General features: G+C 43.1%; 63 protein-coding genes and 1 pseudogene. 58 read left to right on the top strand and 6 right to left on the bottom strand.

Translation table 11 applies throughout. From position 1 onward, the window contains the following. From RDS42_RS00945 to RDS42_RS00930, 4 genes are all read left to right on the top strand, one after another. Positions 1 to 1,131, top strand: a 1,131-nt coding sequence (locus RDS42_RS00945) for an LL-diaminopimelate aminotransferase (protein ID WP_308781953.1), incomplete at its 5' end; no start/stop codon positions are given. Positions 1,132 to 1,252: 121 nt separating this feature from the next. After that, positions 1,253 to 1,945, top strand: a complete 693-nt coding sequence (locus RDS42_RS00940; RefSeq protein ID WP_308781952.1) for a response regulator transcription factor — start codon at positions 1,253 to 1,255, stop codon at positions 1,943 to 1,945. Then, positions 1,942 to 2,964 carry a HAMP domain-containing sensor histidine kinase gene (locus tag RDS42_RS00935; RefSeq protein WP_308781951.1) on the top strand — a complete coding sequence of 341 codons (1,023 nt, stop codon included), beginning with the start codon at positions 1,942 to 1,944 and terminating at the stop codon, positions 2,962 to 2,964. The genes RDS42_RS00940 and RDS42_RS00935 overlap by 4 nt, the downstream gene beginning before the upstream one ends. Positions 2,965 to 3,058: 94 nt before the next feature. After that, positions 3,059 to 3,589, top strand: coding sequence for an ABC transporter ATP-binding protein (locus RDS42_RS00930; protein WP_308781950.1), 531 nt, complete (start codon positions 3,059 to 3,061; stop codon positions 3,587 to 3,589). A gap of 5 nt (positions 3,590 to 3,594) precedes the next feature. On the opposite strand, the gene RDS42_RS00925 is transcribed toward RDS42_RS00930, so the two are convergent. Together RDS42_RS00925 and RDS42_RS14840 are read right to left on the bottom strand one after the other, a co-directional pair. Further along, on the bottom strand, positions 3,595 to 4,938 hold the full coding sequence (locus tag RDS42_RS00925; protein WP_308781949.1) for a recombinase family protein: 1,344 nt from the start codon (positions 4,936 to 4,938) through the stop codon (positions 3,595 to 3,597). A gap of 166 nt (positions 4,939 to 5,104) precedes the next feature. Further along, positions 5,105 to 5,629, bottom strand: a complete 525-nt coding sequence (locus RDS42_RS14840) for a hypothetical protein (RefSeq protein WP_331602328.1) — start codon at positions 5,627 to 5,629, stop codon at positions 5,105 to 5,107. Between the two features lie 75 nt (positions 5,630 to 5,704). Between RDS42_RS14840 and RDS42_RS00915 the strand changes: the two genes are divergently transcribed. Beyond that, positions 5,705 to 5,902, top strand: a complete 198-nt coding sequence (locus RDS42_RS00915) for a helix-turn-helix transcriptional regulator (RefSeq protein WP_308781948.1) — start codon at positions 5,705 to 5,707, stop codon at positions 5,900 to 5,902. 287 nt (positions 5,903 to 6,189) lie between these two features. Here the strand turns inward: RDS42_RS00915 and RDS42_RS00910 are convergent, their stop codons facing one another. Together RDS42_RS00910 and RDS42_RS00905 are read right to left on the bottom strand one after the other, a co-directional pair. After that, on the bottom strand, positions 6,190 to 6,549 hold the full coding sequence (locus RDS42_RS00910; RefSeq protein ID WP_308781947.1) for a helix-turn-helix transcriptional regulator: 360 nt from the start codon (positions 6,547 to 6,549) through the stop codon (positions 6,190 to 6,192). A gap of 214 nt (positions 6,550 to 6,763) precedes the next feature. Then, the gene (locus RDS42_RS00905; protein WP_308781946.1) at positions 6,764 to 7,105 is read right to left on the bottom strand and encodes a hypothetical protein; all 342 of its coding nucleotides are present in this window, start codon (positions 7,103 to 7,105) and stop codon (positions 6,764 to 6,766) included. Positions 7,106 to 7,211: 106 nt separating this feature from the next. Between RDS42_RS00905 and RDS42_RS00900 the strand changes: the two genes are divergently transcribed. Beyond that, the gene (locus tag RDS42_RS00900) at positions 7,212 to 7,376 is read left to right on the top strand and encodes a hypothetical protein (RefSeq protein ID WP_308781945.1); all 165 of its coding nucleotides are present in this window, start codon (positions 7,212 to 7,214) and stop codon (positions 7,374 to 7,376) included. A gap of 256 nt (positions 7,377 to 7,632) precedes the next feature. Here the strand turns inward: RDS42_RS00900 and RDS42_RS00895 are convergent, their stop codons facing one another. Next, entirely contained in the window at positions 7,633 to 7,782 is a 150-nt protein-coding gene (locus RDS42_RS00895) for a long-chain fatty acid--CoA ligase (protein WP_147413347.1), read from the bottom strand. A 106-nt stretch (positions 7,783 to 7,888) separates the two neighbouring features. On the opposite strand from RDS42_RS00895, the gene RDS42_RS00890 reads away from it, so the two are divergent. The 52 genes and pseudogenes from RDS42_RS00890 (at position 7,889) to RDS42_RS00635 (ending at position 49,211) form a co-directional block, all read left to right on the top strand. Further along, entirely contained in the window at positions 7,889 to 8,221 is a 333-nt protein-coding gene (locus tag RDS42_RS00890; RefSeq protein ID WP_308781944.1) for a hypothetical protein, read from the top strand. Positions 8,222 to 8,300: 79 nt separating this feature from the next. After that, positions 8,301 to 8,471 carry a hypothetical protein gene (locus RDS42_RS00885; RefSeq protein WP_182438357.1) on the top strand — a complete coding sequence of 57 codons (171 nt, stop codon included), beginning with the start codon at positions 8,301 to 8,303 and terminating at the stop codon, positions 8,469 to 8,471. A gap of 13 nt (positions 8,472 to 8,484) precedes the next feature. Next, positions 8,485 to 9,090, top strand: coding sequence for an NUMOD4 domain-containing protein (locus tag RDS42_RS00880; RefSeq protein WP_173704775.1), 606 nt, complete (start codon positions 8,485 to 8,487; stop codon positions 9,088 to 9,090). A 13-nt stretch (positions 9,091 to 9,103) separates the two neighbouring features. After that, positions 9,104 to 9,235 (top strand): hypothetical protein, encoded by a 132-nt coding sequence (locus RDS42_RS00875; protein ID WP_308781943.1) that lies wholly within the window; start codon positions 9,104 to 9,106, stop codon positions 9,233 to 9,235. Positions 9,236 to 9,264: 29 nt separating this feature from the next. Further along, positions 9,265 to 9,486: a hypothetical protein gene (locus RDS42_RS00870; protein WP_308781942.1), complete on the top strand. Its 222-nt coding sequence runs from the start codon at positions 9,265 to 9,267 to the stop codon at positions 9,484 to 9,486. A gap of 39 nt (positions 9,487 to 9,525) precedes the next feature. Continuing rightward, a complete protein-coding gene (locus tag RDS42_RS00865) occupies positions 9,526 to 9,873 on the top strand; it encodes a hypothetical protein (protein ID WP_308781941.1) in 348 nt (115 codons plus the stop codon). A 126-nt stretch (positions 9,874 to 9,999) separates the two neighbouring features. Continuing rightward, on the top strand, positions 10,000 to 10,767 hold the full coding sequence (locus RDS42_RS00860; protein ID WP_308781940.1) for a hypothetical protein: 768 nt from the start codon (positions 10,000 to 10,002) through the stop codon (positions 10,765 to 10,767). Beyond that, a complete protein-coding gene (locus RDS42_RS00855) occupies positions 10,764 to 11,258 on the top strand; it encodes a hypothetical protein (protein ID WP_308781939.1) in 495 nt (164 codons plus the stop codon). The genes RDS42_RS00860 and RDS42_RS00855 overlap by 4 nt, the downstream gene beginning before the upstream one ends. Next, complete coding sequence (locus tag RDS42_RS00850; protein ID WP_308781938.1) at positions 11,255 to 11,728, top strand: hypothetical protein; 474 nt, start codon at positions 11,255 to 11,257, stop codon at positions 11,726 to 11,728. The genes RDS42_RS00855 and RDS42_RS00850 overlap by 4 nt, the downstream gene beginning before the upstream one ends. A gap of 21 nt (positions 11,729 to 11,749) precedes the next feature. Next, complete coding sequence (locus tag RDS42_RS00845) at positions 11,750 to 12,550, top strand: ParA family protein (RefSeq protein WP_308781937.1); 801 nt, start codon at positions 11,750 to 11,752, stop codon at positions 12,548 to 12,550. Further along, a complete protein-coding gene (locus RDS42_RS00840; protein WP_308781936.1) occupies positions 12,550 to 14,286 on the top strand; it encodes a ParB N-terminal domain-containing protein in 1,737 nt (578 codons plus the stop codon). The genes RDS42_RS00845 and RDS42_RS00840 overlap by 1 nt, the downstream gene beginning before the upstream one ends. A gap of 3 nt (positions 14,287 to 14,289) precedes the next feature. Then, the gene (locus RDS42_RS00835) at positions 14,290 to 14,580 is read left to right on the top strand and encodes a hypothetical protein (RefSeq protein ID WP_308781935.1); all 291 of its coding nucleotides are present in this window, start codon (positions 14,290 to 14,292) and stop codon (positions 14,578 to 14,580) included. A 3-nt stretch (positions 14,581 to 14,583) separates the two neighbouring features. Continuing rightward, entirely contained in the window at positions 14,584 to 14,739 is a 156-nt protein-coding gene (locus RDS42_RS00830; RefSeq protein WP_308781934.1) for a hypothetical protein, read from the top strand. 10 nt (positions 14,740 to 14,749) lie between these two features. Next, positions 14,750 to 15,010 (top strand): hypothetical protein, encoded by a 261-nt coding sequence (locus tag RDS42_RS00825; protein ID WP_308781933.1) that lies wholly within the window; start codon positions 14,750 to 14,752, stop codon positions 15,008 to 15,010. Further along, entirely contained in the window at positions 15,007 to 15,375 is a 369-nt protein-coding gene (locus RDS42_RS00820; RefSeq protein ID WP_308781932.1) for a hypothetical protein, read from the top strand. Before RDS42_RS00825 ends, RDS42_RS00820 begins: the two co-directional genes overlap by 4 nt. After that, positions 15,372 to 15,638, top strand: coding sequence for a winged helix-turn-helix domain-containing protein (locus tag RDS42_RS00815; RefSeq protein WP_308781931.1), 267 nt, complete (start codon positions 15,372 to 15,374; stop codon positions 15,636 to 15,638). The genes RDS42_RS00820 and RDS42_RS00815 overlap by 4 nt, the downstream gene beginning before the upstream one ends. Continuing rightward, positions 15,629 to 16,165, top strand: coding sequence for a hypothetical protein (locus tag RDS42_RS00810; protein ID WP_308781930.1), 537 nt, complete (start codon positions 15,629 to 15,631; stop codon positions 16,163 to 16,165). Before RDS42_RS00815 ends, RDS42_RS00810 begins: the two co-directional genes overlap by 10 nt. Next, positions 16,158 to 16,574 carry a single-stranded DNA-binding protein gene (locus RDS42_RS00805; protein WP_308781929.1) on the top strand — a complete coding sequence of 139 codons (417 nt, stop codon included), beginning with the start codon at positions 16,158 to 16,160 and terminating at the stop codon, positions 16,572 to 16,574. Before RDS42_RS00810 ends, RDS42_RS00805 begins: the two co-directional genes overlap by 8 nt. A gap of 16 nt (positions 16,575 to 16,590) precedes the next feature. Next, positions 16,591 to 16,773, top strand: coding sequence for a hypothetical protein (locus tag RDS42_RS00800; protein ID WP_308781928.1), 183 nt, complete (start codon positions 16,591 to 16,593; stop codon positions 16,771 to 16,773). Next, the gene (locus RDS42_RS00795) at positions 16,763 to 16,906 is read left to right on the top strand and encodes a hypothetical protein (protein ID WP_308781927.1); all 144 of its coding nucleotides are present in this window, start codon (positions 16,763 to 16,765) and stop codon (positions 16,904 to 16,906) included. Before RDS42_RS00800 ends, RDS42_RS00795 begins: the two co-directional genes overlap by 11 nt. Continuing rightward, the gene (locus RDS42_RS00790) at positions 16,866 to 17,264 is read left to right on the top strand and encodes a hypothetical protein (protein ID WP_308781926.1); all 399 of its coding nucleotides are present in this window, start codon (positions 16,866 to 16,868) and stop codon (positions 17,262 to 17,264) included. The genes RDS42_RS00795 and RDS42_RS00790 overlap by 41 nt, the downstream gene beginning before the upstream one ends. Further along, on the top strand, positions 17,251 to 17,607 hold the full coding sequence (locus tag RDS42_RS00785) for a hypothetical protein (RefSeq protein WP_308781925.1): 357 nt from the start codon (positions 17,251 to 17,253) through the stop codon (positions 17,605 to 17,607). Before RDS42_RS00790 ends, RDS42_RS00785 begins: the two co-directional genes overlap by 14 nt. Before the next feature lie 21 nt (positions 17,608 to 17,628). After that, a complete protein-coding gene (locus RDS42_RS00780; protein WP_308781924.1) occupies positions 17,629 to 18,045 on the top strand; it encodes a hypothetical protein in 417 nt (138 codons plus the stop codon). Further along, positions 18,042 to 18,365 (top strand): hypothetical protein, encoded by a 324-nt coding sequence (locus tag RDS42_RS00775; RefSeq protein ID WP_308781923.1) that lies wholly within the window; start codon positions 18,042 to 18,044, stop codon positions 18,363 to 18,365. Before RDS42_RS00780 ends, RDS42_RS00775 begins: the two co-directional genes overlap by 4 nt. Positions 18,366 to 18,595: 230 nt before the next feature. Continuing rightward, positions 18,596 to 18,832, top strand: coding sequence for an HNH endonuclease (locus RDS42_RS00770; protein ID WP_243118143.1), 237 nt, complete (start codon positions 18,596 to 18,598; stop codon positions 18,830 to 18,832). A gap of 116 nt (positions 18,833 to 18,948) precedes the next feature. Further along, a complete protein-coding gene (locus tag RDS42_RS00765; protein WP_118630695.1) occupies positions 18,949 to 19,266 on the top strand; it encodes a P27 family phage terminase small subunit in 318 nt (105 codons plus the stop codon). Next, positions 19,247 to 20,935 carry a terminase TerL endonuclease subunit gene (locus RDS42_RS00760; RefSeq protein WP_308781922.1) on the top strand — a complete coding sequence of 563 codons (1,689 nt, stop codon included), beginning with the start codon at positions 19,247 to 19,249 and terminating at the stop codon, positions 20,933 to 20,935. Before RDS42_RS00765 ends, RDS42_RS00760 begins: the two co-directional genes overlap by 20 nt. 16 nt (positions 20,936 to 20,951) lie before the next feature. Further along, a complete protein-coding gene (locus tag RDS42_RS00755; protein ID WP_308781921.1) occupies positions 20,952 to 22,160 on the top strand; it encodes a phage portal protein in 1,209 nt (402 codons plus the stop codon). Further along, complete coding sequence (locus RDS42_RS00750; protein WP_308781920.1) at positions 22,132 to 22,932, top strand: head maturation protease, ClpP-related; 801 nt, start codon at positions 22,132 to 22,134, stop codon at positions 22,930 to 22,932. Before RDS42_RS00755 ends, RDS42_RS00750 begins: the two co-directional genes overlap by 29 nt. 1 nt (position 22,933) lies before the next feature. Next, positions 22,934 to 24,391 carry a phage major capsid protein gene (locus tag RDS42_RS00745; protein ID WP_308781919.1) on the top strand — a complete coding sequence of 486 codons (1,458 nt, stop codon included), beginning with the start codon at positions 22,934 to 22,936 and terminating at the stop codon, positions 24,389 to 24,391. 4 nt (positions 24,392 to 24,395) lie between these two features. After that, positions 24,396 to 24,707 carry a hypothetical protein gene (locus tag RDS42_RS00740; protein WP_308781918.1) on the top strand — a complete coding sequence of 104 codons (312 nt, stop codon included), beginning with the start codon at positions 24,396 to 24,398 and terminating at the stop codon, positions 24,705 to 24,707. Continuing rightward, complete coding sequence (locus RDS42_RS00735) at positions 24,688 to 25,122, top strand: hypothetical protein (RefSeq protein ID WP_308781917.1); 435 nt, start codon at positions 24,688 to 24,690, stop codon at positions 25,120 to 25,122. Before RDS42_RS00740 ends, RDS42_RS00735 begins: the two co-directional genes overlap by 20 nt. Then, the gene (locus RDS42_RS00730; RefSeq protein WP_308781916.1) at positions 25,112 to 25,483 is read left to right on the top strand and encodes an HK97 gp10 family phage protein; all 372 of its coding nucleotides are present in this window, start codon (positions 25,112 to 25,114) and stop codon (positions 25,481 to 25,483) included. The genes RDS42_RS00735 and RDS42_RS00730 overlap by 11 nt, the downstream gene beginning before the upstream one ends. Beyond that, complete coding sequence (locus tag RDS42_RS00725; RefSeq protein ID WP_308781915.1) at positions 25,480 to 25,800, top strand: hypothetical protein; 321 nt, start codon at positions 25,480 to 25,482, stop codon at positions 25,798 to 25,800. Before RDS42_RS00730 ends, RDS42_RS00725 begins: the two co-directional genes overlap by 4 nt. 2 nt (positions 25,801 to 25,802) lie before the next feature. Beyond that, complete coding sequence (locus RDS42_RS00720; RefSeq protein ID WP_308781914.1) at positions 25,803 to 26,423, top strand: major tail protein; 621 nt, start codon at positions 25,803 to 25,805, stop codon at positions 26,421 to 26,423. Between the two features lie 2 nt (positions 26,424 to 26,425). Next, a complete protein-coding gene (locus RDS42_RS00715) occupies positions 26,426 to 26,833 on the top strand; it encodes a hypothetical protein (RefSeq protein WP_308781913.1) in 408 nt (135 codons plus the stop codon). Between the two features lie 177 nt (positions 26,834 to 27,010). Further along, entirely contained in the window at positions 27,011 to 30,721 is a 3,711-nt protein-coding gene (locus tag RDS42_RS00710; protein ID WP_308781912.1) for a phage tail tape measure protein, read from the top strand. Continuing rightward, positions 30,718 to 31,464: a hypothetical protein gene (locus tag RDS42_RS00705; RefSeq protein WP_308781911.1), complete on the top strand. Its 747-nt coding sequence runs from the start codon at positions 30,718 to 30,720 to the stop codon at positions 31,462 to 31,464. Before RDS42_RS00710 ends, RDS42_RS00705 begins: the two co-directional genes overlap by 4 nt. Further along, complete coding sequence (locus RDS42_RS00700; RefSeq protein ID WP_308781910.1) at positions 31,461 to 35,300, top strand: phage tail protein; 3,840 nt, start codon at positions 31,461 to 31,463, stop codon at positions 35,298 to 35,300. The genes RDS42_RS00705 and RDS42_RS00700 overlap by 4 nt, the downstream gene beginning before the upstream one ends. Further along, positions 35,300 to 35,617: a hypothetical protein gene (locus RDS42_RS00695; RefSeq protein ID WP_118630706.1), complete on the top strand. Its 318-nt coding sequence runs from the start codon at positions 35,300 to 35,302 to the stop codon at positions 35,615 to 35,617. The genes RDS42_RS00700 and RDS42_RS00695 overlap by 1 nt, the downstream gene beginning before the upstream one ends. Before the next feature lie 2 nt (positions 35,618 to 35,619). Then, the gene (locus tag RDS42_RS00690; RefSeq protein ID WP_308781909.1) at positions 35,620 to 37,923 is read left to right on the top strand and encodes a hypothetical protein; all 2,304 of its coding nucleotides are present in this window, start codon (positions 35,620 to 35,622) and stop codon (positions 37,921 to 37,923) included. 620 nt (positions 37,924 to 38,543) lie between these two features. Beyond that, entirely contained in the window at positions 38,544 to 39,563 is a 1,020-nt protein-coding gene (locus RDS42_RS00685) for an RNA-directed DNA polymerase (RefSeq protein ID WP_308781908.1), read from the top strand. Beyond that, positions 39,508 to 39,849 carry a hypothetical protein gene (locus RDS42_RS00680; RefSeq protein ID WP_119251383.1) on the top strand — a complete coding sequence of 114 codons (342 nt, stop codon included), beginning with the start codon at positions 39,508 to 39,510 and terminating at the stop codon, positions 39,847 to 39,849. The genes RDS42_RS00685 and RDS42_RS00680 overlap by 56 nt, the downstream gene beginning before the upstream one ends. A 40-nt stretch (positions 39,850 to 39,889) precedes the next feature. Beyond that, complete coding sequence (locus tag RDS42_RS00675) at positions 39,890 to 40,036, top strand: hypothetical protein (protein WP_182438361.1); 147 nt, start codon at positions 39,890 to 39,892, stop codon at positions 40,034 to 40,036. A gap of 9 nt (positions 40,037 to 40,045) precedes the next feature. Beyond that, a complete protein-coding gene (locus tag RDS42_RS00670) occupies positions 40,046 to 40,525 on the top strand; it encodes a hypothetical protein (protein ID WP_308781907.1) in 480 nt (159 codons plus the stop codon). An 11-nt stretch (positions 40,526 to 40,536) separates the two neighbouring features. Then, positions 40,537 to 40,800, top strand: coding sequence for a holin (locus RDS42_RS00665; RefSeq protein WP_118630710.1), 264 nt, complete (start codon positions 40,537 to 40,539; stop codon positions 40,798 to 40,800). Between the two features lie 45 nt (positions 40,801 to 40,845). Then, entirely contained in the window at positions 40,846 to 42,276 is a 1,431-nt protein-coding gene (locus RDS42_RS00660; RefSeq protein ID WP_308781906.1) for a GH25 family lysozyme, read from the top strand. Between the two features lie 62 nt (positions 42,277 to 42,338). Next, positions 42,339 to 42,503, top strand: a pseudogene (locus tag RDS42_RS00655) (ABC transporter ATP-binding protein); the annotation flags it as partial. Between the two features lie 13 nt (positions 42,504 to 42,516). Further along, positions 42,517 to 45,057, top strand: coding sequence for an ABC transporter permease (locus RDS42_RS00650; protein WP_308781905.1), 2,541 nt, complete (start codon positions 42,517 to 42,519; stop codon positions 45,055 to 45,057). A 4-nt stretch (positions 45,058 to 45,061) separates the two neighbouring features. Continuing rightward, the gene (locus RDS42_RS00645) at positions 45,062 to 45,757 is read left to right on the top strand and encodes a hypothetical protein (protein ID WP_308781904.1); all 696 of its coding nucleotides are present in this window, start codon (positions 45,062 to 45,064) and stop codon (positions 45,755 to 45,757) included. 178 nt (positions 45,758 to 45,935) lie between these two features. Beyond that, positions 45,936 to 46,607 (top strand): ABC transporter ATP-binding protein, encoded by a 672-nt coding sequence (locus RDS42_RS00640; protein WP_308781903.1) that lies wholly within the window; start codon positions 45,936 to 45,938, stop codon positions 46,605 to 46,607. Between the two features lie 18 nt (positions 46,608 to 46,625). Next, on the top strand, positions 46,626 to 49,211 hold the full coding sequence (locus RDS42_RS00635) for an ABC transporter permease (RefSeq protein ID WP_308781902.1): 2,586 nt from the start codon (positions 46,626 to 46,628) through the stop codon (positions 49,209 to 49,211). 8 nt (positions 49,212 to 49,219) lie between these two features. Here RDS42_RS00635 and RDS42_RS00630 read toward each other — a convergent pair whose 3' ends face one another. After that, positions 49,220 to 50,107, bottom strand: a complete 888-nt coding sequence (locus tag RDS42_RS00630; protein ID WP_308781901.1) for a LysR family transcriptional regulator — start codon at positions 50,105 to 50,107, stop codon at positions 49,220 to 49,222. Positions 50,108 to 50,146: the final 39 nt, after the last annotated feature.

The following is a 50,146-nucleotide window of genomic DNA, read 5'->3' as shown; positions in this document are numbered from 1 at the left end:
ATCGCCCAGAAAACAAATACTTATCTGGAAGCACATCCCGGAACACATCTCTATCGAATGGGAATCGGCGATGTTTCTCTGCCCCTTTGCGATGCTGTCATCCAAAAACTGCATGAGGCAGTAGAAGACCAGGCGCACAAAACAACATTTCACGGCTATATGCCGGAATGTGGGGATATGGAGCTTCGGAGAACCATTGCGGCATATTATCATAAAAGAGGAGTAAATATAAGCAATGAGGAAGTATTTGTTTCCAGTGGAGCAAGCGATGAACTGGGGGATATCCTGGACTTATTCGGAAAGGAAAAAACAGTACTGATCATGGAACCGGCTTATCCTGCGTATGTAGATGCGAATGTGATTGCCGGAAATACGGTTATCCATATTCCTGCAGGAGAGGAAAACGGATTTGTTCCTGATCCTGATCCGGGAATTGCGGCAGATGTGATCTACATCTGCTCTCCAAATAATCCAACCGGTGCTGTATTTAGCAGGACAGCATTACAGGCATGGGTAGACTATGCAAATAAAATGAACGCTGTTATTCTGTTTGATGCTGCATATGAGGCCTTTATTGAAGAAGATGAAATTCCTCACAGCATTTTTGAGATTCCGGAAGCAAGAACCTGTGCCATTGAGATCTGTTCTCTGTCTAAGACGGCAGGCTTTACAGGAACACGCTGCGGATATACAGTAATTCCAAAAGAACTGTCTCGTGGCGGAATGAATCTGAACCAGATGTGGGTAAGAAATCGTACCACCAAAACAAACGGAGTATCTTATATTATCCAAAAAGGTGCTGTGGCTGTTTTTACAGAAGAAGGACAGCGGCAGATCCGGCATGGAATTGAAATTTATAAAAAGAATGGAGCCTGCCTGATGGAAGCCCTGGATCGGCTTGGCATTTGGTACTGTGGAGGAAAAAATGCTCCTTATATTTGGATGAAATGCCCGAATGGAATGGGAAGCTGGGAGTTTTTTGATTATCTTCTTAATGAAATTCAGGTAGTAGGAACCCCAGGGGAAGGATTTGGCGCCTGTGGGGAAGGATATTTCCGCTTTTCCACCTTTGGATCTCCTGAAGATACGAAAGAGGCAGCCAGAAGGCTGGAACTGCTTCTTCAGAAATAAGCAGTTGAGGCCTGAAAAACAATCCTTCTGTAAAAATTGCATAGTTTTTGTCAGTGCTGTTCTATACAAAATTTGGAATTTTTGATATAATTAAGACAATAATTTTGCATGAGAGGGAAGCATGAAAAAAATATTAGTAGTAGAAGACGACCTGGCATTAAGCACAGGTCTTTGTTTTGAATTGGATACGGAAGGATATCTTTCTATGGCAGCGTTTAACTGTCAGAAAACCCGTCAGCTGCTGAAAAACAGTGAATTGGATCTGGTGCTTCTGGATGTAAATCTTCCGGACGGAAACGGTTTTGATCTGTGCAGGGAGATTAAAACCATGTACCCGGAACTTCCTGTGATCTTTCTGACTGCCAATGATCTGGAGCAGAATGTTCTGGATGGATTTGATCTTGGAGCGGAGGATTATGTAACAAAGCCCTTTAATATGAAGATTCTTCTTCGACGGGTGGAAGTAGCTCTGCGCCGCGCTCAGGGACAGAAGGCTGCCAAAAATCATGTGCAGTGGAGCGACGGGTTTCTGACACTGGATTTTGGATCTCTGACAGCACAGCGGAATGGAGAAACACTGTCTATTACACCGAATGAATATAAGCTTTTGCGGATCCTGACAGAAAATTCAGGTCAGATCCTTACCAGACAGATTCTGCTGGAACGGCTATGGGACAACGATGGAAACTTTATTGACGATCACACACTGACGGTAACCATGAACCGCCTGCGGACCAAGATTGAAGACTTTTCCCACACTTATATTCAGACAGTGCGGGGAATGGGGTATATCTGGAAAGGAAAGGCACAATGAAAAAGAAACAGACAAGATGGCTGTCTGCCGCTCTGTTTTTATTAGGTACGGTTCTTGTGGGATTTTTGTTCTGGCTTTTATGGGAGTATGTACCGAGAGCTTCCGTACGTTATGGGATTCTGGCAGTCTGCGGGGGAATTGTTCTCTTAAATTTTCTGTGGTCTGCATTAAAGAGGAGACAGATCGAACAGTTTTCGGATGATATCTGTGAGACGCTGGATGCAGCTATTGCAGGACGTCAGCCGGAATATTTTCAGCCCTATGAAGACTCCCTGACTGCAAAGGTGCAGGGAAAGCTTCTGCAGTATTATGATATTATGCAGGAGGGAAGAATGCAGAGCCGGAAGGACAAGGAGATCCTGCAGAGCCTTGTCAGTGATATTTCCCATCAGGTAAAGACTCCTGTGGCAAATATGAAGCTGTATTCCGGGATCCTGCAAAAGCCAAATCTTACAGAAGAAAAAAGACAGATATTTCTGACAACGTTAGAAGAACAGATCGATAAGCTGGATTTCCTTATACAGTCTCTGATTCATATGTCCAGACTGGAAACAGGGACATTTGTGCTGCATCCGGTAGAAGGGCGGCTCCATGAAACCATTGCACAGGCAATGAGTGCCGTGTGGGCCAAGGCAGAGGGGAAAGGTATTGAGATTTCTGTAGAATGCGATCCGGAGATTACGGTACAGCACGATACGAAATGGACGGCGGAGGCTCTGGGAAATATTTTGGATAACGCTGTGAAATATACGCCGGCGGGCGGCCATGTGTCCATCATGGTACGACCATGGCAGTTTTATACCCGCATTGACATTAAGGATACAGGAATGGGCATACCGGAAGCCCATTATCAGGATGTTTTTCAGCGGTTTTACAGGGCGGAGGAGGCCGCGCAGCAGGAAGGAGTTGGTCTTGGGCTGTATCTGGCAAATGGCATTATCAACCGTCAAAAGGGATATATCAGCGTGAAATCGAAAATGGGAGAGGGAACGACCTTTTCCGTGTATTTATTAAGCTGACCCTATGGTGAACGCTTTCCAAGAAAGGAAGAGATCAGTAAAGACAGAGAATGCTATAAGAGATAGAAACTACAGAGGGAGAGAGGAAAAGGAAGTGGATATTTTAACTGTAAAAAATCTGCATAAAACCTATGGAAAAGGAGAGGGACAGGTAAAGGCGTTAAACGGCATTGACCTTGCCATCGAAAAAGGCAAATTTACCGCGATCATCGGAGCCTCTGGCTCCGGCAAGACCACTCTTTTGAACATGATGGGCGGACTGGACATTCCCGATGAAGGGGAAGTGATTGTAGACGGTGTAAACCTGTCTGGTCTGAAGGAAAAGGAGCTTGCAGTATTTCGCAGGAACAAGGTGGGGTTTGTGTATCAGAATTTCAACCTGATTCCTGCGCTTAACATTCAGGAAAATATTTTGTTTCCATTAAGTCTGGCAGGTTCCGGGCCGGATCCGGTATTTTTTCAGGAGATCACGGAATTGCTGCAGATCAAAGACAGACTTACGGCGTATCCCCATGAACTGTCCGGCGGAGGCCGGCAGCGGGTGGCAATCGCAAGAGCGCTGATGGCAAAACCTTCGATTCTTCTGGCAGATGAGCCTACAGGTTACTACCAGTTACTACTATAAAAAAGTCATAAAAAAATAATCTTTAAATTCTTATGATCGTCAATTTGAATTTCTTTAATGACAGATCTCCAGAGCTGACGGCGTTCTGCCGGTTCCAGCGTCTTATATATCGAATCAAGATCCATTTTCAAGAGTTTTTTGATTGGAGCTAGATCTTTCTGATTCTGGTTGCGTGGGAGATCTTCCAATTCTTTCATATATTTCTCTTTATCCATTTTTAATTCATCCATGGTGATTATGTCGTTTATGTACAGATCTTTCAGTTTATCAATTTTTTTCAGAAGTGTAGCTCTCCGGGAATCATAATCAACAATCTTTGCACTTGCAATCTCATATTCTGCAATATGCTCCTGCAGGAGATCTTTGACATTTATAAGCAGGTATTTTTCTATATATGATTCGGGAACCATCTTGCGGTTGATACAACGCTTATTAGGATAAGCCCCATGACATTTGTAGTACGGATATTTGTAAAAACCACCGGATTTTTTCTTTGCTTTTTGTGTAAATCCAGAAAAAGCCTGACCACAGTGAGCACAGCGAAGCAAGCCACTAAACACATAACTGTATTTTTGACTGCTTTTGATATTAATAGCAAGCAGTTCCTGCACACGTTCGAACAGATCAACTGGAATGATAGCAGGACAATAATGATCGTTATCCCGGAACGCTCCAATGTATTTCTTATTTTTTAGAATAGACTTTTTGAGATTGTCCTGGGACATAATGATCCCAATGTCAGATTCCAGATGCGCGATTGTTTGATTTAGAGAACCACATTCAGCATAAAACTGGAAGATATGCAGCACCTTGTCTACGTCATGGTTAGGCACAAGGTGTTTGTTTTCGATAGAATATCCAAGAGGAACTTTGCCGGATAAAACTTCACCCTGCCGGTATTTATAGTCAAACACATCCCGGATCCGGACAGAATCGTTTTCCGCTTCCAGCTCTGCAAAGGTCATGGACTGCGCAACGAAAGCCCGGCCATGCGGTGTGGTCGTATCAAAGTACGGCTGATCGACAGCAAGCCAGTCGCAATGGTTCGCTTCGAGAATAGCCTGCGTATTCAGATAATGTCTCAGACTACGGAACCAACGGTCAAGTTTAGTAAATATAATCAGATTCACGCGTCCGAGTCGGACATCATCAAGCAACTGCTCAAAATCTCCACGTTTGATTTTCCTGCCGGAGATTCCATCGTCAATATAGGTTCCGGCCAGAACCATGTTTTCTTTGGATGCAATATAAGCTTTGCAGGTAGAGAGCTGTTCATCAATACTGTCTCCCTTTTTCGCCTGTCGGTCTGTGGAGACACGTACATATATAGCAACATTTGTTATACTCATAACATATCACTCCTTAAAAATGGGTATAAAAAATACACCTATGCAGGCGTATCAGTTCGTGCTATAATTCTAACTGTCTAGGGAAGAATTGTAGCATCAACTGATAGCTGCAAAGATTCACAAGGTCGTCCTGGTGTGCCAACACTGGGGCGACTTTTAAATTGTTCTATTTCGATAATTCTTTCCTTGCTTTTGCGTAAGAACGTGAAACACATACAGTGATAATTCCAAATAGGGAAAAAATAAGACCTATCGGAAGAACCAATAAACCACATACAATCAAAAACACACCCACAATCATAAGAGAAATAGAATATCTTTTCAATTGTTTTTCACTATAACTTTTCTTACCGAAAATTGCCTTTCCATCCGAAATGATGTAAGGATCATTTGACACTTTTTCATTATGTAGATTAGGAACGCTTGCGTTCTCGAAATTTGATTCTGAATGAAATGTGTCGGAAGTGCTCGCGGAGTTGTTTGAACGTGAAGCCTTATAAATGTCTTTTACTGAAAAAGTAGTTTTGTTATAGACTTTATTATAAACTGCTTTCTTAGGGTCTTTAATCATTCCCATTCCCTTTTTACCATAGGTGGGATCAATAGATCTCTTAATAGACCTATTGATTTTTCCGGTAGTTTTTGCACGAACACTCTTTTTGATACTTGGAGTACGCATTCCTTTTTTCATTGGCAGTCCTCCTTGAGATAAAAAAGAATATTATTATATTTTTATGTGCATCCTATATATACGGAGGAAATGCACATGGATGTTCTGACATGGCAGGCAAGGCACAAACGAGGAATCACATTGAAACAGCTGGAGAAAATGACCGGAATTGGAAAAACAACATTAAATAACATTGAAAATGGTCTGGTATCTCCGACGCTGTGCCAGTTGGAAGCAATCGCACGCGCACTTGATGTAAAAATGACAGATTTGTTTACATCTGAATACAAATAGTATAGCAGAATAAAACGTCAAAATACTCATATCAGAACTATTTCCCGATATCGGGAAAACGGAGCTGAACGTATTTCCTCTTTCTGGAAACTGGTATATAATCAGATCAGAAAGAGGTGATGCAGATGGACACACGCCAGAAGATCGACGCACTGCTCCAAAAGATCACATCTGAAAGCCAGCTGCAACGCATATACAAATTCATACAGTACATATACGTTCACGGCCAGAAGTGATCGAAAAGGGAATCCGAAAGGGTTCCCTTTTTTATATCCAAAACTGCAGCACTAAATCTTTTTGCTAAGTCTTTTAATGAAATCTTTCAGAACCTGCTTATCATCAGCACTGAGTTTTAAATATTCTTCGATCAGGACTCGATCGAAACTGTCGCAATCATATTGCACGCACAACTCATCAAGAACTGTCTGCGGCAGATCGTCAAACATTTCTCCCTCACCATTTACCAGATAATCATAATTTACATTATATTCGCGGCAAATGGATTTTGTCATTTGTTCAGTAAGATTCCGCGTTCCAATCTCAATGGCTGAGATTGCTCCCTTGCTGACACCCAATTTTTCACCGAATTTTTCAAGTGTCAGGTTAAGTTCTTTTCTAACAGAACGAACACGTTCACCTTGGGTCATTGAATTCACCTCTCTTTCTACAAAGTAGAATATCACTAAAAAGTCAAAAAGTCAACATAGTAGACAAAAAGTATTGACAAAATCAACTGCGTAGAATATAATGTCAACATAGAAGACAGGGAAGAGGTGAAGCAAATGGAAACGGACAAAAGATGGAAGATAACTGTAAACTTTCATCCAAAAACAAAATGGTTCAAATTGAAATATCGAAAGGTCAATCTGAAAAATACTTATCAAACACAGAAAGCAATTTACGAATCGAGAACAAAGAGTTTTTACAAAGCTCTATGGAATCGTTACTTGCTGGAACTTGACCGGAAATAATTCCATCAGCCAACTGCAAAGCCATATGAATAGCAGAAAGCTGATTGTTGGAAATCTGATTTCCGCCATTACTCAATGTTTCAAGTGCCTGATCGCTGTAGTACAAAGCCTGGCTAATGATCTCAGGGGATACTAAATCGGAATCCGGGAGTTCATTAACCATGACTGTTAAGACAGAAATGATAGTAAGGACATCATTATCTGACAGTGAATAAGTAAATGGTTTACGCATTGCACATTTCTCCTTTCATAAAACTCAGGCATGGCAGTGCCTTGTGATATCAGAATAGGAGAACATTAGCTAAAAGTCAATAGATTGAGCGAAAGGGGTGAGATATATGACAACAACGAAAGAAAGGACAACTCTGGAACAGCAGAAAGAAGATCTCAGAGGAATGATTTTAATGCTGAAACAGTTAACTGAAAATGAAAAAAGAGAAATCAAGGGAATCATGATCGGAATGCAGCTGGCAAAGAATATCGAACCTAAGAAAACTGCATAGTCGTCAGGATAAAGGGAGGGCGAAAGTGAATAACAATTAAAAGAAAGGGGATGTGAAATGCTGGAGAGACCCAGGAGAAGAGTTGGAGGAATAGACGAATTTATGATCCAACGAACAGCAAGGCAGATTTTAAAAGAAATGCAGGAATGCGGATGGACTCAGGGAGAAGCTGAGTTACTTCCAAAGTATTTAGAATCTGCGATAAAACAAAATAGCGAACGGATCAGAAAGCTGAAACCATTCGCTATTTGCGAGATTACAGAAGAATCTCCTTGACTTCTGAAACGGTTCTACTGTAGTTAGCAGCGATCATTTCAAGAGTCATTTCAGTATCATCAGGGTGCAGCTCCTTATGAATACTGTAAAGCAGAGCAATATTATGAATTGCAATTTCTTTTTCGCTCATGTAGTGGTCTCCTTTCTTTAGTTTTCAGTCTCTGGTACAGACTGATAACTAAAGTATAGGAGAGAAGAAAGAAAAGTACAAGCCGAAACGGAGGAGCACAACATAAATGGCAATCACAAGAAAGGTAGATACGGATGTATATTGCGATATTTGCGGCAAATGGGTTATGGGCTGGACATCCAATAATGACGGAGTTAGCAGGGCATGGGCCGCTAAGTATGCGAGAAAGAAAGGATGCACAGTTGGAAAGAAAATCATCTGTAAAGAGTACAGGATAGAGAAGCGGATCCAGACATGCAGCATACAGCAAAAGATTGGAAGTGCAGGAAGAGACAGCGATGGAACCTGTATGGGATTCGGAGGTGAAGCATCAGATGAACCACTGGAAAAGTGTAAACAGTGTATAGCATGTACATCATACCAATGGAAAGAAGAATAGCCGAAACGGTCAACAATGACCGTCTGGACACGATGGCAACGTGTTCACTGATGAGGTAAGCCAGAAAGGGGCGAAAGATATGTCACAGAAGAATATGGAAGTAATGTTAAGCATGGAAGACAAAGCCGAAGCCGAAGAACTGACAGCGTTTCTGCAGTCTGTAAACATCACAAAGCAGACACTGATGGATACATTCCTGAAAGGCGTCAAGGTGGGTGCAAGCATGTCGGCTCAGAAAAAGCCGGCATAAGGGAGGGACGACCTTGATTGAAAGATGGAAAGATATTCCAGGATATGACGGTAAATACCAGGCGAGCACAGAGGGGAACATCCGGAGAACTTTGAAATCCGGACAGTTTCGCAGCATGACTCCCTATCACAAAAAAATGAAAGGGAGTCAGCGCCTGGTTGTGAAGCTCACAAAAGACGGAAAAGCGAAAGAGGAGATAGTTCTCTCCCTGATTGCAAGGACGTTTTTAGGACCTGTTCCTGACGGTGCGGTTCCGTATCATAAGAACGGAATGCAGTCCGAGAATCACATAAACAATATAGCATACATACCCAGACAGGAACTTGGAAAGCTGACCGGTTACAGTTCCAGAAATAAAATAGTCGTGAAATTGGACAGTTGCGGACAGGATGTGGAATATTACAGATCTGCGAGAGAAGCAGCGAAAAAGAATTTTTTGAGTAGACAAGCTATCACTGATCGTTGTAACGGGAAAACAAAACGCGGACCGGCTCCGGATGGATACGAATATGCCTGGGACAACAGCGAAGCAAGCCGACGCAAAGCAATAAGACGCCTGGAGCTGGCTGGCGGATATACACCAATGCCGACAGCTCCTGCAGTAGAATTTGAGTTTTAGGAGGGGGAAGAAGATGGAAACACAAGGAACATTTAACGCGGTAAGGTTCTACGAAACTCTTGCCGCGATCCTCTCAAAGAAGCATGGCGTTGAGATCACCGTAAAGGTGAAGGAAAAGCCAAAAGAAAAAGAGGAAACAGCTTGAACTATGACAACTACATAAGGAGATAAGAAATGGAACGAAAAATAATAATTTCATTGGTATCCGGGTACCTGGTTTCTATGCTGCCGATCTGGACGATCGACAGCAGAATGCAGGAAATCATCCTGACATTTGCAGTATCTTTCTGCATCCTCTCCGGCCTGATCTGGATTGAGGAGAGGATACAGGACATGAAAAAAGCCCTCACGTTGGCGGACGTGAGAGCAAAAAGAAAAAACAACCTTTTCAAATAGTATAAAGAAAATATGGGGAAATGTCAAGGAGGATTGAAGATGTTAAAAACAGACTATAAAGGATTCGGAGAATTTATGGAAAAAATCAAAACAGCAGGAGAAGAAGAAACAAGAACACTATGCGGAATACGACAGCAGATGTGGCTGAACGAAATTTCCGATTTTATTTTTCCCACTCCGGTGGGAGATCTTCCGTTCTTAATCAATGCGTTGGAGATATTGGCGCAGACAATTAAAAAAACGAATCCGGAAGCGAAAGATTGCGCGAGAGAAATTATTAACGGAACTGGCTGGAAAGTGCAGGAGAGTACAATCAACAAGAACATGAGCGAAGCGGCTGCAAAAGCATGGCACGAATCAGTTAAGAATAACAAAGGCATTATGTAAACTAAAAAGGCAACACCGGATCCTTGAAAAATAAATGAAAGTAAGTCGAAAAAGCAGGGGAACGAAAGCCCCTGTTGCTTACTTGCTAAGAGTATTAAAGATGGATTCAAAACAGGGGATACGATAATGAGTTACATGTGTAAAAGAATGAGGTTCCGGAATGCCATAGAGGTGTATGAATATCACACGGCAAAGTATGGAGCACCAGGACAGGAGAGACAGGAGAAAAAGAAAGCCACTCCGGAACAGATGGCAAAGAGGAACAGATACAGCAGGGAGAGGTTGGCAAGGTGGAAGATCCGGAACAATTTTGATGTAGATGATTATTTCACAAGATTATCATACGAGAAGGACAAAAGACCGGAATCCATGGAAGAAGCAAAGGAAGACTGGAAAGCATTTCTGCAGATACTCAGAAGGGAATACAAGAAAAGAGGAGCAGAACTGAAATGGATGCGGAATATAGAAGTCGGTACAAGGGGAGCCTGGCACATTCACATCATAGTGAACAGGATTCCTGACACGGACGTTATTCTTGCGAAAGCGTGGAAACACGGACAGATACAGAATCAGCTTCTGTATCAAAAAGGCGAGTTTGAGAAACTGGCCAACTACATAACGAAGACACCGGAGACGGACAAGAGACTGAGAGAGGCAAACTATTCCGCATCACGCAATCTTCCAATTCCGGAGCCAGAGAAAAAAGTGTATAAACACTGGAAAACATGGGGAAAAGTCAGAGTGCCGAAGGGCTGGGAGGTGGAAAAAGACTCATTGCATGAAGGCGTGAATGATCTGACAGGCTACCAGTACCGATCTTACACTCTGATTAGAACAGTTCGACTGCCAAAACAGGAAAAGAAGAAAGCAAAGAAAAAGAGGGAAAGGGCATGAAGGTAAACATATATCTGGAGACAGATAAACAGTCTCAGGAATGTATGCAGCGTAAATATGGGTACGTGATCGAAACGATATTCAAAGGCACACCGATAACCAGAGAGGGATTCGGAAGCATTGAGGGAACATATCACAAGACGAACCTGCAAGCCCTTATAAAAGCCCTGGGACATTTTCACAAAGAATGTGAAGTATGCGTATATACAAGAGACGCATTTGTTGCAACGCGGATTCTGAAAACTGACGACATGATGGCAGCAGGATTCAAGGATACAAAAGGAAAACCGATAAAGAACGCCCAGGAGTGGGAGAAAGCCTGCAAGAAGCTGCAGGAGTGCAAGATCACAATATCCTCACAGACTGGGAAACATACATACTCAGCATGGTTACAGGAGGAAATGAAGAAACGTGAAGCCGGAGGAGATATGGGGGAAGGGATGGAGCCTGAGACCGGAACAGAACCCGGCAGAAATGGAGTATCTGGGTGAGATCATTAAATCCGGATACAGATTCACATACTACAAAGACCGGAAAGGAGGGATTTACTTTGAAAGCGAACCAGAAGGAGGAAAACCTGAATGGATGCGCCGCGCCGACGAAGACCGAAAGCGAAGGAATAGACACAGACATTGAAGCCCTGGAGACTTACATCTGCGACAATATCTGTCAATACAGAGAGAAGACAACCAGCCAGGAAGCACTTGAGTATTATTTCTGCAGTTCGTGCGAAATGAGTAAGCACATAAGCAAAATAAAAGCAGAATATGACAAAATCAATTCTTTTGACCACAGTGAAGCATGGAAACTTATGCAGAAGTACAGAAAAATTACGCTCTGCAAAGAATGCGTGCAAAGACAACATCTGAAATCAGGAAGAAGCATATGCAGAATTTATGGCACTCTGGGAGGATTCCTGGAAGAAGACGAAGGATGTAGCCGGGGCGAAGAATGGGAATAACAAAGAAAAGGGGAAACGATTATGAGAACAATCGCAGTAATAAATTTAAAAGGCGGAGTTGCAAAGACGATCACATCAAACAGCGTCGCATATATTCTTGCAAGTCAGGGAAACAGAGTTCTCCTGGTGGACAACGACAAGCAGGGAGACGCGTCACGTGGATTAAACCGACGCACCCAGGACGGGGAAGGAATTGACCGAATTATGACAGCCAGACATCCGGAAGACTGGATGAATAAGCTCATTAAGCACACAGATTTTGAAGGTCTGGATGTCCTCCCGGCAAATATGCGGCTGCTTAGTGCGAATCAGGAAGTAATGTTAGATCAGACACGCCCACAGCAGTTCCGTATCAGGGACGCTCTTGAATGTGTGAAAGATCAGTACGATTTCTGCATTATTGACAACGCTCCAGATATTAATGTATCAACCATTAACGCTTTGACAGCATGTGATGATGTGCTGATTCCGGTTGAAATCGACGACAATACAACTGAGGGATTGCCGGAGCTGGTGAGACAGATTGGATATACAAAAGAAGACCTGAACAAAGATCTGGAAAATTTCTGGATCTTCATCACGAAGTACGACAGAAGAAACGAAGCTCAGGCACAGGGACTGGAAATGATCCAGGCAGCAGGCTATCCAATGCTCCAGACAAAAATAAGATATTCCAGAAAGGTATCTGAAAGCACGTATGCAAGGATACCGATTCCACTGTATTCTCCACGATCTCTGGCGGCGAAAGACTACGAAGACCTTGTAAACGAATACATAACTGCAGTGTGCATGAAATGCGCAAAGGAAGGAGGGGAGGACTGATGGCTTTTAACCTTGCCGATATGGTGAACAAACGTCCGAAACAGGTGCAACAGGAAAATACAAGCGATACTGTATACAGAGACGTATTCAAACTTGTCCCGTCGAAAGAAAATTTCTACGGGACAGACCCGGACCGGCTCCAGGGGCTGAAAAATTCAATTCAGCTGTTTGGAGTAATGCAAGATGTCCTGATCGAGGACGTAAACGGGGAAGATCACATAATTTCCGGACACTGCAGGACAATGTGCTGCAGAATGCTTGTAGAGGAAGGGCATGAGGAATTTAGAAAAATTAACTGCAAATACACGACAGTTAAGGAAGATACCAGAAAAATGTTTCTGGAGGATGGCGAAGAAGACCATGAGACAACGCAGCTTCTTGAAAAACTGGCAGTTATCCAGGCAAACCGGTTCAGAGAAAAAACGGACTGGGAGAAGATGAAAGAAGCTCTTGAGACAGAAGAAATTATAAAAGGCTTGCGAGAACTCACAGAGCTGAAAGGCAAAACAAGGGACATGGTGCGGGAGACGATCGGAGTATCCGGAACACAGATGGAAAGATACCACGCAGTCCAGAAAAGACTCAGCGCCGAATGGATGGCGGAGTTTGAGGCAGAGAAAATCAACATCACCGTGGCCCGTGAGCTTGCGGATCTGGATGAAAAATATCAGAAGCAGGCTATGGAGCACTACATGGAACATGACATCATAACGCAAGCAGAGGTAAGAGCTTTCAAGAAGCTCCAGGAAGACAACAGAGACATTCCGGGACAGTTCACGCTTGCGCAGGCAACCGGGCAGCAGAGACCGCCAGAGAATGAGACACCGGTACAACCAGAATTGCAGATAGAGCGACTGTTTGAAGCATTGAACAAAGGCGAGAGAGAAAGAGTCGTCAAATGCGACACAAGAATGGCTGCATACTTAATCAGTATCCGGTACCGGGATGTCAGGATCAGAAACGGACATTTCAATTATCAGGCAAACAAAGAGGGAATAACATTCAACCCCGACAGTACAATGCAGTACAGCCTGACATGGAATGAATTGTCTGAGGAATTGGTGAAAAGATTCGGAAAGAAGCAGAAGCCAGTCCGCATAGTATCCGTAGACGCTCCGGAGAAGCCACAGAGCACACTTACAGAAGCAGAAGCAGTAAAAGCGTTGTTTGAGGCGTATCCAAACAAATTAAAAACAATTATGAGAATATGCAGACAGTGCAAGAATAATGGCGAAGCGGCAAAAGCAGTACAAAAAGAGATAGCACCGCATGGATGGCACGAAGTTTCCGGAAGCGAAGTTGAATATACTTTCATGGGATTTGCAGCAGGTCTGGAAATTACGGTCAAAAAGGAAAAAGTAACAATGAAGTACGGCCGCCTGATCGTAGAAGCGAAAAATTTATATGATCCATATTCACCGGAATTTGATGCAAAGGAAGAACGCTGCCAAAAAGCATCAGATCAGGAAGAAAACGCTACCAAAAAGCAGCAGGACGAAAAGTCAAACACTTGGAGAATGATTCCAAGCACATGGGAGGAAGTGCTTAAAGATATTCAGATACCGACAAGCACAGAAATAACAGGCTATTTGTATGACGAGGAAAGAAAACTCAAAGAAATTCTTGAAGCAGAAGAAAAAGAGCCAGGTCTTCCATGGATGGCAATTTACAGGCAGCAGTTAATCGTCGGAGGACTTAGAATCATCAAAAAGATAATCGAAAGTCAGGAGGACTAACAATTGCAGGAAAAACCGTTTTATGTTCATATTGAGCTGCACAAGGAAATCGTAAAGAACGCATGGATTATCAGCTATGAGGAAAGAAAAATCCTTGTAATCGAATTTCAGGAAACTGTTACAGAGGATGAAAGCGTTGCATATGTATTCGCCCTGGCAAAAAGCCTGGTATCAGAAAAGAACACAAAAGAATTAAGTCCGGAAGTAATGCGGATGGTAAGAGGAACTTACGTCCGCATTCTGGACGCAGAAATGCAGGAACTTATTGACAATGGAATTGAAATGGAGGGATAGAAAATGGAGAAGACTTGCAAAACCTGTAAAGAAAATGATTGTGGTCTTTGCGATCGCACCGGCCGTCTGGTAGAAGACGACGATCAGTGTGAAAAATGGACGGACAATCAGACAGACTGGAGAACTAGAATGATGCAAACGTTCCTTGCCGGACATTGAGGAGGGCAAAATGGTCAAGAAACTGTATGAGGTAAGAAATAGATCTGGTGATCTGATTCTGGAAAATGTAACAAGCGGAGAGATCAAGGAAGAGCTACATTGTACAACTGCTCAGATAAACAACGCAAGAGCCTCCGGGGATCGTATTTTCGGAGAATACAAGGTAGAAGAGATTGACAGGAAGTTGAGTAGAAAGACGGATTTTGAACTATTGTTAGAATTCGAATTCGTCTGTGATCGGCTGCTGGGCAACGGGAAAGGAAAGAAATGAATAAGAGACAGAAAAAGAAATTATTCAAACAGGTCACCGGAAAAAATCCACCGAAGAAAATGAAATATTCCGGGAAAAGCTATCACCGGGCAATAAACAAGCCGTGGGGAGGAAAGAAAACGACAGTAAACTACTCCTGGGACTGCGAGAAGCTGAAAGAAATTGCAACACAATTCACAAAAGCATGGGCCGGTAACAGGGTAACGATAAGAAAGGCAGCGGATGCACTGATAAAACTGTTTGCAGGCATAGGAATCAACATTTCCGAAGTTCCGGAAAGTTCATACGCAGTAAATACGAGAAATGTGGTAAATACAACAAAAACATTGACAGCACACCGCAGAAAAAGAGGTGAATGGAATTGAACTATGCAACAGCAGAAGCAGAGGACAACAGAGAGAAGATTTTGAAATTTATCGCTAAATACATAAAGCAGCACTGCTATTCACCGGCCATTTATGAGATCGCGACAGATACAGGACTGTCAAAGGCAACAATCAGAAGACATATAACAATGATGCTGGAGGATCACATTCTTGAGACGGAACATCCGGGAGACTCAAGAGCATATCGTATCAAAGGCACAAAAATAGTAATGGTAAAGGAGAAAAAAGACAAATGGAAATGATAATTCAAAATGAAACCGGTAATTTTACACTGCATGTACGGATCTCAGACTCGAAAGAATATGATTTCCTCAAGGATGTGACAGAACTGGCACGAAAGTATGATTTCGAAAATGATGATTTTGAGATTGAAGATCCGGAAAAGAAAACAGATCAGGTACCGGAGACAACGATTAGCGAAGCTGCAGAAGAATACAAAGGATTTTTACATATTCGTTGCGAAGAATGTGGAGAGACAATCTCGTACAACGCAAAAGAGCCAGAGACACAGCACAAATGTAAGAAATGCGGACACGTAACACAGCTTAGAGCTTTAAAACCAATGTATGCAGAGTGTAAAGCCTGCGGAAGTTCATGGAAGTACATGACAAACAGAAACACTGCAGAACTGACGCAGGAATGCTTACAGTGTGGAAATTTGATTGACATGGAAATGAACTCACGCCGCACAGCGTATGTAACAAAAACGAAACGGGGGGGGAGGCAAGACCTCCAAGAAATAGATTCAAGAGGAGAATGTGATGAATAAAGTAATTTTAATGGGACGTTTAACCAGAGATCCGGAAGTGCGCTACGCTTCCGGAGATAACTTGGCAATTGCCAGATATACACTTGCAGTAGACCGGAGATTCCATCGTGACGGCGAGGCAACCGCAGACTTTATCAATTGCGTGACTTTTGGCCACGCTGCGGAGTTTGCAGAGAAATATCTGCGACAGGGAACTAAAATTGTTGTTTCTGGACGCATCCAGACCGGCAGTTACACGAACCGAGATGGACATAAGGTCTACACAACAGAAATTGTGGTTGATGAACAGGAATTTGCAGAGGGAAAGAACGCCGGATCCGGCAGCAGTCACCCACAGCCAGCTCATGAAACAGATCCAGACGGTTTTATGAATATTCCGGAGGGAATAGAGGAAGAAATGCCGTTTTGATGAAAAGGAGAAAAACATGACGAGATTAACTAAAAGAAATGGTAGAAATATCACATATAACGAAAAACGAGAAATTATATGTTCACATTACTGCAATGACTGTTCACGTGGAACTGGTGATTGTGAAATTTTGAAAACCATGATTGAAAAACTTGCTGATTACGAAGACGCGGAGGAAATGAAAGAAAATGGATGCTAAAGAGGTAAAAGTGATTGCAAACCAGAAGAGACAGACAAACTGGTTGACAGATTATCATGCAAATTATAAGAAAAAGCTGGAGGAACACAGAAATGCAGTCATTTCCGAAGCAGAAAAAGAAAAAACGGACTAAGAAGAAAGAACCAGAGAGACCGAGCATCCTGCACAGCAGAGAAAGCGGCACTTGCTATCTCTGTATGAAGCTACACAATGATTACAGACGACATCCAGTTCTCCAGGAGCATCACATTTTCGGAGGGTGTCCGAATCGGACACATTCAGGACACTATGGACTGAAAGTATATCTCTGCAATGTGCATCACCTGGCAGGGACAGGGCCGGAGGCAGTACATTCAAATCAAAAGGTCATGGATATGCTGCATGAAGAGGGGCAGAGAGCTTTTGAGGACTGGTTCGGCAGCAGGGAAGAGTTTATGAAGATATTCGGAAAAAATTTTATCATGGAGGATCACAAACATGATGGACATTAACGACGTTAAGAAATTAATTGACAATGTGGCACAGAAGCCATTCCTATGCAGTAATACAGAGATTACGACAGACAACGGCTATGTGATTACCACAAAAGAGCATTATGAAAAATTGCGAAAACACCGTTTGTGTCGAGCAAGAGGAAGAGAAGCTATATTTCACCGATGGACAGAACTTGCAACAGTTGTTGAACCGTCGTCGCTGGTGGGTGGACATCCAGGAGGACAAACAAATATTACACTTGCAATTGTGGAATATAAAAACGGAAAAGTAGAACAGGTATATCCGGGAGAAATAAAATTCATGGACACACAGGAATACTGGCCAGATCAAGAAAAATAATTAGTTTTAAGGAGGGCAGATATGCCAAACGTGAGACCGCTGAACAGAAAGAAATATAATATATCAAAGAGAGCTTTTCAGACCGCATACAACTATTGCTTGCAGTATACAGAGTGGAAAGAGGAGCTGGCCGTAAAGAGAGACACAAGAGCCGGACAGAATCTGACTGGACAGCCGGGATCACATAACTGTTCTGACTCAACTGCTGACGCAGCCATGGAAGCGGCCGAGATCACACGCAAGATAAAGAAGATTGAAGACGCAGCCATGGAAGCAGTGGGAAAAGAAAAAGAGCTGTATCCATATCTGCTGTATTATGTGACAACAGAATACTGCACATTTCAGACCATGAAAGCCAGAGGCATTCCATGCGAGAGATCATACTTCTATGAAATGCGCAGAAGGTTTTACAGCATTATAGCAAGGAGGATTAAATGATAGAATGCGATAAATGCAAAGCCCAGATGGAGCAGACCGTAAAGGAAGAACATATACCAGAGACAGAGTTGGACATCCAATACATTCAGTGCGAACAGTGCGGAAAGAAGTATATTGTACTGTTGAAGGATAACAAGACGAAAGGAATGCTGATACGGATCAGGAACATGCAGGCAAGGCACAGACGTATGTTCGGGAAAAAGAACATTGCGGAAGTAGAAGCATACAGAAAGAGTATGGAGAACTTCCAGAAAGCAATACAGAAGTACCAAGCACAGCTGAGAAACAATAACAAAGACAAGATAAAGGAGTATCTGTAATGCGGTACTCGAAGGACAAAATAAATGATATATTGATAACGTGGTATTCAGGAAAGCCACAGAATAATCGTTCCCCGCGAGAGAGGGCTTGCTATATGCAGGTCCTCTTTTGAGTTAGGAGGAATATGACGCAACAGGAAACAGAGTTCGTGCGCTGGTGCGTAGCGAACGACATACACAGGTTCTATGTGTGGACCAGGTGGAAGCAGGTCAGGCAGCAGGTGTTGAAGATGGATCACAATGAATGCCAGAGGTGCAGAGAACATCACAGATACACAGCAGCCACGACAGTACACCATGTAAACTACGTGAAGAGACATCCTGAGATGGCTCTGGACATATGGTATGAGTGGCATGGAGTGAAGAAAAGAAACCTTATAAGCCTTTGCCATGAGTGCCATGAAGCAGTGCATGGTTACAGAAAACCACAGAAGCAGGAACCGCTGACAGAGGAACGCTGGGACTGATACCCCCGGTCGAAAAAATTGCGATTTTTGGCGGTCGGCCGGAGACCGGTGGGTGGCCTCGACAAATCTGCGAAAGGTCGCACATGATGAAAAAATAAAAAAATAGGGGTGAAAAAATGGCCGAAAAAAAAGCGGATATATTAGAAAGCTTAAAAGAGCAGCTGAGAAAAAAACAGGCAGATATTTCCGTCTTCAAAGACCTTTTGGACGACTATATGACCCTCTATGATGTCAAAAAGAAGCTAAAAACAGATATAAAAAAGCGCGGAGTGACCTTTGAGACCACATCCGCAAGCGGGAAAGCAACGATTGTAAAACAGAACCAGTCGGTCAAAGATCTGGTTGCTGTCAACAAACAGATGCTGATGATTCTGGACAAGCTGGAGTTGACAACGAAAGAAACAATAAAGGGGGATGATGATGACGAATTGTGATCCACGCATAGAGGAGTTCATGGAGGCCGTAGAGTCTGAGAAAATCAGAGCTTCCAGGGAAGTCAAAGCACTGGTATCACACGTCAGAAGTTGTTTCAAAAACGAAGACATATACACAGACAGCGAACAGCTGACGAAATATATCGGGATTGCAAAATATTTCCCGTTTGAAAAGCTATTTCCCTGGCAGATCTTTGTCGTGGGACTGCACGATTGCACATACTGGAGGGTATCAAAGACTCCGCGCTGGCCGGATCTTTTCTGTATGCTCGGAAGGGGCGCGGGGAAGGACGGAACAATAGCGTGGGAATCTGCCTGCCTGGTAAGTCCGTATAACGGAATCAGGGCGTATGACGTAGATATTTGTGCAAATAACGAAGATCAGGCACTAAGACCCGTCAAAGACGTGGTGGAAGCTCTTGAAACGCCTGAACATACGAAAAAATTAAAAAAATTCTATTACTGGACATCTGAGAAGGTAGTAGGAACAGAAACGAAATCAACGATTCTGGGACGTACAAACAACCCATCCGGAAAAGACGGAATGCGCTCCGGTATGGTGGTGTTCAATGAGATACATCAATATCAGGACTACAAGAACATTGAAGTGTTCACAACCGGACTTGGAAAGAAACCACATCCGCGCCGGTCCTACTACACCACCCAGGGAGATATAAGAGAAGGACCACTTGACGATATGCTTGGGACAGCGACGGATATTCTTTTTGATGATCTTCCGGACAATGGTATGCTGCCATTTATCTGCAGACTGGACAACAAAGAAGAAGTATACGACGAAAAGAACTGGGAAAAAGCAAATCCGTCCTTGCCATATCTCCCAACGTTAATGGGAGAAATGCGAAAAGAGTACAATGACTGGTTAGCGCATCCTGAACGTCTCACTGCATTTATGACAAAGAGAATGAATATCCCAAGCGGATCCGCAGACATAAAAGTGTGTTCGTATGAGAAAATAAAGCTCACGAACAGAGAAATACCGGATCTGTCAGGGTGGACATGCACCTGCGGGATTGACTTCTCGAAGATTACGGACCTTGTTTCCGTAAATCTGCATTTCAGAGATGAAAATATCCGGTATGACATCAATCATTCATGGTTGTGCAGCCAGTCAAAAGATATTCCAAGGATAAAAGCTCCTCTGGAAGAATGGAGACGGAGAGGACTGCTGACAATGGTGGATGATGTGGAGATACATCCGGAGATCATCACTGATTATATTCAAGCAGCAATGATGAAATATTGCATAAAAGGAATTGCGATTGACGATTTCCGCTATGCTCTGCTGGCGGCAGCACTCCGGGAAATTGGATTCGACGCAAAAGTATATAAAAATTTAAAGCTTGTACGTCCCTCAGACATAATGAGAGTTGCGACAGTGATAGACAGCTGTTTCGCAAATGACAATTTTATCTGGGGAGACAATCCAGTGCTCCGCTGGGGGACGAACAATACAAAAATGATCCCATACGGGAGAAAACCGGGAAAGAAAGATGATGCAGACATAGGAAACTATGTTTACGGGAAAATTGAAGCGAAAAGCAGAAAAACTGACTCGTTTATGGCACTTGTCGCGTCAATGACAATAGAGGACATGATCCCATACGCACAAACGGCAGCAGTGCCTGATATTGGAGTAATGACTTACTGAAAGGGGGTGAGAAAGGTTGGGATTTTCATTCAGGAATCTGATACGGGGGAAGCCAGAACCAGAGCAGTCAGTTGAAAATGTGTCTCGAATTGAGATTGCAGACAATCCGATTGAGAGCATAATGACAGAAATTTATCTGAGGGAATTGGCTTTTCAGAGAGCAATTCAGATTCTTGCAAAAATGTTAGGAAAATGCGAGATTCGTACATTCCTGAATGGTGACGAAATATTCCGGGATGAATATTATACCTGGAACTACGAACCAAACAGAAACCAGAATAAACAGCAGTTTTTTGATAAGTTAATCGAAAAGATGTTCAGAAACGGAGAGGCGTTGGTTGTTGCTGGAATAGATGGACAGCTCTATGTAGCAGATTCATTTTGCACAACCAGAAGCGCACTGTACGGGAACACATACAGCCAGGTACAGATTGATGATTACACTTTTCAGAGGTCGTTTAGATCCACAGATGTTCTGTATCTAAAACCGAACTGGAAAAATGTAAATACGATACTACAGGGGCTATATGGTTCCTATGCGAAGCTGATCCAGTACGGAGCAAAGACCTTTATGCAGTCACATGGCTCAAAAGGAACTCTGGACATATCAGCCGTAGCCCAGAACAGCAAAAACTTTGATGATACTCTCAAAAAGTTGCTGAATGATTATTTTAAGACATTCTTTGAAAGCGAAAATGCAGTTCTGCCCTTATTCGAAGGATATACTTTCACAGAAACGAACAGGTCAAAGAACTACAATGAAACAACAACAAGAGACATAAAAGCACTATATGATGATGTATTCGACTTTACAGCGAGGGCAATAGGAATCCCTCCGTCAATCCTGAAAGGGGACGTGCAGGACAACAGCAAGGCAATAGACGAACTGCTGACTGTTGCACTGGATCCATTAGCCGGATCCTTAGAGAGCGAAATCAACCGTAAAAAATACGGGAAAGCCGTATTGAAGGGCAGCCGCTGCATGGTAGACACGTCACACGTTAAGCATGTTGACATATTCAGCAATGCGACGCAGATTGACAAGCTGGTACAGTCTGGAACGCATACGATTAACATGATTTTGCGTGCAATGGGACAGCCGCAGATCAATGAAGAATGGGCGAACCAGCATTTTATCACAAAGAATTACAGCACAGTACAGGATTTATTGAACAGCCTGGAAGGAGGTGGAGAAAATGGCGGGAATGGAAAAAACACAGAATAAAACAAATTACTGTTTTAAGCAGGCAGCAGATCCGGCGGTACATTTGCTATACATCTATGATGATGTATCGGCGTATGGAGAATTTGACTGGAAAACATGGTCATATACAGAAAGCGAGACATCTGCGAAGTATTTCCGCGATCAGTTGGCAGCAATCCCGGAAGACCATACGATTGAATTACATATCAATTCAAATGGCGGATCTGTAAAAGAGGGAGTAACTATCTACAACCTTTTGAAGCAGTCCGGAAGCTATGTAAAAGGAATCGTTGATGGAGTGGCGTATTCCGTAGCTTTTGTGATTTTACAGGCATGTGACGAAAGAATCATGGGCGTAGGAACAACAGCACTGATCCACGAACCATGGGTAACTGCATCCGGAAATGCAAGAGAGCTGAGAAAGACAGCGGATGATCTTGACGTACTTACGGCAAGCAATCGGAAAATCTTCCTTGAGCGTTCAAATCTGGAAGAACAGCAGCTTGCAGACATGATGGAAGCAGAAACCTTCCTGACTCCGGATGATTGTCTGGAATATGGCCTGATCGACAAGGTAGAGGATTACGGACACGCGCCAGAGGGAGACATGACAAAAGAAGGAATGCAGAAACGTCTCCAGGAAGTTATGCAGCATATGAAAGATACGAAGTCTTTCAGAGAACAGCTGGAGCTTATGCAGAAAGGACAGAAACCCGAACCGGGAAAGAAACCGGAAGAACCAGAGAAACACACACTGCAGGGATTTCTGCAGGGATTCAAAAAAGGAGAGTAAAATGAAAAATAAAGATTTTGCCGCATTAAAGAGAACGGAAATCCTCAACAGAATGAATGCTGCTGTTGCGGAGAATGATTCAGAAGCGTTTTCAAAAGCATATTTGGAATTATGTCAGGATATCGAGGAGAACGTGCTTGAACAGGCGAAAGAGCTTGTAAATCAGAGTGATATGAATGTACTTGCACAGAGGGGTGTACGTCAGCTCACAAGCGCAGAGAGAGAATATTACGAGAAAGTAATTGACGCAATGAAATCTTCGGATCCAAAACAGGCTCTCAACAATATTGAGACTGTTTTCCCGGAGACAATCATTGATTCTGTATTTGAAGAACTGACAACAAATCATCCGCTGCTGTCAAAATTAAATGCGACAACTGTAACTGGTCTCACAAGAATGATGTTGAACACAAACGGAGAGCAGAAAGCAGCATGGGGCAAACTCAGCAGCAAGATCATTGAAGAACTGACATCCGGATTCAAGGAAGTAGATGTAACTCAGGATAAACTGAGCGCATTCCTGCCAGTATCAAAAGCTATGCTTGATTTAGGCCCTGCATGGTTAGATAACTACGTGCGTCAGGTGCTCACAGAAGCTCTTGCAAATGGACTTGAGTACGGAATTGTAAATGGTACCGGAAAAGACATGCCAATCGGAATGGCGCGCCAGGTAGGAGACGGAGTGAACGTTGTGTCCGGAGAATATCCGGAAAAAGAGACTATCAAAATGACAGCTCTTGATATGATCCAGCTTGGAAATGTTACATCTATCATGGCAAGAAACAGCAAAGGCCAGGCAAGAACAGTAGATAACCTGATTATGATCGTAAATCCGGTAGATTACTGGAAACGAATCCTTCCGGCAACACGCGCAATGTCTCCGGACGGAGTATATGTTTCAACACTTCCGATTCCTCTGGAAATCATCCAGTCGGCAGCAGTTACAGAAGGAACTGCAGTATACGGAATGGCCGGAAAGTATTTCCTTGGCGTAGGAATGTCCAAAAACGGAAAGATTGAGTATTCAGATGAATACAGATTTCTGGAAGACGAAAGAGTATATCTTATCAAATTATACGCTCATGGATTCGCACTGGATAACAATGCTTTTGTCGTTCTGGACATTACAGATCTGCATCCGGTTCGCTTCGAGGTTGTAAGTAAACAGGAGGAGCACGCAGATAATGCACTGCTGTCTGACCTGAGAATCGGAGGATTAACCCTCTCACCGAAATTTGACAGCGACACAAACACATACACAGCAAAAACAACAACTGCAACAAATACAATCACAGCGTTCCCGAAATCAGGAACAGCAGCAATTGAAATTACTGCGGGATCCAGCAAAGTAACAAACGGCGGAAAGATCACATGGACCGCCGGAGCAAATACCGTAACTGTTAAAGTCACAGACGGAGAGCAGACAAAGACTTATACCGTAACTGTAACCAAGGAGTGATAAAATGAGTGCTATGTCAGAAAATGATTTATCAAAACTTCTGGAGGATGTCAGAAACTATCTGGACATCACCTGGGACGATCCAAAAGGAGATGGAAAGCTCCAAGGAATGATAAAAAGAGGCATGGCATCATTAGCCGGAAAAATAGGGGAGTGCGATTTCCTGGGGGATACTCAGGAAAGGACGCTCCTTTTTCAGCTTGTAATGTATGAGTATTCTGGAGAACTGCAGCAGTTTTGGAAAAACTACAAAAGTGAGGTTATTGGACTGCAGATAGCAAAGAAGGTGGAAGAATATGCCAAGAGCCAGGCGTAAACAGTTTGAAACGTTTACAGACGGGATACTCAGTATCTGCAAAACAGAAGACAGGGTGATCGTAGACACGAAGCTCAAGAACATTCGCTTCGGAAACCGAACAATCGGAGAGAGACGATATTTTGACGCACAGACAGCAGGAAATAAAATAACAAAATTGTTAAGCATTCCGGCAGCAGTGCTGAACAGGGAAGATATTGAAGCTCTTGACATTGTTATCATTGATTCGCAAAGCGGCTGGCTCTGGGATCCATTCGATTTTGAAAGAGATGAAATTATCAATGAACATAATCCGGCAATGTACAAAATAGTGCAGATTCAGGAGAAATTTGACGCTGCACCACCTGCAATATATCTATCGTTGGAAAAAATCGTACAGTTGTATAAAGACAGGAGGGGCGACAATGGCGGATAGTATCAGAATTGATGATCTGGCAGCAGAAATAAATCGCCTTGTTGAAGACTATGGAAAACAATGCACTGAGACAACGAAGGAATGCGTAAATAATGTTGCAAAAAAGACAGTATCAAAGCTAAAACAGACATCCCCGGTAAATACCGGAAAGTATAAAAAAGGATGGAAGAAAACTGTTGTGAAAGAAAATTCTACAAGTTTAGTTATTGCGATCCACGATGCAAAATACTCCCTGGTGCATTTGCTTGAAAAAGGACATCAGAAAAGAGGAGGCGGAAGGGTAGCCGCAATCAAACATGTGGAACCAGCAGAACAGGCAGCAATAGCAGAGCTGGAAAAGGAGATCATATCAAAGCTATGATGTCAGCTGAAAATATCAAAGAAATGTTGAATGAAATCGGCTTGCCGTATGAATACGATCATTTTTCGACTCATAACTGGATAGAGCCGCCTTTTATTGTATGGAGGATTCCGGAAAGTGATAATTTTCACGCGGACGGGGTCACCTATGCAAAAATCGACGTTCTGAATATCGAATTGTATTCAGACGAAAAGGACTGGAACAATGAAAAGAAGATAGAGGACATCCTGGACAAGTATGGAATCACATACGACAAAACAGGAGAATATCTTGACTCAGAAAAAATGTACGAAGTTTTATACGAAATGGAGGTATAAAGATGGGCAAAAAAGATAACAAAGTTAAGTACAATCTTAAAAACGCACATTACGCATTACAGAACGAAGGAGAAGATGGAACAATTACTTTTGAAGCCCCGAAAGCGATTCCGGGATCTGTATCCATATCACTTGACGCAAATGGAGATATTTCACCGTTCTATGCAGACGGAATCCAGTATTATGTGTCAGCTGCAAACAACGGATATGAAGGAGATACAGAATTTGCATTAATTCCGGATTCTTTCAGACAGGATGTCCTGAAAGAAAAGAAGGACGAAAAAGGTGTGCTGCATGAAATCAGTGATTCTACGGATACACAGAAATTCGCATTTCTGTTTGAATTTGATGGAGATCAGAAAGGAATCAGACGAGTTCTCTATAACTGCACAGCTACCAGACCGTCAATCGAATCCGAGACGAAAGAAGATAGTATTGAACCTGGCACAGAAACAATTACGATCAGCAATGCTCCACTTCCGAACGGCCGGGTAAAAGCTCAGACAACGGTAGACACAGACGACACTGTGTATAGCGGATGGTATAAGACAGTGTACTATCCAGAAACAATAATAGAAGCAACGCAGGCTGTTAATGTAGATAAAAAAGCCGCAGGAGAATAAGGATGCTGACGAAAACAATTAAAATTGATGATAAAGAGGTGCTTTTTGCCGCTTCTGCTGCAATTCCGAGAATTTATCGGATTCAGTTCCGGAGAGATATTTTTCAGGACATGGCAAAAATTGAAAAGTCCGTAAAAAAATCACAGGATAAGCAGACTGAAACGAAGGTGTCCGAGTCGGACATCCCTATCGAGGATTTAGAGATGTTCGAAAACGTCGCATTCGTAATGGCAAAACACGCAGCACAGAAAAAGGGACAGGATTTCCCGGAAGATGTATACGACTGGTTAGATCAGTTTGATACATTTTCGATTTACACAATTTTCCCGGAGATTGTAAAACTCTGGAACCTGAACCAGCAGACGCAGGCAGAAGCAAAAAAAAACTTCGACCAAGTAGCCGGGAAATGACGACACCTCTATTCCTTCTCAGGTGCGCACAAGTTGGAATAAGTATCAAGGATTTAGACCTTCTGACAGTAGGTCTTGTCCTGGATATTTTTACGGAAAAAAATAACGACGACTATAAATGGCCGAAAATGGCAACTCAGGAGGATATGGATAAATTCTAAACGGAGGTGATAATTTTTGTCCAAAGGCCGCGACATAAGGGGACTTACGATTGAAATTGGCGGCGATACCACAGGACTACAAAATTCACTTAAAAATGTAAATTCACAGATAAAGACCACACAGGCACAGCTGAAAGATATAAACAATCTGCTGAAACTGGATCCTACAAATGTGGAATTATTACAGCAGAAACAGAAAGCGCTTGCTGACGAAATCGAAAGCACGAAAGAAAAGCTGGAAACCTTAAAGACTGCAGAACAGCAGGCACAGCAGCAGTTTGCAGAGGGAAAAATCTCCCAGGAACAGTATGACGCTCTGAAAAGAGAGATTATTGCAACAGAGGAAAGTCTGAAATCCCTGGAGACTGAGGCAAAAAATGCGCCTACTCAGATGCAGCAGTCTATTGATGGTCTGAATACAAAAATAAATACTACACAGACAGAACTCAAAGAAATTGATAAGTTGCTGAAACTGGATCCTACGAATACGGAACTATTACAGCAGAAACAGAGAGCACTGTCTGATGAAATCGGAAACACAAAAGAAAAGCTGGAACTTCTGAAAAACGAAGAAGGGGAAGTACAGCAGAAATTCCAGGAGGGAAAAGTATCCCAGGAACAGTATGACGCTCTGAAAAGGACAATTATAGAAACAGAACAGAGCCTGCAATCACTTGAGAATGAAGTTGGATCAGGATCTGCAAAACTGGCCGAGATTTCTGAAACATCCGGGAAAATAGGGGAGTCGCTGACATCTGCCGGAGAAAAAATGCTTCCGGTTACGGCAGCAGTGACAGGACTTGGAACAGCAGCAGTAAAGACTGCGGCAGATTTTGACAGCTCTATGTCCAATGTGGCCGCAATATCCGGATCATCTGCGGAAGACATGGATAAGTTGCGAGAGCGCGCAAGAGAGATGGGAGCGCAGACAAAATTCTCTGCAAAAGAAGCCGGAGACGCTATGGGATACATGGCAATGGCCGGATGGGACGCGCAGCAAATGTATGATGGTCTTCCGGGAATAATGAACCTTGCAGCTGCATCTGGCGAAGATCTTGCAACAACTTCTGATATTGTTACGGACGCGCTTACGGCGTTCGGCATGAAAGCAGAAGACAGTTCGCACTTTGCAGACGTGCTTGCACAGGCATCATCAAGTGCAAATACAAACGTCAGCTTGATGGGAGAAACATTTAAGTACATCGCTCCGGTAGCAGGCGCGCTGGGATACAGTGCAGAAGATGCGGCGGTAGCAATTGGACTCATGGCGAACAGCGGAATCAAAGCGTCGTCAGCCGGAACGCAGTTGAGAGCGTCTCTGACAAACATGATAAAACCGTCAAAAGATGTCGGAGACGCAATGGAAAAGTGGGGCTTTTACGCAACAGAAGCCGCAACCGCCGTAGATCAGGCAAAAGTTGATAAGCAAATGCTCAGGGTGCAGAAAGCATCACTTGCAGCGGATAAAGCACAGCAGGCATACAATGATGCGGTGTCAAAATACGGAGCTGAGTCAACAGAAGCTTCAAATGCTGCAGCAACGTTGGAAATAAAGCAGACGGAGCTTGCAAGTGCAAACGAAACCCTGACACAGTTGCAGGAAGGAACCACGCAAAACGTAAGACTGTACAACAAGGCTTTACAGAACGAAGATGGCAGCATGAAATCTCTCAAAGAAACCATGGATTTCTTGAGAGAAGCAATGGGAAATATGTCAGAAGCAGAACAGACCCAGGCCGCAACAGCTATTTTCGGGAAAGAAGCCATGTCCGGAATGTTGGCCATCATCAACGCATCAGATGCAGATTACGAAAAGCTAATCAAGAACATTGATAATTGCGACGGAGCCGCGGAGAATATGGCTGAAACCATGCAGGATAATCTTTCTGGACAGCTTACAACTTTGCAGAGTGCCTTGCAGGAGTTGGCAATAGCCTTCGGAGAAATCCTGATGCCATATATCAGAAAAGCGGCAGAGGTTATTCAAGGGTTTGTTGAAAAGCTCAATGGAATGAGCGAAGGACAGAAGAAAGTAGTTGCCACAATTGCACTGATAGTCGCCGCGATTGGTCCGTTGCTGATAATGGTTGGAAAAGTTGCAACCGGAATATCTGCAATTACAGGACTGTTTTCTAAGATGAAAACTTTAACAACAATAACGAGTATTATTGGAAAGCTAAAAGGTGCTTTTACCGCACTGTTTGGAGTAATAGCCGCAAACCCGGTTATTGCTGTCATAGCCGCGATTGTGGCAGCTCTGGTATTGCTGTACACAAAATGCGAATGGTTCCGGGATGTAGTAAATGCAGTTGTACAAAAAATTGTGTCATTTTTTACAGAGACAATACCGCAGGCATGGAGCACACTGATGGACTTCCTTTCAGGAGTTCCGGAATGGTGGTCTGGAATCTGGCAGCAGGTATCAGACTTTTTCATGCAGATATGGAATGGAATTGTAAACTTTTTTACCGTAACAATACCGCAGGCATGGAACAGCGTTGTTACATTTTTTGCAGGTGTTCCGGCGTGGTGGTCCGGTATCTGGCAGCAGGTATCAGATTTCTTTGCAAATATCTGGACGACAATGATGCAGAATCCGGTTATATCCGGAATTGTGACAACGATCACAACACTATGGCAGAATGCAGTTAATACACTGCAGAACATCTGGCAGGGACTTGTGACGATTGCACAGGGCGCATGGGAGTTGTTGAAAAATACAATTCTTGCACCGGTGATCTTACTGATCGACCTGGTAACAGGTAACTTTGATAAACTCAAAACAGACGCATCAAATATCTGGACAAATATCAAAGACGCAGCGCAAACAATATGGACCGGAATTAAGCAGGTTGTCTCCGCTCTGGCAAAAGGACTTGTTACCGCAGTCACAACACTATTTACAGGGTTCCGGGACACAGTGTCAAAAATATGGGATTCTGCTTCTCAGGCAGCATCAAAAGCATGGACAGCAATAAAAGGATTCGTTGTCAACAATGCGAAAAAGCTGAAAGAAAGTGCAACAGAAGCAATCCAGAATTTGAAGGACAGAGCCTCAGAATACTGGGATAACATCAGAGAGAGAACGTCCGAAACGTGGCAGAACGTAAAGGAAACAGTTATACAATACGCCGGAAATATGAAAGACAGAGCTGTTGATACATTTAACAGCGTTGTATCTGGAATATCTGGAGCACTGTCAGGTGTATATTCCGCTGTTGTAAATGGATTTTCCAGCGCGATCAGTTATATTACGGGATTACCAGGGCAGGCGGTTCGCTGGGGACAGGATTTCGTGAATGGTATTGCAAACGGAATCAGGAGCTGCATAGGTAACGTAACGAATGCAGTATCGAACGTAGCAAACACAATAAGATCATGGTTGCATTTCTCAAGACCGGATGAGGGTCCGTTACATTACTATGAGGAATGGATGCCGGACTTTATGAAAGGCCTTGCGACAGGAATTGAAAAGAGCCAGGGACTTGTTGCTGACGCAATGAAAGATGTTCAGATGGATATGCAGTTAGATACAAGTTCAATGAAACCAGCTAATAATCTGAACAAAACAGATATTACCGGAATAACCGGAATGCTGGCACAGCTGATCCAAGTAATGAGCGCAGGACAGGAAATCTATTTCGACAACAAAGAATGGGCTGGAAAACTTGCACCCGCAATAAATACAGAGCTTGGAAGAATAGCAAAGGAGGCGGCGTATAGATGAATAATGTATTAACAATAAAAGCAACAATTACAGTTGAAAATACAGGGAAAGTCATTGATACGCTGGACGACTGGGGGTGTGCGATTGGAAATAACAATTACATCAAAGAGCCGGACGTAGAAACATATTACATTGATATTCCAGGTACAGACGGATTTCTGGATGGATCGGAAGCGATAACAGGAAGAACAATCTATAAATCAAGAGAAATTGATATTTTGCTTGGGGGAAAGAAACCAAGGGAAGATTGGGACAGATTTATCTCAAACATTCGAGGACAGCTGCATGGAAAGAATGTGAGAGTAACGTTTTCGAATGATCCGGCGTATTTCTGGACCGGCAGAGCATATATTACAGACTTTGACCGTTCCAGAGAGGTGGGACAATTTCATTTAAGTATTCCAAAAGCAGATCCGTACAAATATTCCCTTGCGGATTCAACAGAGGACTGGCTCTGGGACCCGTTTGATTTTGAAACAGGTGTAATAGACCAGGGAGCCGGAATTACAATTTCCGGCTCTGGATCATACACAGTATGCGCCGGAGATATTGCAATAGTGCCGGTACTGAATGTGAAAAGCATAGGTTCAACCGGATTAAAGGTTACAGGATGCGGAGAAACATACACACTGACGCTTGGAAGAAACAGATTTCCGGATATTGTTGTATTTGGAACAGATGAAACCCTGGAATTTTCGGGATCCGGAACACTGGATATTGTTTACAGGAGGGGATCATTGTGATTTATAAAATTAAATTAGATGGAAAAGTCCTGTATTATCCAGGGGACCGGCAGGCAGCAGTTATCAATCCAGAACTGGATTTACAGACTGGATATGCGGGGGAACTTACTTTAAAGGTTCCACCGTTAAATCCACTATACGGAGAAATCCACAACAGAAAAAGTATGGTTTCTGTATACAGAGGAAATACAGAAATTTTTTACGGAGAAGTCCGCACACGCGAGAAAGACCGATTTAAGAACCAACCGGTGAAAGCAACCGGAGCATTGTCTTTCCTTGCTGACAGCATACTGCCACAGCAGGAATGGCACGATATATCCCCACGAGATCTGTTAGACGCATGGTTACAACTTCACAATAATCAGGTGGAAGACAGAAAAAAGATATATACAGGAGTCGTAACGATCCACGACAGTAATGATTCTTTGTACAGAATTACAGACAGAGAGAACACACTGGAAGCAATCCGGGATAAATTAGTTGACCGCCTGGGAGGATACCTGCGGCTCAGGCACGAGAACGATAAACTGTATCTTGACTGGCTGACTATTCAGGAATACGGAAAATATTGTGAACAGCCTATACAATTCGGGGAAAACCTGATGGATTATTCAGAGACAATGACAGCAGATGATGTTATCACAGCCCTGATTCCGCTGGGGGCAGCAATCGAACAGGAAACAGACGAAAACGCATCCGAATTTGAACGACTTGAAAAAAATGTTGATATTACATCAGTAAATGATGGAAAAGACTACATATACAGTAAAGAAGCAGTTGAAAATTTTGGCTGGGTATGGAGAACAGAAAAATGGGACGACGTATCAGTTCCGGCAAACCTGTTAAAGAAAGCAACTGAATTTCTGACAAGTAACCAGTATGAAAGTCTTGTTATTTCGCTGACTGCCGTAGACCTGTCTTTATTCGGACAGGATTACGATTCGTTTGACATAGGGGACAGAGTGCTTTGCAATGCAATTCCATACGGAATGAAGAAAGTTCTTCCGGTTATGGAAATGAAAATACCATTGCAACAGCCAGATCAGGCGCAGCTGACACTTGGAGAAAACCTGCAGCAGTCTTTTACAGATCAGACATCCGGAACATTCACACAGATCAGACAAGAGGCAACAGACGCAGGCAGAGTTCAGACAGAATGGATGAAGTCTGCAATTGATAACCTTACGAAGCAAATGACGGGAGCGAAAGGTGGATATAAGCTCACCGAATTTGATGAAAACGGTCTCTGGCTCAGAGATCTGTACATGGACGCACCGGATAAAAACCAGGCGACAAATATACTGCAGATAAACAAAAATGGAATCGGAGGTTCGCACAATGGTTATGCCGGTCCGTATACCGTCGGCATGACTTTAGACGGAACCATTCTGGGGGAGAGAATCCTTGCCGGTTCGATTAAAACAGAAGCTCTGTCAACAGAATGCAAAAATTACATTGAAACAAAAATATCGGACGGAGATTCAGAAAACAAAAAAGCAATATTAAAAGAGGTCACAACGTCCATAGAAGCCATGGATGGGAAAATAACTCTTTCTGTATCAAGCCTGGAGCAGCAGTTGGAAAGGAAATCCGGAAACTGGTATGGAAATTATGAACCTACTTCCGGAAACAATCCGGCCTCAGCCTGGACAACTGATGAATTGAGACAGGAGCATGAAAGAGATCTCTTTTTCAATACCACAACTGGCTATGCTTATCAGTATCAGAAAAATGATAGTAATGAGTATGGATGGGTAAGGGTAAAAGATAAGGACATTGAAGCAGCTCAGAGTACAGCAGAATCTGCGCTTTCCAAAATCGAGGTCCAGGAGGGACTCATAACTGCAGAAGTATCCAGGGCAAAGGGAGAGGAAGAAAAACTCAGATCAGCAATAACACTGACCGAGACAAATATCCTCTCAACAGTGTCAAAGACATATACGACACAGGAGATGGCAAATAAACTCTATGCAAACGCAGTACAGGAAGGCCAGGACGCAGCAGATCAGGCGGAAAAGAATGCGAAAGCAGATACAGACACAAAGTTACTGAATTATTCAACGACACTGGAAATGAACAGTGCGATTAAACAAGCTGCAGATAGCATTTCCTTAGAGGTGTCAAAAACCTATACGACAACAGTACAGGTAGAAGAAAAATACAAAGACGCAGTAAAAGCTGGACAGACAGCAGCAGCCAACGCAGAAACAAATGCCACGAAAGCCGGACAGACTGCAGCAGATCAGGCAGAAAAGAATGCAAAAGCTGATACAGATACAAAGCTGAAAAGTTATTCTACAACAGAACAAATGAATACAGCTATAAAGCTGGCAGTAGACAACATCACTCTTGAAGTAAAAACCGTACGCCAGGCAGTATCTGAGAAAAACGGAAATTTCTACGGAAGTAAAATCCCGACAACATCAAATGAACCAGCCTCAGCCTGGACAACTGATGATTTAAAGTCTTTGCACGTCGGGGATATTTACTATGATATTACAACTGGATATGCGTATAGGTACACGTACAAAACTCCGGGATTAAAGATCACATTTTCATCCGATTCCAGAACAGAAAGCGTAAATTACGATTATGTAAAGATTTATTACAACGATAATGGAACCATGAAACTTGCAGGAAAATTCGGAGGGACTGATATAGCAGGAGCTTCCGTCTTTGTTCCGACATCGGAATTTTATGTATATTGGCGCACGGATAGCTCAAACTGTAACTTCTATGGATTCAGTATAGCATCAGTGACGAGTACATCAGGAGAAGGAACCGGAACTGCGGAATCATTGCCAAACTATACAGTAACAGAATTGTCAAAAGGAACATATCCGGAGAGTCCGAACCATGGAAACTACGGAAACAACATCAATTTGCTTTGGAAGTGCTCAGGGACGACATCCGGAAGTAAAACAGCATCATGGGAAAGAATCCAGGATCAGGACATTAGCGTTGCAAAAGCGCAGGCGGACGCTGCAAAAAGCACTGCGGATGCAGCGAAAGATACAGCAGATACTGCGAAAGATACAGCGGACACTGCAATATCCAGAATTACCGTAGCAGAAGGCTCTATCACATCAGAGGTATCGAGGGCAAAGAATGCAGAAAGTGGTCTTAGTTCTCGGATCACGCAGACCGAGACTTCAATCAGCAGCAAAGTTTCAAAGGGAGATATTGCATCATCAATTAACCAGACAGCGCAGAGCGTTAAGATTAACGCATCAAAAATTAACTTCAACGGTTTGGTTACTGCGAATACTTATTTTAAAATTAACACAGACGGTTCATTTGCAGCGAAGAAAGGAACTATCGGAGATTTTACGGTTACAGGCGGAAAAATAACCACCGGATATGCAACGTTAAGTATGCGATCACATGCTTTCGTTTTTAATGGAGGGTTAGAGATACGTGCGGGTACTTCAACGTTTTCGGATGGTTCTGACGCATTTAAAGTATTTAATCTTTCCCATGTGACATCTGGAGGCCATATGGTATTTGCAAGCGACGGAGCAACAGTGGCTTATTTGTCATCTTCGTCAAAACGGTACAAAGATCATATTGCAGATATGACGCTGAATGAAGCAAAAAAAATACTGGATGTGCCGGTAATATGGTTTAAGTACAAAGAAAACTATTTAAGCCCGACAGACTGGCTAAACGGAAAGAAATTGCCAGGTTTCTACGCGGAAGATGTATACAGTATCTTTCCGGAAGCCGCACAGCTGAATGAGGAAGGAAAGCCGGAAGACTGGAACTTCCGAATACTTATTCCGTTAATGCTTAAACTGATTCAAAATCTCTATGAGGAAAAGGAGAAAACAGCATAATGAATGAAGTAAAAGAAAAGGACAATAAAGAAACTATTAAGGAAGAAACAAAGGTGTCCGAGTCGGACACAGAAGAAAGCACCGCACAGGAACAGAAAGAGGATAATAATACAGTAGAGAAAGCAGTAGAAGCTCCTCCGTTAGGGGCAATCCTGGACAAAAGAACAGAAGAAATTCGAAACGTGGTATTTGGAGCAATGGCACAGTATGGAATCCCTGCGTCGTTAATGGATTACATGCTTACCTCTGTTCTGTCAGAAGTAAGAGATTTAAAGTCAAAAGAATATTCAGACTGCCTTGTAAATAAGGGGGAATAAAAGTGGCAAACGTAAAAAAATACACAGATCAGATTGCAAAAGCGCAAAAAGGGCGAGATGTCAGAGATGCGATTGTTAATGCGATAAATGCAGTCTCGGATGAAAACAACGAATACAATCAGGTTAAAACTGACATTCTCGAAGCGCAGACAGATATAACCGAAAAAGTAGCGAAAAACGAACATACAGAACAGACATTTGCAGCAGATGTAAAGAAAGCAGAAGCCTTGAAACAGGGTCTTGATTCGAATATCGAGCAGGGAACTGCTTTAAAAGGTCAGCTAGATACTGCAGTTTCAACAGCAAATACAGCAAAAAAGAATTTGGACAGTACAAATACAACGGCTGCACAAAGAAAAACTGATCTGGATGGATCCATAAGCACCGCACAGACGTTAAAAGGAAATCTGGAATCAGATATTTCTCAAGGAACGACATTAAAACAGGGACTTGACTCTGATATTACACAGGGAACTGCTTTAAAAAGCCAGCTGGATACCACAGTCTCAACAGCAAATACAGCAAAAAAGAATCTGGATGATTCAAACACAGCGGCCGGAAAAACCAAAACCGCTCTGGATTCATCAAATGCAACTGCGACACAGACAAAATCAGGATTGGATTCATCAAATAAAACTGCCTCTAATCTGAACACATCCCTGGGAGAAAAAATCACAGAAGGAACAAAACTGCAGACAGATCTCCAGACGACCGGAGAAACTGTGGTGAGCAATTTACAGACAGAAGCAAATAAACAGATTCAGAATATTACTGCAGCAGGTGGAGGAATTGAAAACGCACTTTCAAATTTCTTTGCCCTCCGCAGAACTGGAAAAGTCTACACAACCAGAATCTACAAGTATGACACATCCACCAGCCCGACAGGAGTGAAAATGAATGACAATGAAGGACTGGTGAGAAAACCGTCTACAAATACAGTGATTGGACAGGATGATTACAGGGAAATTGGCGTATTCATGCACTTTCCATGTAATTTTACCGTAGATGATAAAGGTTTTAACCATGTGACTGCACTGCAGGGACAGCCGGATTTTAAAAAGACCGGAAAAGTAGATGTGGGAGAGGTCACAATGTCCGCGTGGGTTGGCATCACAGACAATCCTGAGTATGTAGATTATCATTACTCAGACAGTCCAAACGAAGCTCTTGGACTTAGACCAATGGGAGAGTCAATTAATCCGGACGGAACAATATCACCTTTTATGATTCATGGAAAATATGGGGCAGGAGACATTGATGGAGTGCCGTACAGCTCCGCAGGGCTGATTCTGGCAAACGGAAGCCAGAAAGGAGGAAAACCAGTATCACACACAGGACTGATCGCATACATGAGAAAGAAAGGCTCAATGTACGTGGGGACAACAAACTGGGATCTCTTTTACAAACAGCTTATGATGATTATTTTGTACGCAACTACGAGCAGCCGGAGCGTTATGACCGGATGTAATTCTTATACATCACAGGAAATGACAACGGTTGCAGAAACCGGAGTAACAAGAGTAATTCTACCAAAAGCAAAAGCAAACAATTATATTGTTGGGTCTTATGTATCTGTCGGGGATATTGGCTCAAATACAAATAAAGATAGATATTACGCATACATGCACAACCTCGCATATGACGTGAAGATCTTGAAGATTGAACCGGTAGACGATACAAATTCTGCAATATATTTGGACACAGAACCATTCAACACGACATTAACAACCTGCATCTCAACAATGCCGTGGCGGACCGGCTCAACTGACAGTGTGCTTGGATCAGATGGATCACCGTTCTCAAATACAGATAACAAGAATCCATTCAAGATCCAGGGAATCGAAACCGGATACGGTGCTTATGAAGTCCTCAGTAATGTATTTATGGATATTGTTACAGATGAAGACGGAACACCAAAGAGAGACGTATACATCTGTATGGATGCGTCACTGCTTACAACGGATATGAATGCAGCAAAGACACGATACAAGAAAGTAGCGGCTCAGGTAACATACACAGCAGCATCATGGAAATACATCTCAAAATGCTTTGTTGATCCAGCCCTGGGAATCATGGTACCGACGGAAACAAAAGCCGGAAGTACAACAGGATTCTGCAATGGACTGTATACAGATTCAGGCACGAGCGGCCAAAGAGAATGGCTGTCCCTGGGCCATCTGAGCCGTGGCGCGATTTACGGCCTCTGGATTCTGCATGCGAGCATTGGCGTTGGCGATGCGCACTGGCATATCGTTTCCGGCGTTTCACCGAACGGCACACGGGGTGAATGGCAGGCGGCAGCCTGACAGAGGGGCTGTCCCCTCTATGTAACTGATAACTAATCAACTTCGAAAAAGCAGAATAGCAATAAATTACGGACTTGTAACACGAGGTAGCGGTTCCTGTTCCCTGGCTGTCCCTGGGCAATCTGAACAATGGCACGATTTACGGCCTCTGGATTCTGAATGCGAACAATGGCGTTGGCAATGCGAACTGGAATATCGTTTCCGGATTTTCTTGAAAATGATTTGATATTTGTGTTACATTTCGCTCCGCAGGACGGAGCCTGCAACAGCAGCGTGGGGCATCACCGAAATTTGATTGAAGCCGAACCTTGTGATCGGGAGCATAGGAGCCTGGGACAAGGACCATGAATGCAGTTGATTCATGCGTGGGGTGAGTAGAAAAACCGAAAACCCCTTATATCAAGAAACGAATGAAACGGTATTGTAAAAATATAACACTAGATCAGAACTTTATAACCGCATGTATCTATGAATGTCTGAGCGATAAATGGAACCGTATGGATACAGCCCGATTTCTGGCAAACTATACGAATATTATTACAGCCAGGCAGATACACAGGATTATAAAAGAAAACTTTAAAGACTGGTTACATAATTTAGTCTGCACAGCAGCGGCAGGAATGGAAGAAGAAATAAAACTCAGAAAAGTATCTTTTGATCCTATAAAGACAAGTGCAAGGCTGGATGGAAATTCAGGGAAAGTAAGAGATATAGGTGTTGAGTGCATAAAACAGCAGATATACGATTATGTAGCCACAAACGGCTTAAAAGAATTATTTGTAAGAAAAGTAGGAACTTATCAATGTGCGAGCATTCCAGGGAGAGGACAGATCTATGGAAAAGAAGCAATTGAAAATTGGATCCGCAAGAATCCGGGCAAGACCAGAGTAGCAGCAAAGGGAGATGTCCGGAAATGCTATCCATCCATCAACAGGAGAAAATTGAAAAGAATGTTAGAGAAGCAGGTCAGAAATGAGGACCTGCTTTATTTGACTTTCGTTTTAATTGACTCATTCGATCAGGGGCTGTCAATCGGATCATACTTGAGCCAATGGCTCTGTAATTATTATCTGAGTGCAGCTTATCATTATGCTGCTGAAAAGCTGTTCAAGAGGAAGAAACACCGAGACGGAACAACAGAAGAAATCAGGCTGATTAATCATGTATTGTTCTACATGGACGACTTCCTACTGATCGGAAGCAGAAAGGCAGATGTGAGAAAAGCAATGAAACTCCTGATTAAATACATGAATGAGTATTTAGATCTGACGGTAAAACCAGATTGGAAGCTGTTCCAGATCGACTGGATAGACAAAGACGGAAAACATCATGGAGAACCTATTGATATGATGGGATTCAAAATATATCGGGATCACACAGAAGTAAGGCGGAGCATTTTCCTGAGAGGACGCAGGGCATTTGTAAAAGCCGGGAAGTATGCGGAGAAAGGAAAAGCGATACCATTAGATCTTGCGTACCGGTGTATAGCATATTACGGATGGTTCAAACATTCCGACTCTGAATATTTCAGAGAAAAGTATAACGTAGATAAGATATTTGAGAAAGCGAAAAGGAGGGTAAGTCGTGAAAGCAAGATTTACAGAAAAACAGGATCCTGTAACTTGGAATGCGCTGCCTGATGGGAACGTGGATGTAATGATATGTCTGAACGAAAAGACTGTTACAGAAACCTATCCGGATACAGATCCGGAGACAGAACAGACAGTATTCGAATATGATTTTAACCAGTTCCGGGAAAAACAGGAAAAAATCTCAGAGAAAACTGTAAGAGCATCACCGGAAAAATATCTGGAATATATTCCGAAGGAAGAAAAAAGCACTGAACAGAAATTTGCAGAGCAGGCAGAACAGATCGAAATGTTGAAAGACTGCCTGCTGGAAATGAGCGAACAGGTTTATGCGTAGAAATTTAATTATAATGTTATTGAGCAAAGGAGATAAAGAAATGATGGCAAAATTATGGGTTACTGAAATTTTAAGTAAAGATACTATTGAGGAAGCAAAAGAGGAATACAACAGAGTTCCACGCCTGTTAAAAGAAAAGGTGAAAAAACTCCTTATTGATGCAGGTATGGAGGAAATTACTGAGTAATCGGGAAGCATGACTAAATTACAAATTATTAGCAGGCAATGGTCCTCTATTTATGATTTACTGCTGTATATTCAAGACAAAGAGAAAGCAAAGTCTCTGGAGGATATACAGCAAGATTTAGATATAATTGAGTATTCCTGCCGCAAATATGCAGACGTAGATGATGAGGAAATAAGCATGGAAAATGAACAGATTTCAAGAGCAGAGCATGAGGAGTTCCGCAAAAGAATTGAGGCAGAAGACAACCGACAGAACAGACGGATTGAAATTCTGGAAAACAGTGTTCAACAGCTCCAGGAATTAGTTACATCTGTACAGACGCTTGCAAACAACATGGAGAACATGGTGAAAGAGCAGGGACAGCAGAGTGCAAGACTGGAAGCTCTTGAGTCAAGAGACGGGGAAAAGTGGCGGACAGTAACAAGTTACTTATTAACAGCTATATTAGGTATTGCAGTTGGAATTATTGCAAAACAGTTTGGATTATAAGGAGGAGCAAAATGTTTAAAAATTGCGTATTTAAGCCAAGCGTAGACACAGTGAAATGGTGGAAGAAAGCAGGAATCAGAGCAGTAAAGACAATGGCACAGACTGCAGTGGGCGTGATCGGAGCCGGAAGTGTGATCTCTGCAGTGGACTGGAAGATGGTTGTATCGTCTGCAGTAGTGGCCGGAGTTGTAAGTCTGCTCACAAGCGTCGCAGGAATCCCGGAAGTAGAGGCAGACGAAAACCTGAACAACTTGTTTTCTGATGGAACAAAATAATTTTGCACAGCCCGGTATAATGCCGGGCTTTTTCTGGAGGTAAAAATGGAAATCAAAGGAATTGACGTTTCCGCCTGGCAGAAAAATATCGACTGGAAAACAGTTGCGGATTACGGTATGGGGTTCGCTATTCTCCGGATCACGGAAGCCGGGAACGTTACAGATAATTATTTTGAAAAAAATTATGCAGCGTGCCAGGAATATAACATTCCAACAGGAGTATATAAATACTCTTATGCAATGACAATCACAGAGATTGAGTCAGAAGCGCAGAAAATTATTTCTGTATTAGCTGGACGGAAATTGCAATTTCCAGTTTGGTTAGATCTTGAGTGGAACAATCAGAGAATACTTGGAGCTGAAAGTCTCCACAAAATGACAGAAGCATTTGAAAAGATTATTGTTAATGCAGGATATAAGTTCGGAATCTATTGTAATGTAGACTGGTACGAAAATGTAATATGCAGCCATTTAAAAAAGTATGAATTTTGGGTAGCGCGCTATCCGCAAAACGATAACGGAACATTACAGGAACGTCTGCGCCCAGACTTCGGAGTAGGATGGCAGTACTCCAGTAAAGCAAAGATACCGGGAATTGCTGGAACGGTAGACAGAAACGTGTTCTACAAAGACTATGCTGCACAGAAAGGAGGAACCAACATGGATAAAGCAATTGAGAAAGTTATAATGATTGCAAAAAATGAGATTGGATACTTAGAGAAAAAAAGTAACAGCCAGCTTGACGATAAAACTGCAAATGCAGGATCTGCGAATTATACAAAATATTGGAGAGATGTAAAACCGAGTTGGAATGGTGATTACTGGTGTGCAGTGTTCATTGCATGGTGCTTTATGAAAGCGTTCGGGTTAGAGATAGCAAAAAAACTTTTGAAACACTGGCCATATGTGTACTGCCCGGATATGAAAAAATACTTTACTCTTAACGCAAACCCGAAAGTAGGCGACATTGTTATTTTCTGGAGCAATAGCAAAAAAGAATTTGTACATACCGGACTTGTAACAGCAGTGATCGGAGACCGATTCTATACAATCGAGGGAAATACGTCAGGAGCTTCTGCTGTTATCGCCAATGGCGGAGGAGTATGTGCGAAAAGTTACCTGAACAGTCAGCTACCTGGAACAAAATTCTGCACACCGGATTACAGCATTGTAAACGGAACGAATATTACTGCAGGTGAAACAAAAACAGACAACAATTTAGTAACAGGAGGTAAATACATGTTTGCGCCAGAAACTGTACAGTTAGGAAGCAAGGGAACATCTGTATTACTCTTGCAGGAGATCCTTATTGCAAGAGGATACAAAGGAAGAAACAGCAAACCACTGTCTTTAGACAGAGAAGCCGGAGACAATACAATCTATGCGCTTAAAGCATACCAGAAGGACAGAAACGGAGTCCTTGAAGTTGACGGAGTGTGCGGACCGGCAACATGGAAAGATCTGATTGCAATTTGATAAACAGAAAAAAGCTCCTGAAATAATCAGGAGCTGTATTTGGTAGTAGTAACTATGAATAACCAACGGGAAATCTGGACTCCAAAAGCGGACAGAACGTACTTGGACTTTTGAAAATGTCTGTAGAAACTTATCATCAGACTTTGGTGATGATCACCCATAATCTGGAAATTGCACAGATGGCAGACAGGGTAGTACGAATGGAAGATGGCCGGATTCTGGTGTAGGGAGGAGACAGATATGCTTGCAAATAATAATCTGAAGATCTGCCGTACTCTGATCAGAAGAGATGTGAAGTTTCATCCTGTAAAATATGTCCTTTTGTCCTGTGCGGCAATGCTGGCGGCAGCGCTTTATACCTTTGTTTTTTTGCTGGGAACTTCCGTAGAAGACGCTTATTTATTGAATTACCAGTATTCTTATGGTTCCACCAGTCATATTCTTTATATGGGTCTCACGGAAAAACAGGCGGATACCCTTGCAGGGAACAGTAATATCAAAAGCACTGTGCGTTTAAGTACTATCGGAAGGTTATCCGATCCGGTCATCGGGAAAAGAAGCATTAAGCTGGCAGTGACAGACCGCGCCTATGCCAGGACAGTGTTATCTGTTCCTACTGTGGGAACACTGCCCCGGAAAAATGGGGAGATCGCTCTGGACGAGTTTACCATGGATTCCCTTGGTGTGCCCCACGAGATAGGAAGTCCGGTATCCATTGACTGGACAGACCCGAAGGGAGAAGCGCATACCACAGCGTTTACCCTCTGTGGATGGTGGGCAAGCCCTGCCAATTTTTCAGAAGCCTGCGCCTGGATTACAAAAGAGGAAGCGAACATGCTTCTGCCGGATTACGATGAAGAAGCTGCTGCTAATGTAACTCTTGGAGTAAAACTGCACCAGCCGAAAAAGTTAGAGGAGCAGGCGGAACAGCTCCTTTTACAGCAGGGAGTGACAGGCTGTACCTATACCACGAATCTGGCTTATCAGGATGCCCGTACAGAAATGGCGGAACAGCAGGCACGTCCCTACTATATGCCGGCTTTTCTGGTAGTGCTGTGCGGATATCTGATGGTATACAGCATTGTCCATGCAGCTGCGGACAAAGAGCATTTGTTTTATGCAGAGCTGAAATCTCTGGGAATGACTCCCCGTCAGATCCGGCAAATGCTGATGGAACAGGGAATACTGGTCTCTCTTTTGGGGACGGTTCCTGGATGGCTGATCGGATTCATACTCCATTATTTTATCACTAGTCGTGTCATTATCGGAATGGAGGAAAATCCGGCTCTGTATTTCCTGTCCTGGCAGCCATTTGGGGCGGCGCTTTTGTGTACCGCGGCAACGGTTTTGCTGGCATATCTTCTGCCATCTTTTCGACTTTCCAGCAAAACCCCGGCAGAAATGACAGGGAATGCTTACGCACGATTTCCAAAACGCACACATAAATGGAAGGGCCGTACAACATTGACACAGCTTGCGTTTCGGACACTGGGAAAAAATCGTTGGCGCAGCCTTTTGTCTGTGATCTCTTTATTATTGGCAGTACTTCTTTTAAATTCCGTTTGGATTCGATATATCAGTGTCAAAGAAGACCTCTATCTGTCCTCCACGTTTCCCTGGGATTACAGTTTATGTGACGGATCTGCATATCTTTCCCAGCAGCAGTATAACGAAAAAAATGAGGGAATCACAGAGGAAACTGTTGAAGAACTGAAAAAACGTCCGGAGGTTGTCTCTGTCAGTGTACTGAAAAGTCACGAAATCCCTATGACAGCTCCAAAGGAACTGATTGAACGGATCACAGCATTTTATGACCAGCCTTATGATGAGACGCAGACCCTGCGGGAAACCCAGAAGGCATTTCCTGAATGGCTGGACGGACTGGAAAAGCTGGAAGAAACAGGAATGTATACCGGTCTGGTCATTGGAATGGATGGGGTATATCTGGACTATATGCAGAAATATTCGCCCTTTACCAGCGGCAGCCTTGATGAAAAATCTTTTGCTTCCGGAAAATTTGTACTGGTTGGCGGAGCCTATCATGAAGGATTGTCTTCACCAATCGAGGGAGAAGAGGCAGAACTTATGGGGCAGAAATTTACGGTCATGGGTTCTGTGATGCACGATGAAACCTATCTCAGGGGAACAGAAAGTCTGGAAGCTGCCTTTAATATTGCATACATCCTCCCAATGAAGGCTTTTGATCAATTGTTTCCCGGACAGGCGTACCGTCAGCTGGCAATAAATATTGACAAAGAACAGCAGAAAGAATTTGAAGCTTATCTGGATGAATACGAATTGGGAATGAACCGGGGAGTCGGTGTGGTACGGCGCAGTGAGTATCAGGAAAATTTCCGTATGGCGCGGCTGAACCTGGTACTTCCGGATCTGGTAATCGGGCTGGTACTTGCCGGAATTGCACTGATGAATTTTATTAATATGCTGGTGATCAAGACCGTGAGCCGGAAAGGGGAGTTTGCCGTATATGAAAGCCTTGGCATGACACGGACGCAGCTTCGGACTCTCCTTCTTTTGGAAGGGATTTTTCATGCAGGTTTGATGCTTGTGATCCTGATTCCGGTGACCATACTTTTTGACCGTTTTCTTATGCCGAAAGTGGTAGAAGCTGTCGGATCCTGGAGCATGGTCTATACCTGTTCCTTCCTGCCGCTGTGGATTTTTACCGCAATATTAGTGGTACTTGCAGTAGTTGTGCCAATGTTTTGTCTTCATTTTCTCACGAAAGGAAGCCTGACAGAGAGGATGAGACAGGAGGAATAAAACTATGAAAAAAGCAGTAAGAGGAAAAAAAGGAATAGACATTACGGAAACAGAAAAGAAAATAAAAACAGCTGGGTGGATGCTGGTATTTTCCAACCTTGCTGCTGTTTTGATCGGCGGGAAAATAAAGCTTTTTATTCTGACTGCGATACTCTTAGCCACATATGCCATGTATATTAACTTTTATCCTTATATGTATTTTGATACGATCAGCAAAAAGGTGCAGGGACTGGTATTTCAACTTCCATTTGTGGGGGCTGGCATCGCTTTGGTTTTATGTTTGTCCAGCCTGAATCTCTATGAATGCAGTTTTGTTGCTTATACAAAAATTGCGATTTGTATTACGATCGTGCTTGTGATTCCCTATTTCATCAAATCTTCTAAGACGAAAACTCCCCAAAGACTGGGCCGCAGGATTTCCGTTGTTTTCGCTGTATTTGTACTTTCTTTTGGAATCACATTTCCCGTCAATTATTTATTGACGTTTGCAGAACCGGTACATGAAACGATAAAGATAACGGATAAGGACCTGAGCACCTCCGGGAAAGAGCTGGATTATTATCTGTATGGCAACTGGAAGGGGGGAAGAGGAGCAATTTTCTGTTTCAAGAAACGTCTATGGCAGTACTTCTGTCGGAGATATCCGAAAGATCTGTATCAAGCACAGTATTTTTGGATTGGAATATTATACTATTCATAAATAAAGAAGAAACGATTTCTGGCACGACATATGGCTTTTAAAAGCCTGCCGTGCCAGAAATATTTTCAGAACAATTCCCAAAAGTTACAAAACTGTACCTTTCCTGTACCCTGACTGAGACATTGGTCTGTTATAGTAAAACCAACCTAAAAAGACAGGACACAGGGAGGAAAGACAGATGGAAGCAATTTTAACAGCCACAGGCTTAAAAAAATATTATGGAAAAGGTGAAACACAGGTACGGGCACTGGACGGTGTGAATCTGGAGATCGAAAGGGGAAAATTTACTGCAATCATTGGAACTTCGGGTTCGGGAAAATCCACACTTTTAAATATGCTGGGCGGACTGGATATTCCTACAGAAGGAAGCATCCGTATCGGGAATACGGATCTTGCCAGGCTGGGAAGTGAGCAGGCAACAATTTTCCGCAGAAAACAGATTGGTTTTATTTTTCAGAACTATAATCTGGTTCCTGTATTAAGTGTGTGGGAAAATATTATTTTGCCTATTTCCCTGGATGGAAGGAAACCGGATAAGAAATTCATTATGGAAGTGGTAAAGCTTCTGGGACTGGAAAAGAAACTGGACTCCCTTCCAAATAATCTTTCCGGCGGACAGCAGCAGAGAGCAGCCATTGCACGGGCTCTGGCAAGCAAGCCTTCGATCATTCTGGCAGACGAGCCTACGGGAAATCTGGACAGCAAGACCAGTGATGATGTGATCGGGCTTTTGAAAATGACCAGTCGGGAATTTCACCAGACGATTGTGATGATCACCCACAATCCGGAGATCGCGCAGATGGCGGACCGAATCATCCGTATTGAGGACGGAAGGATTGCAGAACAGTAAGCAGGAAGGGCAGCAGATATGAGCAGAGAAAATGGAAACAGAAAAAATGAAAAAAAATTTGAGCCGGTTCGTGTATTAAACCAGCGGCTTTTTCGAAAAAACAGAGGAAGAAATCTGGTGGCGGTTCTGGCAATTCTGATGACTGCAATGATGTTTGCCACTTTATTTACTCTGGCACAGAGCATGAGTGAAAATCTGGTGGAAATGACCTTCCGGCAGACAGGATATGATGCGCAGGTTTCTTTGAAATCTATTCAGCCGGATCAGGTCAAGATGCTGGCAAACCATCCTGATGTCAAGGAGACAGGGGAAAGCACGGTTCTGGGACTGGCAGAAAATAAAGCGTTGTCCGGGAAACAGGTAGAGATCCGCTGGGCGGATAAAAGCTATGCCTCTCATTCTTTTTGTATGCCTACTACCGGGCATATGCCGGAAAAAGGCAACGAGGCAGCGCTGGATACATTAACATTAAAGCGGCTTGGGGTGGAGCCGAAGCTTGGGGAAGAGGTTACCCTGGAATGGCGAAAGGATCTGTCTGATCCGGAAGCAGAAAAGATTTCTTCTACATTTACTCTCTGCGGTTTCTGGGAAGGAAATGAATCCGTATATGCCAGTATGGCATGGGTATCCAGAGATTATACAGAAGATATTCTGGCAGAAAGTGAAGATGTTATAGCAGATGGAAATGTTTTTGGAATGCATATGGCTCAGGTTACGCTTTACAGTGACCGCAATATTGAAAAGACTATGGACAAGGTGCTTTCTGATACCGGACTTACGGATCTGAACTATCATGTGAATCTTGCCTATTCCCCGGAGATGGGGGCTACAGCGCTTCAGGAAACCCTGCCTATGTATCTTGGCATGATCCTGGTATTTATTGCAGGCTATCTGATCATATATAATATTTTTCAGATCAGTGTTACTGCAGACGTACAGTTTTACGGTAAACTGAAAACACTGGGAATGACTACAAAACAGATTAAAAAGCTGATTTTCGGACAGTCTAATAAATTGTGTCTGATCGGCATACCGGCAGGGCTGCTGCTTGGATGGCTGTTAGGAATGGTATTGGTACCTGCTTTTACCGGAATCCTGGAAGGCGGTGGAAGTGTATCGGTAAATCCGGTTATTTTTATTGGATCAGCTGTTTTTGCATGGCTTACGGTACTGATTTCCTGTCTGCGCCCGGCAAGACTGGCGGGAAAGGTGTCTCCTGTGGAAGCACTCCGTATGAGTGATGCAGATGGAAGAAGTAAAAAAATCAGAAGAAAAAAGGAAAATACTTCTCTTGCATCCATGGCATGGGCAAATCTGGGTCGCAATAAAAAAAGAACCGTTACGGTAATCTGTTCTATGACACTGGGGCTTGTGCTTCTCAGCTGCTTTTATGCAAAAAATGCAGCCTTTGACATGGAGAAATATCTGGAAAATCTGACTATCGCGGATTTTGAACTTTCTGATGTGACCAGTGAAGATTATATCGGCGGATATGATCCGAAAGGTGATACCTTAAACGAAACTCTGGTGGAAACTCTGGAATCCTTTGAAGGTGTGGAGTCCACAGGACATCAGTACTCTGCACAGTTTACCTGGAAGATGGACGAACAGACTGTAAAAAATCTTCAGGGATTTTATACAGAAGAAATGCTGGCAGACTGGAGTACCTATAATCCTTCGGGAGCAGAAGCGTTTCACCAGGCGGTAGATACAAGAGAAACCAGTGCAGTGGTATTTGGTATGGACGGCATACCGCTTCAGGAAGTCACAAAGGAATCCTATATTATGGACGGCGCTTTTGATGCGGAAGCTTTTTCCAGTGGAAAATACGTTCTGGCAGTAGGACCGGCAATCGAGCAGGATGAGACGTATCCTTCACTTCCGGTTCCCTCTGTAGGAAGCGCCATTGAATTAGCAGGAAAATCTTATGAAGTTATGGCTGTGGTATATCCGTTGATGCCCGTTGACGACGGGGCGGCGGAAATGGGAGCGCCTTCTGCTATGGAAATGCATTTTATTATTCCTGCAGACACCTTCCGGGCGCAGTGGCCGGAAAATACTTTGCGAAGATTATTTGTAAATGTAAAGGACAGTCAGGTGGAGACTATGCAGGAATGGCTGGATGCCTACATGGAAGAAAAGGACAGCAGCCTTCCGGTGACTTCCCGTAAATCTATGGCAGAGCAGTATGAGGCAGAAACACGTTCTTCTGCAGTTATGGGAAATGCCATCAGCATTATTATCGCTCTGGTAGGCGTTCTGAATTTTATCAATTCCATGGTAACGGCAATTGTGTCGCGGAAACGGGAATTTGCCATGATCCAGAGTGTGGGTATGACGAAAAAGCAACTTTGCCGGATGCTGGTCTGTGAGGGACTTTACTATGCAGCTATTACCCTGACGGCTTCTTATCTGATCAGTTCGGCAGCAGTTGGCATAGGTATCCGCGCAATGGTAGAAGGCGGTTTTACTACATTCCATTTTACCTTATTTCCGCTTATGATATGCACACCGATCTTGCTGGTATTTGCAGTATTGATTCCTTATCTGTGTTTTAAAAATCTGGAAAAATACAGTATTGTAGAACGGCTTCGTATGGAGTGATAGAAAAGCTATAGACTGCCGGATTTTAATTTCTGAAAGATTGTTTCATATTCTTCAGAAAAAATGCTTCCTTTATTCCATAGAAAACTGAAATTATGAGTTATCTTAAAATCAGACAGAGGGATCTGGCACAGATTACCCTGTCTGATTTCCTGTTCTGCTGCGGATTTGTATAAGAAGGAGATTCCACAGTCTTCACATAAAAGTGACACAATGGTATGGATATTTTCTACTTCCACAAGATGAGAAAAATCCAGAACAGATAAATTTTTCAGGGCGAGAGTCCGGGAAAGGACAGCTCTGGTTCCGGATCCAGGTTCTCTTGTGATCAGACGTTCTTTTGTCAGATCACGCAGAAAGCGGACTGGCTGTGAGAATTTATGTCGGCTGGAGGCCACGGCAATATATTCTTCTTCTTTATAAATGCGTACCTCGTATCTGTCTTCTTTAAAATAACCTTCTACAATGGCAAAATCAATGGTTCCTTCCTGCAGACAGGCAAGAAGAGTCTGTGTATTGCCGTAGCGGATATGGAGATCCGTATCAGGATGATTTTTGATAAAAGCAGACAGAGAGGGAAGGATGGCATATTCTCCAACGGTCATAGTTACACCAAAGGTCAGGATTTTCTTTTGAGAAAGGCTTTCCTGCATCCGTTTTTTTAATGTGTTTTCATCATTCTGCATGGTTTGCAGCGCAGAAAGAAGAAGTTCTCCTGCTGGAGTCAGAGAGAGCTTCTTTTTTTCGCGGTAAAATAAAGGGGTCTCATATTTTTGTTCCAGATAACGGATATGCTGGGAAATTGCCGGCTGAGTCAGGTGCAGTGCTTCGGCGGCATGAGTAAAATTCATATATCTGCATACGCTAAGAAAGGTTTCCATTCGAAAATCAAGCATAATAGACGCTCCTTTTTTGTTTTAACATAACATAAATTT

The sequence above is a fragment of the uncultured Blautia sp. genome (genome assembly GCF_902497045.1).
In the GTDB taxonomy this organism is placed as follows: Bacteria; Bacillota; Clostridia; order Lachnospirales; family Lachnospiraceae; genus Blautia_A.
Note: the sequence above shows the minus strand (reverse complement) of the source record. Positions and strands in the feature narration are given on the sequence as shown.

Excerpts from the sequence above, each read along its gene's own strand:
- RDS42_RS00805 (WP_308781929.1), top strand. The coding sequence starts at position 16,158 with ATGAATAAAGTAATTTTAATGGGACGTTTAACCAGAGATCCGGAAGTG.
- RDS42_RS14840 (WP_331602328.1), bottom strand. The coding sequence starts at position 5,629 with ATGAAAAAAGGAATGCGTACTCCAAGTATCAAAAAGAGTGTTCGTGCA.
- RDS42_RS00860 (WP_308781940.1), top strand. The coding sequence starts at position 10,000 with ATGAGTTACATGTGTAAAAGAATGAGGTTCCGGAATGCCATAGAGGTG.
- RDS42_RS00780 (WP_308781924.1), top strand. The coding sequence starts at position 17,629 with ATGCCAAACGTGAGACCGCTGAACAGAAAGAAATATAATATATCAAAG.
- RDS42_RS00905 (WP_308781946.1), bottom strand. The coding sequence starts at position 7,105 with ATGCGTAAACCATTTACTTATTCACTGTCAGATAATGATGTCCTTACT.
- RDS42_RS00765 (WP_118630695.1), top strand. The coding sequence starts at position 18,949 with ATGGCCGAAAAAAAAGCGGATATATTAGAAAGCTTAAAAGAGCAGCTG.
- RDS42_RS00635 (WP_308781902.1), top strand. The coding sequence starts at position 46,626 with ATGAGCAGAGAAAATGGAAACAGAAAAAATGAAAAAAAATTTGAGCCG.
- RDS42_RS00820 (WP_308781932.1), top strand. The coding sequence starts at position 15,007 with ATGAATAAGAGACAGAAAAAGAAATTATTCAAACAGGTCACCGGAAAA.
- RDS42_RS00810 (WP_308781930.1), top strand. The coding sequence starts at position 15,629 with ATGGAAATGATAATTCAAAATGAAACCGGTAATTTTACACTGCATGTA.
- RDS42_RS00760 (WP_308781922.1), top strand. The coding sequence starts at position 19,247 with ATGATGATGACGAATTGTGATCCACGCATAGAGGAGTTCATGGAGGCC.
- RDS42_RS00845 (WP_308781937.1), top strand. The coding sequence starts at position 11,750 with ATGAGAACAATCGCAGTAATAAATTTAAAAGGCGGAGTTGCAAAGACG.
- RDS42_RS00720 (WP_308781914.1), top strand. The coding sequence starts at position 25,803 with ATGGGCAAAAAAGATAACAAAGTTAAGTACAATCTTAAAAACGCACAT.
- RDS42_RS00775 (WP_308781923.1), top strand. The coding sequence starts at position 18,042 with ATGATAGAATGCGATAAATGCAAAGCCCAGATGGAGCAGACCGTAAAG.
- RDS42_RS00675 (WP_182438361.1), top strand. The coding sequence starts at position 39,890 with ATGATGGCAAAATTATGGGTTACTGAAATTTTAAGTAAAGATACTATT.
- RDS42_RS00870 (WP_308781942.1), top strand. The coding sequence starts at position 9,265 with ATGGAACGAAAAATAATAATTTCATTGGTATCCGGGTACCTGGTTTCT.
- RDS42_RS00640 (WP_308781903.1), top strand. The coding sequence starts at position 45,936 with ATGGAAGCAATTTTAACAGCCACAGGCTTAAAAAAATATTATGGAAAA.
- RDS42_RS00695 (WP_118630706.1), top strand. The coding sequence starts at position 35,300 with ATGAATGAAGTAAAAGAAAAGGACAATAAAGAAACTATTAAGGAAGAA.
- RDS42_RS00745 (WP_308781919.1), top strand. The coding sequence starts at position 22,934 with ATGAAAAATAAAGATTTTGCCGCATTAAAGAGAACGGAAATCCTCAAC.
- RDS42_RS00795 (WP_308781927.1), top strand. The coding sequence starts at position 16,763 with ATGGATGCTAAAGAGGTAAAAGTGATTGCAAACCAGAAGAGACAGACA.
- RDS42_RS00650 (WP_308781905.1), top strand. The coding sequence starts at position 42,517 with ATGCTTGCAAATAATAATCTGAAGATCTGCCGTACTCTGATCAGAAGA.
- RDS42_RS00660 (WP_308781906.1), top strand. The coding sequence starts at position 40,846 with ATGGAAATCAAAGGAATTGACGTTTCCGCCTGGCAGAAAAATATCGAC.
- RDS42_RS00890 (WP_308781944.1), top strand. The coding sequence starts at position 7,889 with ATGGCAATCACAAGAAAGGTAGATACGGATGTATATTGCGATATTTGC.
- RDS42_RS00900 (WP_308781945.1), top strand. The coding sequence starts at position 7,212 with ATGACAACAACGAAAGAAAGGACAACTCTGGAACAGCAGAAAGAAGAT.
- RDS42_RS00865 (WP_308781941.1), top strand. The coding sequence starts at position 9,526 with ATGTTAAAAACAGACTATAAAGGATTCGGAGAATTTATGGAAAAAATC.
- RDS42_RS00895 (WP_147413347.1), bottom strand. The coding sequence starts at position 7,782 with ATGAGCGAAAAAGAAATTGCAATTCATAATATTGCTCTGCTTTACAGT.
- RDS42_RS00855 (WP_308781939.1), top strand. The coding sequence starts at position 10,764 with ATGAAGGTAAACATATATCTGGAGACAGATAAACAGTCTCAGGAATGT.
- RDS42_RS00725 (WP_308781915.1), top strand. The coding sequence starts at position 25,480 with ATGATGTCAGCTGAAAATATCAAAGAAATGTTGAATGAAATCGGCTTG.
- RDS42_RS00935 (WP_308781951.1), top strand. The coding sequence starts at position 1,942 with ATGAAAAAGAAACAGACAAGATGGCTGTCTGCCGCTCTGTTTTTATTA.
- RDS42_RS00770 (WP_243118143.1), top strand. The coding sequence starts at position 18,596 with ATGGATCACAATGAATGCCAGAGGTGCAGAGAACATCACAGATACACA.
- RDS42_RS00630 (WP_308781901.1), bottom strand. The coding sequence starts at position 50,107 with ATGCTTGATTTTCGAATGGAAACCTTTCTTAGCGTATGCAGATATATG.
- RDS42_RS00735 (WP_308781917.1), top strand. The coding sequence starts at position 24,688 with ATGCCAAGAGCCAGGCGTAAACAGTTTGAAACGTTTACAGACGGGATA.
- RDS42_RS00840 (WP_308781936.1), top strand. The coding sequence starts at position 12,550 with ATGGCTTTTAACCTTGCCGATATGGTGAACAAACGTCCGAAACAGGTG.
- RDS42_RS00915 (WP_308781948.1), top strand. The coding sequence starts at position 5,705 with ATGGATGTTCTGACATGGCAGGCAAGGCACAAACGAGGAATCACATTG.
- RDS42_RS00940 (WP_308781952.1), top strand. The coding sequence starts at position 1,253 with ATGAAAAAAATATTAGTAGTAGAAGACGACCTGGCATTAAGCACAGGT.
- RDS42_RS00685 (WP_308781908.1), top strand. The coding sequence starts at position 38,544 with ATGGAAGAAGAAATAAAACTCAGAAAAGTATCTTTTGATCCTATAAAG.
- RDS42_RS00800 (WP_308781928.1), top strand. The coding sequence starts at position 16,591 with ATGACGAGATTAACTAAAAGAAATGGTAGAAATATCACATATAACGAA.
- RDS42_RS00925 (WP_308781949.1), bottom strand. The coding sequence starts at position 4,938 with ATGAGTATAACAAATGTTGCTATATATGTACGTGTCTCCACAGACCGA.
- RDS42_RS00705 (WP_308781911.1), top strand. The coding sequence starts at position 30,718 with ATGAATAATGTATTAACAATAAAAGCAACAATTACAGTTGAAAATACA.
- RDS42_RS00825 (WP_308781933.1), top strand. The coding sequence starts at position 14,750 with ATGGTCAAGAAACTGTATGAGGTAAGAAATAGATCTGGTGATCTGATT.
- RDS42_RS00830 (WP_308781934.1), top strand. The coding sequence starts at position 14,584 with ATGGAGAAGACTTGCAAAACCTGTAAAGAAAATGATTGTGGTCTTTGC.
- RDS42_RS00790 (WP_308781926.1), top strand. The coding sequence starts at position 16,866 with ATGCAGTCATTTCCGAAGCAGAAAAAGAAAAAACGGACTAAGAAGAAA.
- RDS42_RS00715 (WP_308781913.1), top strand. The coding sequence starts at position 26,426 with ATGCTGACGAAAACAATTAAAATTGATGATAAAGAGGTGCTTTTTGCC.
- RDS42_RS00740 (WP_308781918.1), top strand. The coding sequence starts at position 24,396 with ATGAGTGCTATGTCAGAAAATGATTTATCAAAACTTCTGGAGGATGTC.
- RDS42_RS00785 (WP_308781925.1), top strand. The coding sequence starts at position 17,251 with ATGATGGACATTAACGACGTTAAGAAATTAATTGACAATGTGGCACAG.
- RDS42_RS00670 (WP_308781907.1), top strand. The coding sequence starts at position 40,046 with ATGACTAAATTACAAATTATTAGCAGGCAATGGTCCTCTATTTATGAT.
- RDS42_RS00730 (WP_308781916.1), top strand. The coding sequence starts at position 25,112 with ATGGCGGATAGTATCAGAATTGATGATCTGGCAGCAGAAATAAATCGC.
- RDS42_RS00875 (WP_308781943.1), top strand. The coding sequence starts at position 9,104 with ATGGAAACACAAGGAACATTTAACGCGGTAAGGTTCTACGAAACTCTT.
- RDS42_RS00665 (WP_118630710.1), top strand. The coding sequence starts at position 40,537 with ATGTTTAAAAATTGCGTATTTAAGCCAAGCGTAGACACAGTGAAATGG.
- RDS42_RS00645 (WP_308781904.1), top strand. The coding sequence starts at position 45,062 with ATGAAAAAAGCAGTAAGAGGAAAAAAAGGAATAGACATTACGGAAACA.
- RDS42_RS00750 (WP_308781920.1), top strand. The coding sequence starts at position 22,132 with ATGGCGGGAATGGAAAAAACACAGAATAAAACAAATTACTGTTTTAAG.
- RDS42_RS00885 (WP_182438357.1), top strand. The coding sequence starts at position 8,301 with ATGTCACAGAAGAATATGGAAGTAATGTTAAGCATGGAAGACAAAGCC.
- RDS42_RS00910 (WP_308781947.1), bottom strand. The coding sequence starts at position 6,549 with ATGACCCAAGGTGAACGTGTTCGTTCTGTTAGAAAAGAACTTAACCTG.